Source organism: Bacillus sp. PK5-006 (assembly GCF_054161415.1).
In genome coordinates this window covers 57,672-115,342 of sequence record NZ_CP096414.1, presented here as the reverse complement: position 1 = coordinate 115,342, position 57,671 = coordinate 57,672, and the positions used below count along the sequence as shown (strand labels likewise).

At 40.4% G+C, this 57,671-nt stretch carries 54 protein-coding genes, 4 tRNA genes, 1 pseudogene, 1 riboswitch and 1 other annotated feature (2 of these 61 cut by a window edge); of the genes and pseudogenes, 15 read left to right on the top strand and 44 right to left on the bottom strand.

Annotated elements, in window-relative coordinates; all coding sequences use genetic code 11:
• Both M1D84_RS00560 and M1D84_RS00555 read left to right on the top strand, forming a co-directional pair.
• Positions 1 to 2,128: the 3' portion of an FtsX-like permease family protein gene (locus M1D84_RS00560; RefSeq protein ID WP_458106372.1), read on the top strand. It extends 200 nt beyond the left edge of the window; the window shows 2,128 of its 2,328 coding nt (coding positions 201–2,328); its start codon lies off the left edge, out of view; it ends in the stop codon at positions 2,126 to 2,128.
• A gap of 13 nt (positions 2,129 to 2,141) precedes the next feature.
• The gene (locus tag M1D84_RS00555; protein WP_185853979.1) at positions 2,142 to 2,903 is read left to right on the top strand and encodes an ABC transporter ATP-binding protein; all 762 of its coding nucleotides are present in this window, start codon (positions 2,142 to 2,144) and stop codon (positions 2,901 to 2,903) included.
• 32 nt (positions 2,904 to 2,935) lie between these two features.
• On the opposite strand, the gene M1D84_RS00550 is transcribed toward M1D84_RS00555, so the two are convergent.
• On the bottom strand, positions 2,936 to 3,148 hold the full coding sequence (locus M1D84_RS00550; protein ID WP_185853980.1) for a hypothetical protein: 213 nt from the start codon (positions 3,146 to 3,148) through the stop codon (positions 2,936 to 2,938).
• Between the two features lie 411 nt (positions 3,149 to 3,559).
• Here M1D84_RS00550 and M1D84_RS00545 point away from each other — a divergent pair, with 411 nt between their 5' ends.
• Positions 3,560 to 4,738 carry a Rap family tetratricopeptide repeat protein gene (locus tag M1D84_RS00545; RefSeq protein WP_044334860.1) on the top strand — a complete coding sequence of 393 codons (1,179 nt, stop codon included), beginning with the start codon at positions 3,560 to 3,562 and terminating at the stop codon, positions 4,736 to 4,738.
• Positions 4,739 to 4,834: 96 nt separating this feature from the next.
• On the opposite strand, the gene M1D84_RS00540 is transcribed toward M1D84_RS00545, so the two are convergent.
• The 4 genes from M1D84_RS00540 to M1D84_RS00525 form a co-directional block, all read right to left on the bottom strand.
• A complete protein-coding gene (locus tag M1D84_RS00540; RefSeq protein ID WP_185853981.1) occupies positions 4,835 to 5,683 on the bottom strand; it encodes a PRD domain-containing protein in 849 nt (282 codons plus the stop codon).
• A 30-nt stretch (positions 5,684 to 5,713) separates the two neighbouring features.
• Complete coding sequence (locus M1D84_RS00535) at positions 5,714 to 7,180, bottom strand: glycoside hydrolase family 1 protein (protein WP_172881571.1); 1,467 nt, start codon at positions 7,178 to 7,180, stop codon at positions 5,714 to 5,716.
• A 4-nt stretch (positions 7,181 to 7,184) separates the two neighbouring features.
• Complete coding sequence (locus tag M1D84_RS00530) at positions 7,185 to 9,044, bottom strand: beta-glucoside-specific PTS transporter subunit IIABC (protein WP_103131829.1); 1,860 nt, start codon at positions 9,042 to 9,044, stop codon at positions 7,185 to 7,187.
• Between the two features lie 351 nt (positions 9,045 to 9,395).
• Entirely contained in the window at positions 9,396 to 10,289 is an 894-nt protein-coding gene (locus tag M1D84_RS00525; RefSeq protein WP_122632013.1) for a hypothetical protein, read from the bottom strand.
• A 180-nt stretch (positions 10,290 to 10,469) separates the two neighbouring features.
• Between M1D84_RS00525 and M1D84_RS00520 the strand changes: the two genes are divergently transcribed.
• Positions 10,470 to 11,021 (top strand): PadR family transcriptional regulator, encoded by a 552-nt coding sequence (locus M1D84_RS00520; protein ID WP_103131831.1) that lies wholly within the window; start codon positions 10,470 to 10,472, stop codon positions 11,019 to 11,021.
• A 4-nt stretch (positions 11,022 to 11,025) separates the two neighbouring features.
• The gene (locus M1D84_RS00515; protein WP_458106371.1) at positions 11,026 to 11,508 is read left to right on the top strand and encodes a DUF4188 domain-containing protein; all 483 of its coding nucleotides are present in this window, start codon (positions 11,026 to 11,028) and stop codon (positions 11,506 to 11,508) included.
• Positions 11,509 to 11,519: 11 nt separating this feature from the next.
• Here the strand turns inward: M1D84_RS00515 and M1D84_RS00510 are convergent, their stop codons facing one another.
• On the bottom strand, positions 11,520 to 12,143 hold the full coding sequence (locus tag M1D84_RS00510) for an NUDIX hydrolase (RefSeq protein ID WP_185853984.1): 624 nt from the start codon (positions 12,141 to 12,143) through the stop codon (positions 11,520 to 11,522).
• Positions 12,144 to 12,313: 170 nt separating this feature from the next.
• Here M1D84_RS00510 and M1D84_RS00505 point away from each other — a divergent pair, with 170 nt between their 5' ends.
• Positions 12,314 to 12,520, top strand: coding sequence for a helix-turn-helix transcriptional regulator (locus tag M1D84_RS00505; RefSeq protein WP_003215336.1), 207 nt, complete (start codon positions 12,314 to 12,316; stop codon positions 12,518 to 12,520).
• Positions 12,517 to 13,197 (top strand): DUF3169 family protein, encoded by a 681-nt coding sequence (locus M1D84_RS00500; protein ID WP_024423985.1) that lies wholly within the window; start codon positions 12,517 to 12,519, stop codon positions 13,195 to 13,197. The genes M1D84_RS00505 and M1D84_RS00500 overlap by 4 nt, the downstream gene beginning before the upstream one ends.
• 47 nt (positions 13,198 to 13,244) lie before the next feature.
• Here the strand turns inward: M1D84_RS00500 and M1D84_RS00495 are convergent, their stop codons facing one another.
• The gene (locus M1D84_RS00495; RefSeq protein WP_024423986.1) at positions 13,245 to 14,591 is read right to left on the bottom strand and encodes an amino acid permease; all 1,347 of its coding nucleotides are present in this window, start codon (positions 14,589 to 14,591) and stop codon (positions 13,245 to 13,247) included.
• Between the two features lie 164 nt (positions 14,592 to 14,755).
• A riboswitch (glycine riboswitch) is annotated at positions 14,756 to 14,835 on the bottom strand.
• A gap of 264 nt (positions 14,836 to 15,099) precedes the next feature.
• On the opposite strand from M1D84_RS00495, the gene M1D84_RS00490 reads away from it, so the two are divergent.
• From M1D84_RS00490 to M1D84_RS00480, 3 genes are all read left to right on the top strand, one after another.
• Positions 15,100 to 16,119 (top strand): LacI family DNA-binding transcriptional regulator, encoded by a 1,020-nt coding sequence (locus tag M1D84_RS00490; RefSeq protein WP_024423987.1) that lies wholly within the window; start codon positions 15,100 to 15,102, stop codon positions 16,117 to 16,119.
• Positions 16,120 to 16,564: 445 nt separating this feature from the next.
• Entirely contained in the window at positions 16,565 to 17,746 is a 1,182-nt protein-coding gene (locus M1D84_RS00485) for an MFS transporter (protein ID WP_024423989.1), read from the top strand.
• A gap of 18 nt (positions 17,747 to 17,764) precedes the next feature.
• Positions 17,765 to 18,667 (top strand): shikimate dehydrogenase, encoded by a 903-nt coding sequence (locus M1D84_RS00480; protein WP_024423990.1) that lies wholly within the window; start codon positions 17,765 to 17,767, stop codon positions 18,665 to 18,667.
• A 130-nt stretch (positions 18,668 to 18,797) separates the two neighbouring features.
• Here M1D84_RS00480 and M1D84_RS00475 read toward each other — a convergent pair whose 3' ends face one another.
• The 7 genes from M1D84_RS00475 to M1D84_RS00445 form a co-directional block, all read right to left on the bottom strand.
• Positions 18,798 to 19,991 (bottom strand): MFS transporter, encoded by a 1,194-nt coding sequence (locus M1D84_RS00475; protein ID WP_268415661.1) that lies wholly within the window; start codon positions 19,989 to 19,991, stop codon positions 18,798 to 18,800.
• 334 nt (positions 19,992 to 20,325) lie between these two features.
• Entirely contained in the window at positions 20,326 to 20,475 is a 150-nt protein-coding gene (locus M1D84_RS00470; RefSeq protein ID WP_181950632.1) for a hypothetical protein, read from the bottom strand.
• A 217-nt stretch (positions 20,476 to 20,692) separates the two neighbouring features.
• Positions 20,693 to 21,358 carry a hypothetical protein gene (locus M1D84_RS00465; protein ID WP_024423992.1) on the bottom strand — a complete coding sequence of 222 codons (666 nt, stop codon included), beginning with the start codon at positions 21,356 to 21,358 and terminating at the stop codon, positions 20,693 to 20,695.
• 20 nt (positions 21,359 to 21,378) lie between these two features.
• Positions 21,379 to 22,914 carry a T7SS effector LXG polymorphic toxin gene (locus M1D84_RS00460; RefSeq protein WP_244948506.1) on the bottom strand — a complete coding sequence of 512 codons (1,536 nt, stop codon included), beginning with the start codon at positions 22,912 to 22,914 and terminating at the stop codon, positions 21,379 to 21,381.
• Between the two features lie 203 nt (positions 22,915 to 23,117).
• Positions 23,118 to 24,353: a TerD family protein gene (locus M1D84_RS00455; protein WP_332285519.1), complete on the bottom strand. Its 1,236-nt coding sequence runs from the start codon at positions 24,351 to 24,353 to the stop codon at positions 23,118 to 23,120.
• 373 nt (positions 24,354 to 24,726) lie between these two features.
• Positions 24,727 to 26,166, bottom strand: coding sequence for a 6-phospho-beta-glucosidase BglA (gene bglA, locus M1D84_RS00450; RefSeq protein ID WP_133744906.1), 1,440 nt, complete (start codon positions 26,164 to 26,166; stop codon positions 24,727 to 24,729).
• A gap of 9 nt (positions 26,167 to 26,175) precedes the next feature.
• Entirely contained in the window at positions 26,176 to 28,074 is a 1,899-nt protein-coding gene (locus M1D84_RS00445) for a beta-glucoside-specific PTS transporter subunit IIABC (RefSeq protein WP_458106370.1), read from the bottom strand.
• Between the two features lie 155 nt (positions 28,075 to 28,229).
• On the opposite strand from M1D84_RS00445, the gene M1D84_RS00440 reads away from it, so the two are divergent.
• Positions 28,230 to 28,940 (top strand): GntR family transcriptional regulator, encoded by a 711-nt coding sequence (locus M1D84_RS00440; protein WP_025093712.1) that lies wholly within the window; start codon positions 28,230 to 28,232, stop codon positions 28,938 to 28,940.
• A gap of 222 nt (positions 28,941 to 29,162) precedes the next feature.
• On the opposite strand, the gene M1D84_RS00435 is transcribed toward M1D84_RS00440, so the two are convergent.
• Positions 29,163 to 29,471: an Imm64 family immunity protein gene (locus M1D84_RS00435; protein WP_103132549.1), complete on the bottom strand. Its 309-nt coding sequence runs from the start codon at positions 29,469 to 29,471 to the stop codon at positions 29,163 to 29,165.
• Positions 29,472 to 29,749: 278 nt separating this feature from the next.
• On the opposite strand from M1D84_RS00435, the gene M1D84_RS00430 reads away from it, so the two are divergent.
• Entirely contained in the window at positions 29,750 to 30,646 is an 897-nt protein-coding gene (locus tag M1D84_RS00430) for a PhzF family phenazine biosynthesis protein (protein WP_332285523.1), read from the top strand.
• 39 nt (positions 30,647 to 30,685) lie between these two features.
• On the opposite strand, the gene M1D84_RS00425 is transcribed toward M1D84_RS00430, so the two are convergent.
• The 15 genes and pseudogenes from M1D84_RS00425 to M1D84_RS00355 form a co-directional block, all read right to left on the bottom strand.
• Positions 30,686 to 31,606 carry a LysR family transcriptional regulator gene (locus M1D84_RS00425; protein ID WP_332285525.1) on the bottom strand — a complete coding sequence of 307 codons (921 nt, stop codon included), beginning with the start codon at positions 31,604 to 31,606 and terminating at the stop codon, positions 30,686 to 30,688.
• A gap of 137 nt (positions 31,607 to 31,743) precedes the next feature.
• Complete coding sequence (locus tag M1D84_RS00420) at positions 31,744 to 33,084, bottom strand: TcaA 3rd/4th domain-containing protein (protein WP_458106369.1); 1,341 nt, start codon at positions 33,082 to 33,084, stop codon at positions 31,744 to 31,746.
• A gap of 159 nt (positions 33,085 to 33,243) precedes the next feature.
• Positions 33,244 to 33,750 (bottom strand): LURP-one-related/scramblase family protein, encoded by a 507-nt coding sequence (locus tag M1D84_RS00415; protein WP_151863310.1) that lies wholly within the window; start codon positions 33,748 to 33,750, stop codon positions 33,244 to 33,246.
• Positions 33,751 to 33,855: 105 nt separating this feature from the next.
• On the bottom strand, positions 33,856 to 34,197 hold the full coding sequence (locus M1D84_RS00410) for a darcynin family protein (RefSeq protein WP_151863309.1): 342 nt from the start codon (positions 34,195 to 34,197) through the stop codon (positions 33,856 to 33,858).
• A gap of 70 nt (positions 34,198 to 34,267) precedes the next feature.
• Positions 34,268 to 34,858, bottom strand: a complete 591-nt coding sequence (locus M1D84_RS00405) for a Crp/Fnr family transcriptional regulator (protein ID WP_151863308.1) — start codon at positions 34,856 to 34,858, stop codon at positions 34,268 to 34,270.
• A 149-nt stretch (positions 34,859 to 35,007) separates the two neighbouring features.
• Positions 35,008 to 35,856, bottom strand: a complete 849-nt coding sequence (locus M1D84_RS00400) for an MBL fold metallo-hydrolase (protein ID WP_458106368.1) — start codon at positions 35,854 to 35,856, stop codon at positions 35,008 to 35,010.
• A 66-nt stretch (positions 35,857 to 35,922) separates the two neighbouring features.
• Positions 35,923 to 37,089, bottom strand: coding sequence for an MFS transporter (locus tag M1D84_RS00395; protein WP_234107495.1), 1,167 nt, complete (start codon positions 37,087 to 37,089; stop codon positions 35,923 to 35,925).
• Positions 37,090 to 37,226: 137 nt separating this feature from the next.
• Positions 37,227 to 37,529, bottom strand: a complete 303-nt coding sequence (locus M1D84_RS00390; protein ID WP_039182804.1) for an ArsR/SmtB family transcription factor — start codon at positions 37,527 to 37,529, stop codon at positions 37,227 to 37,229.
• Positions 37,530 to 38,430: 901 nt separating this feature from the next.
• Positions 38,431 to 39,579, bottom strand: coding sequence for an HNH endonuclease signature motif containing protein (locus M1D84_RS00385; protein ID WP_458106499.1), 1,149 nt, complete (start codon positions 39,577 to 39,579; stop codon positions 38,431 to 38,433).
• Positions 39,580 to 39,752: 173 nt separating this feature from the next.
• Complete coding sequence (gene rlmH / locus M1D84_RS00380; protein WP_025093694.1) at positions 39,753 to 40,232, bottom strand: 23S rRNA (pseudouridine(1915)-N(3))-methyltransferase RlmH; 480 nt, start codon at positions 40,230 to 40,232, stop codon at positions 39,753 to 39,755.
• An 80-nt stretch (positions 40,233 to 40,312) separates the two neighbouring features.
• Positions 40,313 to 40,483: a CxxH/CxxC protein gene (locus M1D84_RS00375; RefSeq protein ID WP_198457326.1), complete on the bottom strand. Its 171-nt coding sequence runs from the start codon at positions 40,481 to 40,483 to the stop codon at positions 40,313 to 40,315.
• Positions 40,484 to 40,641: 158 nt separating this feature from the next.
• A complete protein-coding gene (locus M1D84_RS00370) occupies positions 40,642 to 41,472 on the bottom strand; it encodes an energy-coupling factor transporter transmembrane component T family protein (protein ID WP_458106365.1) in 831 nt (276 codons plus the stop codon).
• Positions 41,463 to 43,179, bottom strand: a pseudogene (locus M1D84_RS00365) (DUF3744 domain-containing protein). The gene M1D84_RS00370 and the pseudogene M1D84_RS00365 overlap by 10 nt, the downstream one beginning before the upstream one ends.
• A 19-nt stretch (positions 43,180 to 43,198) precedes the next feature.
• Positions 43,199 to 43,756: an ECF-type riboflavin transporter substrate-binding protein gene (locus tag M1D84_RS00360; protein ID WP_024424020.1), complete on the bottom strand. Its 558-nt coding sequence runs from the start codon at positions 43,754 to 43,756 to the stop codon at positions 43,199 to 43,201.
• Positions 43,757 to 43,770: 14 nt separating this feature from the next.
• On the bottom strand, positions 43,771 to 44,631 hold the full coding sequence (locus M1D84_RS00355) for an SAM hydrolase/SAM-dependent halogenase family protein (protein WP_024427616.1): 861 nt from the start codon (positions 44,629 to 44,631) through the stop codon (positions 43,771 to 43,773).
• A gap of 111 nt (positions 44,632 to 44,742) precedes the next feature.
• Positions 44,743 to 45,013: a binding site (T-box leader), on the bottom strand.
• A gap of 192 nt (positions 45,014 to 45,205) precedes the next feature.
• Between M1D84_RS00355 and M1D84_RS00350 the strand changes: the two genes are divergently transcribed.
• Positions 45,206 to 45,895, top strand: a complete 690-nt coding sequence (locus M1D84_RS00350) for an ABC transporter permease subunit (protein WP_151040680.1) — start codon at positions 45,206 to 45,208, stop codon at positions 45,893 to 45,895.
• A complete protein-coding gene (locus M1D84_RS00345; RefSeq protein ID WP_024427618.1) occupies positions 45,896 to 46,777 on the top strand; it encodes an ABC transporter ATP-binding protein in 882 nt (293 codons plus the stop codon).
• A 39-nt stretch (positions 46,778 to 46,816) separates the two neighbouring features.
• Here the strand turns inward: M1D84_RS00345 and M1D84_RS00340 are convergent, their stop codons facing one another.
• From M1D84_RS00340 to M1D84_RS00290, 11 genes are all read right to left on the bottom strand, one after another.
• Complete coding sequence (locus tag M1D84_RS00340; protein ID WP_024424024.1) at positions 46,817 to 47,281, bottom strand: GNAT family N-acetyltransferase; 465 nt, start codon at positions 47,279 to 47,281, stop codon at positions 46,817 to 46,819.
• A gap of 68 nt (positions 47,282 to 47,349) precedes the next feature.
• Complete coding sequence (locus tag M1D84_RS00335) at positions 47,350 to 48,540, bottom strand: S1C family serine protease (RefSeq protein WP_440179611.1); 1,191 nt, start codon at positions 48,538 to 48,540, stop codon at positions 47,350 to 47,352.
• 78 nt (positions 48,541 to 48,618) lie between these two features.
• On the bottom strand, positions 48,619 to 49,413 hold the full coding sequence (locus M1D84_RS00330) for an MBL fold metallo-hydrolase (protein ID WP_024424026.1): 795 nt from the start codon (positions 49,411 to 49,413) through the stop codon (positions 48,619 to 48,621).
• 6 nt (positions 49,414 to 49,419) lie between these two features.
• Positions 49,420 to 50,283 (bottom strand): two-component system regulatory protein YycI, encoded by an 864-nt coding sequence (locus tag M1D84_RS00325; RefSeq protein ID WP_151040676.1) that lies wholly within the window; start codon positions 50,281 to 50,283, stop codon positions 49,420 to 49,422.
• Complete coding sequence (yycH, locus tag M1D84_RS00320; protein ID WP_024424028.1) at positions 50,270 to 51,649, bottom strand: two-component system activity regulator YycH; 1,380 nt, start codon at positions 51,647 to 51,649, stop codon at positions 50,270 to 50,272. Before yycH ends, M1D84_RS00325 begins: the two co-directional genes overlap by 14 nt.
• A complete protein-coding gene (gene walK, locus M1D84_RS00315; RefSeq protein WP_024424029.1) occupies positions 51,639 to 53,477 on the bottom strand; it encodes a cell wall metabolism sensor histidine kinase WalK in 1,839 nt (612 codons plus the stop codon). The genes yycH and walK overlap by 11 nt, the downstream gene beginning before the upstream one ends.
• A gap of 7 nt (positions 53,478 to 53,484) precedes the next feature.
• Complete coding sequence (gene yycF, locus M1D84_RS00310) at positions 53,485 to 54,192, bottom strand: response regulator YycF (protein ID WP_024424030.1); 708 nt, start codon at positions 54,190 to 54,192, stop codon at positions 53,485 to 53,487.
• 347 nt (positions 54,193 to 54,539) lie between these two features.
• Positions 54,540 to 54,612, bottom strand: a tRNA-Phe gene (locus tag M1D84_RS00305).
• A 27-nt stretch (positions 54,613 to 54,639) separates the two neighbouring features.
• Positions 54,640 to 54,716, bottom strand: a tRNA-Asp gene (locus tag M1D84_RS00300).
• Between the two features lie 82 nt (positions 54,717 to 54,798).
• A tRNA-Glu gene (locus M1D84_RS00295) sits at positions 54,799 to 54,870 on the bottom strand.
• Positions 54,871 to 54,876: 6 nt separating this feature from the next.
• A tRNA-Lys gene (locus M1D84_RS00290) sits at positions 54,877 to 54,952 on the bottom strand.
• A gap of 343 nt (positions 54,953 to 55,295) precedes the next feature.
• On the opposite strand from M1D84_RS00290, the gene M1D84_RS00285 reads away from it, so the two are divergent.
• Positions 55,296 to 55,820 carry a peroxiredoxin family protein gene (locus M1D84_RS00285; RefSeq protein WP_149126095.1) on the top strand — a complete coding sequence of 175 codons (525 nt, stop codon included), beginning with the start codon at positions 55,296 to 55,298 and terminating at the stop codon, positions 55,818 to 55,820.
• A 29-nt stretch (positions 55,821 to 55,849) separates the two neighbouring features.
• On the opposite strand, the gene M1D84_RS00280 is transcribed toward M1D84_RS00285, so the two are convergent.
• From M1D84_RS00280 to M1D84_RS00270, 3 genes are all read right to left on the bottom strand, one after another.
• Positions 55,850 to 56,059, bottom strand: a complete 210-nt coding sequence (locus tag M1D84_RS00280) for a hypothetical protein (RefSeq protein WP_149126094.1) — start codon at positions 56,057 to 56,059, stop codon at positions 55,850 to 55,852.
• Positions 56,049 to 57,206: a DUF418 domain-containing protein gene (locus M1D84_RS00275; protein ID WP_149126093.1), complete on the bottom strand. Its 1,158-nt coding sequence runs from the start codon at positions 57,204 to 57,206 to the stop codon at positions 56,049 to 56,051. The genes M1D84_RS00280 and M1D84_RS00275 overlap by 11 nt, the downstream gene beginning before the upstream one ends.
• Before the next feature lie 137 nt (positions 57,207 to 57,343).
• Positions 57,344 to 57,671: the end of an adenylosuccinate synthase gene (locus M1D84_RS00270; protein ID WP_024424032.1), read on the bottom strand. Its footprint extends 962 nt past the window's final position; 328 of the gene's 1,290 nt are visible here — the last part of the coding sequence; its start codon lies beyond the right edge, outside the window — the gene reads right to left on this strand; it ends in the stop codon at positions 57,344 to 57,346.

The window sequence follows — 57,671 nt, the reverse complement described above, 5'->3', positions numbered from 1 at the left end:
AAAAGACATTGAAGCATTTTCAAACAAGCAATCCATAGTAAAAGCCCATCAAATCGTCCCAATGATACCAATTGAACATGCAAACATCAGGTTCGGACATGAGCCTGCCAAAGCAGGTGTGATGGATCATTTATTTGTGAAGCAAAATCGCAACTTTGATTTTCTTCTAAATGAACAAAACGAAAAGCTCACTGTCAATAAAGGTGAAGTGGCTGTCCCAATTTATTTTCAACAAAAGTATCAGCTCAATATAGGTGAAACATTACTGATTGAGAAAGGAGCTAATCAATTCCCCTTTCGCATCAAAGCGTTCTTGCGAGATGCACAAATGAACCCCAGTCTTGTCAGTTCAAAAAGATTTCTTCTTCATAACGAGGATTGGGATGCAATAAATCAAGTGTTTCATCACAAAGAGTACTTAATCGAATTTTTACTACATGATGCCGCTCAGACAGATACCTTTCAAGCAATCTATCAATCATCACAACTGCCACAACAAGGTCCATCTGTCACACTACCTTTACTGCGTATGCTGAATGCATTGACAGATGGAATGGTCATTGCCATTCTCCTGCTTGTTTGCCTGCTGCTCATCAGTATAGCCCTTCTCTCACTCCATCTTGCTATGACGGCTTCAATAGAAGAGGATGAACGTGAAATTGGCATACTGAAGGTGCTTGGGATCCCTTTAACAAGAATCAAGCAATTATACGTTGGTAAGTATGCCGCGCTTGCTTGTGCAGGGTGTATAGCGGGATATGTGTTAACGCTTATATTTGGTGATATGTTTACAACCAATATTCACCGTTACATGGGGAATCAGCCTTCTTTTGCTCATTGGTTAATCCCGCTTTTTGTTTCTATTGCCACGGCAATAATCGTCATCTCTTGCAGCTATGCTGTCCTAAGAAAGTTTGGTCAAATATCAGCTGCTCAAGCACTTCAAGGCGTTATTAATTCACCGAATCATAAGAAAAAAATACCTATGCACCTCAAGAAAAGCAGGTTCATACCAATCAATATTTGGCTGGGTTTAAAAGATCTGATATCAAGAAAGAAGTTGTACACAACGATTTCTTGTATTATTGCACTCTGTACATTTTTAATGCTCATGCCTATTCAGCTATGGCATACCTTACAATCACCGGATTTCATCACATACCTTGGCTCTGGTAAAAGTGACCTTCGAATGGATATACGCCAAGGAAATCATCTAGCGAAAAATACAAACGAACTAGAATCAATGATTCGTCAAGATCAGAGCATACAAACAGCAGCCATCTATAAAACTACTTCTCTTCAGGTGAAATCAAAGGAGAACACATTAGAAACGCTCTACTTAGAAACAGGTGAGCTCTCAGCATTTCCTCTCACCTATTTAAAAGGGCGGCAGCCTTTAAAGAATGAAGAAATTGCCTTATCCGTATTAAATGCAGATTCACTTCAGAAAAAGATAGGAGAAAGAATCACACTCGTGAATAATGGGCATGAAATCCAAAGAACGGTAACAGGTATTTATCAGGACGTAACCAATGGGGGCAAAACAGCAAAAGCAATATCACAGCCATTTCCTCAAACAGCTCTTTGGCAAACCATTCAAATCCAACTAAAGCCAGGAGTAAATATTGCAGAGAAAAAGACAATATTTGAAAAAAAGGTATCTCCTGCAAAAGTGACAGATATGAAAGAATACGTTCATCAAACGATCGGCAGCACAGCAGCTATTGTAAAAGTCATTGCATTTTTTGCTGCATTAGCTGCCTTTGGAACCGCCAGCTTAATGCTATTCATGTTTCTGCACATGTTAAAGGCGAAAGATTCGAGCCGAAATCACATGTTAAGAACAATTGGTTTTTCTATAACAGATATAACATCACAATATATATCGAGTTTTATCGTTGTTCTGTGTTTTGGCGCCTTTATTGGAACAATCGCGGTGAGTACCATTGGTCCTGCTTTGATGAGTATAGGTGGAGCAACATTAGGGGCGTCGAGCCTCCAGTGGCTGTCACCGCAATGGGTGTCAGTTGTGTACCCCGTTACACTAGTTATTGTCAATTTAGCTTTGACCACCTGGTTATTGAAGACGTTTTTTTCCAGTCCAACGACAAGGCAAACACTTTTATAAGGAGATGTTTCACATGGAACACTTGATTGAAACGCAGCGATTGTCTTTGCATATCAATTCATTAAAAGGACAAAAACAAACCATTCTTAAGGATATTCATTTATCGATAAAGCGTGGGGAATTCGTGACCATTATGGGACCTTCTGGATGTGGGAAAACATCCTTACTTTATCAGCTTAGCGGCATAGAAAAAGCTTCAACAGGAGAGATCAAATATAAAGGCCGATCACTATCAGAAATGACAGACAAACAGTTAAGTGCTCTGCGCTTAACAGAGATGGGGTTTGTCTTTCAGCACAGTCATTTATTAAAAAATCTTAATCTATTTGACAACATCATTACTGCAGCTTATTTAGCAAAGAAAAAGCCAAGACAAGAATTGAATGAACGAGCTCAATATTTAATGGAAAAACTTGATATTGATCATTTGGCAAATAGATATTTGACAGAAGTATCGGGAGGACAGCTTCAAAGAACCGCTATCTGCCGAGCGCTCATGAATGAACCAGACATACTTTTTGCTGATGAACCAACAGGGGCTCTTAATTCCAGTACAACGAAGGAAGTGATGAATATATTTTCAAGAGTACACGCTGAAGGAGCAACACTGCTGCTTGTCACACATGACCCTAAGGTGGCTCTTCGTTCTGAAAAAATCATGTTTATGAATGACGGAGAAATTGCAGACAGTTTACAATTAGGTAGATATGACCTTTCAACTGCCGAGAAACGAGAAATGAGATTAAATCAATGGCTGCAAGATTTAGGTTTTTAATTTGAGTAAAAACAGGCAGGAAACTGCCTGTTCTACTTTTTCTGGCACTCAAACGAGTAATCCATAGACAAACTATTTGTTTCTAAAATGATTTTGCCGCCAGCTTGTTGACAAGATTCTGTCAGCAGCTCAATTTCTTTGCTATAAAAGTATCTCTTTGACATATAAACAGTCACTAAAACAAGGAACAGAGTCGCGATAATGACTGTGATTTGTCTATTTAAACTTTGAAATCTTTTTTTCATTTCAACATCCTTTCTAAAAGGTCGGAGTTTGTGTTTAATACTTACTTTTGTCGTCATCTACCAGTTTCTTATCTCATGATCTAGCAACATCATACATGATTTTCTTTCCTAGATCGACCTTCCATTTTTCCTCTGAAATAGTTAAAACTGCTTTATTCCAAATATACGAGTGATATTTTCGTTCATTATCATAAAATCCATTGTATATATCCCTTTTTTAGATTTCCAAAAAGAGATTTTATTCATTTGTGCTAACAAGCAATCACCCTTACAATATCGTACATCACATGACCTTAGGTCCTTTTTATTACCTCTTGTCAATCACTTCGCAGAAACGATTATATTTTACCAAAAATTGTGATATCGTTTTTTATGAAACAGGTGAAAGGATCTTAAAGAGGTGAAATTTCCATGGCTATCATTTCTGCTGAACAGGTGGGGAATCGTTTAAATGATTGGAGAATTGCAATTCGCAAGCATGATGTACACAGTGCAAAAGCAATGTATACAGAATTAAAAGAATTACTTCAAAAAATGGAAGAAAATCAGGAAGTTTTGACCTATTACTCATTGCTAGAAGGCAAGTATAAGCTCATGTTATATGAACGGAGAGGTACAAAACTGAAGGAACAGCCAGAGCCAGATTGCCCCTCTAAAACAAACGACTTAATTGAATACTACTTTTACCTATACAAAGCCCTTTACGCTTCATATAAAAGAGACTATGCATCAGCCATTGGACTGTTTAAAATTGCCGAGAAAAAACTACAACACATTCCTGATGAAATAGAAGTAGCAGAATTTCATACGAAAATCGCTAACTTATATATGCTGCTTCGTCAAAGCCTGATTTCTCTACACTATATTCAGAATGCTATTGATATTTTCAAAAGTCATGAAGGATATGAGAGAAGACTAGCTGCAGCCTTTGTCATCGCCGCTGCTAATTATATGGACATTGGTGACTTTATAAGAGCAGAAGACTACTACAAAAAAGCATTACACATCGCAGACAGTCTCAACGATCATTTTCTAACATCACAGCTTTATCATAATATCAGCATTTTGTACGCCGAAGCTGGCGAATCCAAAAAATGTATTGATGCCCTAGAAAAGGCTCTTAGTGATGAAGACTACCTCTCTTCGTGTTACTTTCATCACTCCATGTACATGTTAATGAAAGAGCTGCTTTCTATCGATGAAAGGACACAAGCTCTCTATTACTTCGAATTGGTGAACCAAAAACATGAATCAGAGAAATGCCCCATCTATACAGCAAAAATGAATTTGCTTTACCATCTATACTTCACTGAAGATATGGCTCAAAAAGCTCAAGCCTGTTTCGATGAAATCAGCATTCTTAAAAAATTAAAAGATGCTGAAGGAGTCTGTGAATTAAGTGCATTAGCTGCAAAACACTTTGAAGAGCTGGGAGCAATTCATCAAGCCTATCTCTTTTTAAAGGAAGCTGATCGCATGAAACATCCTATTATTGACTGGGGGAATTCTAATGAAAAAAATGAGTTTATTGATCATCACTTTGACCATCGTTGTTTTAGGACAAACAGGGGCTTTCAATCCATTAAATGATGGCAATCCTGGTACAACAGAACGCCCTATCGGAACTTAATATAACATTGGTCATACAAAGAACCACTCGCCTCATCAAGGCAAGTGGTTCCACATTTATTTTAGTTGCTGATAAGAAATGAGGCGGTGTATATGTACCGCAAGATAAGTCAGCTCATCATTAGGAATGATGATACTATGCACCTGTTTAATATAGTCTTTGATCTTAAAAGCAACATCCATCGCTTGAGGATATAAATGTGCAATTTGTTCAAATAACTCATTTTCTTGATCTGATAATAATTTATCAGCATAAAATCTTTCTACAAAGAATTTCACATGTGTAATGAACCGACTGTAATGAATATTCTCTTGATCCATTTCCATATTCAACGTATAGCGCACAAGATTGACAATACTTCCGATCATCTTGGCGTATTTCATACCATCTTTCGACTCGGACTCTTCACCTAATGCATTAATTAAGTGAAAGGCGATATTGGCAGCTTCTTCTTTTGGTAATTGTATGCCCAATGTGTCATTGACTAACTCAAGTGCGTAATTTCCTACTTCAAATTCTTCTGTATAGTAATTTTTGATTTCCCAATACACGCGATTCGTAATATTAATATTCTTTTTATGACGTTCCACTGCAAAATTCAAATGATCCATTAAGGTAAAATAAACACCTGAATTTAAATTTGAGTTTAAACGTTTTTCTGCATATTTGACGATGTGCTGAGTTAAATCGATAAATTCCTGCGGCATTGAATCTAACAGTTGAAGAAATTCTTTTGCTCTCATGTTATCGACTGACATAAAGACTTGGTCCGCTTTTTTCTCTTCTATCATTTGACCTGGTTTCTGTCCATAGCCAATTCCTCGGCCGAACAAAACCATCTCCTGTTGGTTCTGATCTTCAGCCAGGACCACACTCGAGTTTAAAACTTTTTTGATTTTAAACATCGTCATCACCTGTTTTCATGATTGTGGTGTTCAATCAAGCGATTCTCCATTCGTCTCAATGACTTTTTGGTACCAATAAAATGAGTCTTTTCGAGATCGTTTTAATGTCCCGTTCCCGTCATCATCTTGATCTACGTGAATGAAGCCATAACGTTTTGACATTTGTGATGTACCTGCACTAATAATATCAATCGAGCCCCAGCTCGTATATCCAAAGAGATCGACGCCTTCTTCAATGGCTTCTCTCATTTGACGGAAATGTTCCTTAAAATAGTTAATACGATAGTCGTCATGAATTGAGCCATCACTTTCAACTACATCCTTTGCACCCATGCCGTTCTCGACAATGATAAGAGGTTTTTGATAGCGATCATACAATTCGATCAAAGAAATTTTCAGACCAACCGGATCAATTTGCCAGCCCCAGTCAGTTGAAGGAAGATAAGGGTTTTTGACTCCACGAATGGTATTTCCTTCTGTCTCTTCTAATCCTTCTTGGGCTGATTCCGTTAAAGACATATAGTAGCTGAATGAGATAAAATCTACTGTGTTTTCCTTTAAAATGTTAAGATCATCTGCTTCCATTTGAATATGAATATCTTTTCTCTCAAGCATGCGCTTGATCAGCGGTGGATACTCGCCAAATACCTGAACATCTGCATAGAAATAGTTTTCTAAGTTTTGTTTCAAAGCTTGTTCCACATCATTCGGGTGGCACGTATGCGGATACGTTGTCAATTTTGTCAGCATACATCCTACCTGGCTGCCTGGGATGATACGATGGCAATCTGCTGTTACAAGAGCAGATGCGACAAATTGATGATGAAGTGCTTGGTACACCGTCTCTTCTACTTTTCCTTCTGGGCAGCGATCAGGAATAATTCCCGCTGTAATGAAAGAGTGGCGGTGAATACTATCAATTTCATTAAAAGTGAGCCAATATTTCACATCATCTTTATAACGTTCGAAACAAACATTGGCGAACTTCACAAAGAGGTCGATTACTTTTCTTTCAACCCAGCCATTATATTTCACACTAAGGGCTAAAGGCATTTCATAATGAGAGAGTGTCACGATCGGTTCTATGTTGTGTTTTTTCATTTCTGCAAATACACGATCATAAAATTGCAGCCCTTTTTCATTCGGTTCCGCTTCTTCTCCAGTAGGGAAGATACGACTCCATGCAATAGAAATGCGAAGTGTTTGAAATCCCATTTCAGCAAAGAGAGCCAAATCCTCTTTATAGTGATGATAGAAATCAACACCTCTGCGCTTTGGGTATTTTTTATCGTCTGGATCTTTCATCGCACGATCTATATTTTCAGTGGTAACAGCAAGATGACCTTCATAATCTTCTACACTCAAGTTGGAACGGTACATTGCAATATCTGCAACAGACGGTCCCTTTCCATCTATATTCCAGGCGCCTTCTGCCTGGTTAGCAGCAATGGCACCGCCCCATAAAAATCCTTTTGGAAAACCTTTGATTTTTTTCATATGATTAGCCTCCTAATTGTGTAACAACCATCAATGTATCTTGACGATTGACCTCTTGTAATGGCTGTACCTTAATATCATATTGATCTGTATTTGTGACTACAGCAAGAGTTACTGGATCATACCCTGCTTCCATGATTTTTTCTAGGTCAAATTCAATCAATAAATCACCCGCTTGAACACGATCTCCAGCCTGCACCTTTGGATGGAAATACTGTCCTTCCAACTGAACGGTGTCAATGCCGATGTGGAATAATACTTCAACTCCATGGTCCGTCTTCATACCAAGTGCATGGTTTGTTTCGAACAGTAAGGTTACCTCTCCATCTACTGGTGCATAAAGTGCTCCCTTTGAAGGTACAATGGCAATTCCTTCTCCCATGACCTTTGAAGAGAAAATATCATCTTTCACTTCAGATAGAGAGATCATTTGACCAATCACAGGGCTTTTGAATGTTTCTCCTGCTCCAATTTTTTCAGCAAACCCAGCTTGGTCCTTTGTCTTTTCTTCTACAGTTCGATCTTTACCTAATACAAAAGCAGCGATAAAGGCGACAATAAACGAAATGACCGCTCCAATGATAGCAAACATCAAATTTCGCGGGAGCTCATCTGATATAAACATCGACATGCTTGCTAACCCAGGGCCAACAAGCACAAAGGCTTGTATACCAACTAAACCAATGAAAATCCCGCCAACAAACGAACCCATCATAACACTTCCAAGGACTCGCTTATTTTGCAGTGTCACACCATACAGCGCCGGCTCTGTGATGCCAAAAAAGGCTGATATTCCTGCCGAAATGGCTGTTGATCTGAGTACCTTGTCTTTTGTTCGAAGTGCCACAGCAAAACACGCTCCACTTTCCGCGATATTATGCGCAAGTGATGCCGGTAAATAAAGTGCTTCTTTCCCAAGGGTTCCCATCGTTGTGACTGCATAAGGGACCATTGCTTTGTGCATGCCTGAAGCAACCATGAATGGGAGGACCGCTGCTAAAATTGCGACAGCTACCCAGCCTACCGTATTAAACATCGCAAGAATAATAGATGAAAAGCCTTGCCCCGCTGTAAAACCAATCGGTCCTAACAGAAGTAGCGTAACTGGTACAGTAATGACCAATGACATCATCGGAACGAAGAAAATCCGAATTGGTTTTGGTGAAAACCGTGTAAAGAATTTTTCCATTTTCGCGTAAAGCAATACAGAAAGGATTGCCGGAAACACTTGATATGCATAAGCTATATTTTTTACATCGAATGAAAGTAATTGCGCACCTTCTGTAAGCATCGCCGTCATGTTCGGCAGAAGGAGCGCACCGACTGCTGATAGAGCGACCAGTGGATTTACTTTTAGTTTATTCGCCGTCGTTACAGCAACTAGTAAAGGCAGAAAGTAAAGTGGTGCATCACCTACCATGTTCAGTATTTGATAGGTTTGTCCCTTTGCATCCATCCAGCCTAATAAAGAGAAAAGGAGAAGAAATGATTTTAAAATTCCTCCGCCTGCGATAGCTGGTACAAGCGGTTGGAAGACACCGACAATGAAATCTAACAGAACTGTGCCTGCTTTTCTTTTTTCTTTTGGCTGGTTGGATGGCACGTCTTGGCTTGATGAGGTGCTGCCTATTAAACTAGTTACCTTTTGATACACTTCAATGACATCATTCCCAATGACTACTTGGCATTGTCCTGACATTCTGACAGCTATAACACCTGGTGTTTTTTCTAGTGCTGGTACATCTGCTTTTTTCTGATCGATTAGTGTGAAGCGAAGCCTTGTTGAACAGTGTTCAAGGTGCGCAATGTTTTCTTTGCCGCCTACATGCTGTAAAACGTCTTTGGCAACTTGTGTGTAATTCATTTTTTCTTCTCCCCCTTTTCTCATACACGAGACCTATATTTTGGCAACAAAAAAAGGATCTAAAACGACAAATAAAAGAAATTCATCGTTTTTAGATCCTGCCTGCATGACCAGTCACATGTCTAATTTATTCATATTGGATTTGTTTTTAGTATATATTGATTATATGAAAGCGTCAACATTTATTTTTCTAAAAATTATTAAGGTCTTTATACCCAAATTACTCTTCTTTCATTGTTGAAGTAACCTTCCTGTTTTTTTATACAATAAATATCCTTTTATCACTCACCAAAAACTACTTCCATCTAAAAACCAGATAAGTTTAAAATGACTTATCTGGTTTATCATCATCTATTTTTTCTTTTCTTCAGCCTGCTTTTTGAATGCTTCCGTTTGTTCTTGATATTCCTCTTTCGTGACAGCTTTAAATTCTATTGTACCGCCTGCCATTTTAAAAGGAAATTTAATTGATGTTGCATCTCGATCAGTTTCCCCTAAAATAAACCCCTTTTCAATTGCAGGATAAGTACTCAAATCAAACATTATCCCATCTGAAACACCACCGGCTGTATGTTTCGTTTCTTTATATGGTTCACCACCATCTCCTGGGACCGTTCTCATCAAAAAAGAACCTGCCCATTCAGACTGCATATACATCCGTTTTACTTTTAGAAATAGCTGGTATGAACCATCCTCCGCTGTATACAGATAACCATAAGCGCCTGTTACTTTCTTAATAAAGTTTCTTACATAATCATGGAATCTATTCTCAGAGTCCTCCATCAATTCATCATATCGGTCATGAATGTCCTTTTGAACAGCACGTAGTTTTGTTTGATCAACTGCTTTATAGGTGATGCTTTGCTTTTCACCTTGTTTTTTCACAGAAAGATCTTTTTCATCAAGGTGAACTTTATATGTGATCGTCTCTTTCTCTTGCTTCACTTGAAATTCGTAACCGTTTTCAACAGTTTTACCAGTTAATTTATATTTGTTGATAAATAGGTTAGGATCAAAATGTCTTTTTGGGTTTTCCTCCAAAATGGTTTCATTCAGATAACCAGTGACTTTCCCTTTTCTCTCTGTTAACTTGAACCAGTTCACTTGATCCTTTGTCTTATATACAAAGGCGTAATAGTTGTTCAATACACTATTTTTTGCATTTGCTTGGTATGCTATCCAGCTGACAGCAACGATGACTAGTACCGCTAAAATTGCTACGATCCAGATTTTTGATCTATTCATACATACCTCCTCTGATCATTGATCTGACGGATTTTTATTTTTTCTATCAATATATTGTGATGCATCTCCTAGCGATCTCTTCACCTCCTTCATTGGATTTTTTCTAAAACCTCTTGTATCACCAATGGATATCGCATATTATATATCTAAATGATATATCTTTTAGATAGGTGTGCTGATATGAAAAAATACAATGATACGACGTATGCGATTTTAGGTATTTTAACGACTGATTGTAAGTCAGGGTACGAAGTGAAGCAATTAATTGATAAAAGCCTGCATCATTTTTGGAAAATCAGTTATGGACAAATTTATCCAGCTTTAAAGTTAATAGTCGAGGAAGGCCTTGCGGAAGTTTCACCTGCTGCTACTTCTGGCCGCTCAGACAAGCGGGAATATCATTTGACTGAAAAAGGACTGAATACGTTAAGAGAGTGGCTGGCGCAGCCGCTCGATCAATTACCAACAGAGCGTAATGAGGTGTTATTAAAGTTATTCTTCGGTCAATATCTTTCGTTTGAGAAAAAATTGGTGCTTTTACAGGATTATGAGCGGCAGCTCCGTATTCGTTATGAAACTTATGTGTCAATTGAACAAAACATTCAAGAGCTTTATCCAGATGAAGCGGATGCGAAGTATTGGCTGTTTACTTTAGATTATGGGAAAAGAGTGGCTCAAGCAGGAATTGATTGGTGCGTGGATACATTCCATTCGATGAAGAAGGAAGGGTAAATGAATGAAAAAAGACATACGTGCTGGCAGATTTACAACGGACAATTCTGATTCGATTGTTGTGTTCATTATCGGAATGAGAATCAACAAACGCTGGGCCATTCATCAATGGCTGCCCGTGTTCATGGCAATGCCTGGCATGATCAAGGAACTGTATACCCATCAAGAAGAGCTTGGGTTTCTTGGAACAGAGAATTACTTCGGATTACGCACGACAGCGATGATTCAATATTGGAAGTCAATCGATGACCTCCTTGCCTATGCCAAGATGGAGAAGCATTTGGCTGCTTGGAAAGAATTTAACCAAAGAGCACGAAATAATGACGCGGTCGGAATTTATCATGAAACGTACCAAATACAAGCCGGGTCGTATGAATCCATCTACGTGAACATGCCTTCCTACGGACTGGGCCAAGCGAAATCCCCTATTTCAATAAGTAAAGGACAACAAACAGCGAAGGAACGTCTGAATACAACAAATTCCTAGAGAGCGATTCTCTAGGAATTTCTTTTTGCAACGGTCACAAAATGCTTTAATATGCGGGCTGTTAATCCCCATATGGTGTAGTTTTCGTAATCATAAAACCATTCCTCAATCGAACGGCTTCCCCAGCTGTATTTTTCACCATTCATGATTTTTTCATAAGGGAAGTCCTCGCCTGGTGTTGGCTGAACGGATACATGATGTAAGTATGGCTCATATTGGCTGAGCCATGATAGAGGCACGGTAAAAGTCTCCTCTACTTCTTCTTGATTAAAGGAGTGTTTCACTTTTTGCTTATCAATGATACCAACATATGGGTATACCACGAAGGATGGAGAAGCGATATAAGGACTAAGCTGTCCAAGGATCTCGACCGATTCTGGCGGAATGCCAAGCTCTTCATGTGTTTCTCGCAGTGCAGCTTCCTGTGCAGTTTCGCTGCCGTCAAGCTTGCCCCCAGGAAAGCTAATATCCCCCGGCTGTTTTCTCATGGTGAGCGATCGTACCTCAAATAATATATGCCATTCTCCATTTACTTGCACCAAAGGGATAAGGACTGCTGCTTTGAACGCTGTCTCTTCTCCAATGAACAACGGCTGTGATTGATGTAAGTCATTTTTTAATTGATCAATGAACACGGACATCACCTGTTTTCTGTTTCTCTTTCCTTTAGCGTATCATGGTTCTCCTTTTGAATAAAGATGATCCTTCTGACAATTATTTTTATCATTTTGACAACTTTACTTGTCAAAATGAATATAATGCTTTACAATCAAGGAAAGATTTCAAGCAAAATTGAGGTGACAGAATGAAAAATCGGTTAAAAGAGCTTCGTGCGCGTGATGGTTTAAACCAAACTGAGCTGGCAAAGCGTGCAAAGGTCTCTCGTCAGACCATCAGCTTAATGGAACGAGATGAGTTAATGCCGTCTCTCTTGCTCGCGGTTAAGCTTTCACGAATTTTTCAGGAACCCATTGAACGTATTTTTCTATTCGAGGAGGATGAACTCTCATGAAAACTGTATACAAAATGCTCTTAGGTGCTCTCCTTGGCTTTCTCGGCGCTTACTGTCTGCTGGCAGCTGAATTTGAGATGACACTTCTTGATGTTGCATTTGAAGCGACTCTTGTCATCAGTGGATTGACGATTTTATTGATTATTTATTGTTTTTCAGGGATTTCACGTATGAAAAAAAGGGTATCTCTTTCGGTTTCTGGAGATGAGGAGGATGAACTGGAAGCAAAACAATATCGGACCTTTACTGATTTGACTTTAGCCAATACTGTAAGTACCATTTTTTCCATTGTTGCCATCGGTATCGCGATCGTCACCGAGCAGCCACTCTGGCTGATTCTCGTCAATGCTGCTTTATTTATCGTCACCGTTATCAGTTCATATATATCGATATCTGTTCTAAAGCTTGTCTACCCTAATCGGAACCTGCCAAGTCTATCTGACAAAGACTACAGTAAAAAGCTGCTCGCCATTTCGGACGAAGGCGAAAAGCATGTGATGCTTGGCGGACTGTTTCATACGTATCAAATGATGAATATCCTATTGACCAGCGCCATGTTTATTTTGATTGTGTATTCCCTTGGAGCCAATCACTCTCAGCTGTTCTCAATCATGGTCATTGGGGTTGTTTTGATCATTTTGAATGCAAATTATGTGCTAAAGATTAGAAATCGTTAAATGAACAAAAGCACAGCCTCATGCAAAGGCTGTGCTTTTTCCGTTCATTATGACGCGCAACGTTTCTTTCGTGCATAGATCAATAGTAAGAAACAAAACCAGACCGGCGTTAATAAGAGCGCGGGGCGTGTTGCATCTGCAAACAGCATGATCACTAGAATCGCAGCGAAGAGAACCAAAACACATATATTCACAAAAGGGGTGAACGGTGCTTTAAAGGTAGATGCTGCATGCAGTTCAGGCTTTGTTTTTTTATATTTCAAATGACAAATTAAAATAATACTCCATACCCAAATGAAACAAATGGCACTGATCGTTGTCACAATACCAAAGGCTTGTTCGGGAATCAGCTTGCTTAAAAGAGCTCCAACCGATACCACAATCGTCGAAACAAACAGGGCATTACTTGGGACAGCATTCTTGTTCAAACGTCCAAAGGAAGCTGGCCCCTGCTTTTGATGACTGAGATTATACAGAATGCGGCTCGTCGAGAACATGCCGCTATTACAAGCTGATGCCGCAGATGTCAGGACGACAAAGTTGATGAGCCCTGCTGCTACTGGTATCCCAATGAGTCCAAAGGTTTTCACAAAAGGACTTTCTGATGCACTGAGCTCAGTCCATGGGTTGATACATAATAAAACAAAGATCGCACCCACATAGAAAAATAGGATTCTTAATGGAATCTTATTAATCGCAGAAGGGATGTTTTTTTGCGGATTGGCTGTTTCTGCTGCGGACACACCGACCAGTTCAACTCCCACATACGCAAAAATCACCATCTGGAATGACAATAAGAAACCTGTGACACCATTCGGGAATAACCCGCCATGAGACCATAAATTCGTTACTGTCACCGGTCCAGCATCTGTTTGAAAACCAATGATTAAAAGAACCATTCCAACCCCGATCAATAATAGAATCGTAATTACTTTAATGAGTGCAAACCAAAATTCCATTTCTCCGAAAAGCTTTACCGTTAACAAATTCAACCCTAGTAAAATCAACAAACAAATGATGGCAGGAATCCACTGCGGGATGTCAAACCAATACTGTACGTACACCCCGACCGCAATGACATCCGCCATCGCTGTCATAATCCAGCAAAACCAATACGTCCACCCTGTTACAAAGGATGCCCACGGGCCGAGATAGTCCTCCGCAATATCGGTTAATGACTGATAGCCCGCCTTCGATAAAAGCAATTCTCCGAGTGCCCTCATGACAAAAAAGATAGCCATCCCGACAATTAAATAAGCAAAAATGATTGAAGGACCTGCCAATTGAATAGCTTTTCCAGATCCTAAAAACAACCCTGTTCCAATGGTTCCGCCAATGGCAATCAATTGCACATGACGGTTTGATAAATCTCGTTTTAATTCTTGTTGTGCCAATGCTAACACCCTCCTACGACACGATCTTATACTGAAATAATGAACCCTTTAAAAAAGTCCATAAAAAAAGAGATTGGATGCGCTCCAATCTCACGGTCATAAAAGAATAGCAAAATAGAGAAAAGTCATACACGGCATCATCCATGCACCACAAATACAATATTTCGTACTCTTCTGTCCTTTTGCCTGAGATTGTGAACCCTTCGGCGCCGCACACACATGCGGTCTCTCCAGAAGCTGCTCCTGCTATAGTGTGACCCACAGCATTCATAGCCTTCGTTATTTAATTAAAATGTTGCTATTTCTGAATAATTTCATATTTTACGCCTCATTCAGAAAGCTGTCAATGGTAATCTTTTATGATTTACGGCGGTACGCATATGTCTTCACTTCATCAATCCCCCCTGATTCATGTATAATAAATCAAAAGATGTTCGGCTCGTTTGATGGAGAAATTCCTCTTGATCATGAACAAAGTTAAGCAATCCATGGAAGTTGGTGAAGATAAATGAAAAAAATGAACAAACAGCGTGTTACATTACAGGAAGTCGCCAAGCATGCCGGTGTCTCGACTTCAACGGCATCACTCGTTGTTCGAAATAATCCTAGAATCTCTGAAGCCACTCGAAACAAAGTACTGCAATCCATGGAGGACTTAGGATACGTATACGACCGCGTTGCTGCTAACATGCGGTCAAAAAGCTCAAATATCGTTGGTGTGATTGTGACGGATATTTCTAACACCTTTATTTCGGAGTTTTTAATTGGCGTACAGACCACACTTGAATCACTGGGCTATACTGTTTTACTTGGTACAACCTTTGACAGTGTTGATAAACAGGAGCGGCTCATTTCCACTATGGTAGAGCATCGTGTAGGCGGGATTATTTTAAACCCAGCTTCGAAAAGTTCTGCTCGAACGGTCAAACAATTAAATCAAATTCGCACCCCAAAAGTACTGGCAAATCGTGAATTATCAGACGTGCAATGTGATTATGTCGGTGTTGATTATGAACAAGGTACTTGGATGGCAGTTCATCATCTTCTTCAAAAGGGACATCGCCGAATCGCTTTTTTAGGCGGCATTAAGACCTCTTCGACTTGGATTGAGCGGATGAAAGGTTTCAAAAGAGCTCATGACGAAGAAAATGTGACGATTGATGAATCGCTTATTATTGATATAGTACCTACTCGCGAAGGCGGGAAAGAAGCACTCGCCCAAGTGATGGATCAGCCTGAGCCCCCTACTGCTATTTTTTGTTTCAGTGACTTAGTCGCATTTGGGGTCATTCAAGCACTGTCAGCACGGGGCATTCAGCCTGGTGAAGATATCGATGTCGTTGGATTCGATAATGTTCCTGAAGCGGAAATGTACCATCCGCCGCTCACCACTGTTTCCTCCTTCCCCCGATCCATCGGGGTAAAAGCAGCGAACCTTTTATATCATAAAATGAACGAACAGGATGAAGAGCTGCAGCGATTGATTTTAAAGCCCCAACTTCATATTAGAGAAACCTCTCCATCATGATGAAAAAGAGAATTGTGTGCAGCAATTCTCTTTTTTTATTGATCAAGTCAACTATTTCTTTGTTTCATTTTTCTTTTTTTAAATCACAAAGTCATAAACTTGACACATTTAAAATGCAGGAGTATATTTATCTCGTTGCTTCTTTTAGTATATCGTTATACCTATTTCGTCATATTATTATTTCTATCAAAAAACAGTTAAAAGTGATTTTTTATGATTCTGATCAAATCATGAAGTTTCACTTCCTAACCAAGGCTGTTATTATTTTTTGCATTTTAGTAGAACGATATACTTGATTGAAGAACAGATGAATATTCATTATTTTTTCATCAATCACATAAGGGGTGTTGTGATGGGCTTCATATTATTCATTTTGAAGGAAACAATAACAAAGGGTATACAAAGAATTTGACCTTAAAGGGGTTTCAAATATAGGAGTGGGAACATGAAAAATCCTTATATAAAATCGTCACTTGGCATGTATTTAAATTACTTCATGCTTGGCATGATCAACATTATTGTAGCTTCCAACATGGACAGCTTATCTGAACGCTACCATGTAGATATTCCGAAAATCAGCTTGCTTGTATCTGCGATCGGAATTGGTAAACTCATTGCGCTCTTTTTCTCAGGCCGGTTAGCCGACAGCTGGGGACGTAAGCCTGTCATTATTACAGGAAATTTTCTTTACTTATTATTCTTAATCGGTATTCCAACGACCACAAGTTATACACTGGCATTTATCTTTGCGATTTCAGCAGGTATTGCCAACTCACTGCTTGATTCAGGAACCTATCCTGCTTTGTCAGAGTCATTTCCTAAAAAAGCAAGTTCGGCTTCTGTTTTAGTAAAAGCATCTGTATCCATTGGGGCGACTGTTCTTCCATTTATCTTGGCATTCCTAGTGGCACATGACATCTTCTGGGGCTGGGCGTTCTTTGGACTAGGGCTTCTTTATTTACTCGTAGGGATTTACTTAATCTTTATGCCATTCCCGAACCATAAGCAAGTTTCTTCACAAGACGCTCTTCCCGTACAGGATCAGCTGAAGAAAGAACCAAAAATGCTTGGCGAAGGCTTAGCTGTTGTACTGATGGGATTCACATCGACTGCATTGTTTGTCGTATGGCAGACATGGCTTCCGCAGCTGGGGTTGAAATTAATCGGACTTGGCACAGAACAAGCCACACAGCTTCTTTCTTATTTTAGTATTGGTGCACTGGTATCTGTTCTATTGCTTTCGATCGTCTTAGATAAATTCATTTCACCGATTATGGTGGCGATCATTTATCCAATTGGGGCGTTCCTTGCAATGCTTTCACTTTTCCAAATCGAAACGTACAGCATTGTCATTGTCAGCACCTTCTTCTTAGGACTATTTACAGCGGGAATCTTCCAGCTGGCGATGAGTATTATGATGAAATTGTTCCCGACAAACAAAGCAACAGCTTCATCCTACGTCAACATTGCGGCAAGCTCAGCGTTTATTCTCGTGCCGCTCATTACAAGTGGATTGGTCAGCTCGTACGATATTAAAATGACGTTATTTTTCGATATGATCATTGCGGTTATTAGCGTATTACTAGCGGTCTTTGTTCTTGGACGCATGAAAAAATTATTTAGATAATTAAAGGAGATGTCAATCATGACAAACATACATGAACGAAATATTGATGGAAAAACAAAATTAGTCGGCCTTCTTGCTACACCAATCGGACACAGCCTTTCACCACGTATGCATAACCTTGGCTATACACTAACAGGTATCAACTATGCTTACCTCGCATTTGAAGTAGGGAATGATGAACTAGAAGCAGCCGTAAACGGTATGAAAGCAATGGGTGCAGCTGGATTTAACGTCTCTATGCCGAACAAAATGAAAGTACTAGATTACTTAGACGAACTAGATGATTCTGCAAGATATACACGTGCAAGTAACACTGTAGTAAACAAAGATGGTAAGCTCATCGGCTACAACACAGATGGTCTTGGATATGTGAGAAACTTAATTGAACATGGCGTTGAATTAGCCGGCAAAAAAGTCACACTTGTTGGCTCTGGCGGCGCTGCGACTCCGATTGCGATTCAGCTTGCACAGTCAGGCATCCGTGAAATTAGCATTTTTGCTCGTAATGATCAATACTTTGTTCAAGCAGAAGAAAATGTAAATTACATCAATAACGAAATGAAATCTTTCGGTGTCAAAGCAAACATTTTCCCACTTGAAGACAAAGACGCATTCCGCCGTGAAGTAGCAGAAAGTGCGATCCTGGCAAACGGGACAAGCCTTGGCATGAAACCACTAGATCAGCTCAGCATTATCGATGATACACTTGATGTACTTCGTGAAGATTTGATCGTGACAGATGTTGTGTACAACCCGCAAAAAACAAAGCTTCTTGCACAAGCACAGGAAGCTGGCGCCAAAACCATTAACGGTCTTGGAATGATGCTGTGGCAAGGTGCACTTGCTTACAAACTCTTTACTGGTGAAGATATGCCAGTTGATCAAGTAAAACAAATTCTTTTTGAAAATGACCGTTTCTAAAATAAAAAAGACAAAGGGCTAAAATGATGATCATTTTAGCCCTTTGTTTTCTTTTCAGCGAAGTCTAGCAGCCCTGAATGCGAGGATTTGCCTACACGCTGAGACGACTTCCTGCGGAGGTCGTCTTTTTTTAATCATGTGCCATGACTTGGCGGTATCGATACAGGATATACAGTGCGCCGATAATGGCCGCAACAGCCACCACTGCATCGAAAATAAAGATTTGTAAAATGGACGCGTGACTCTGAATTAAACCTGTTACGACCGGGATGACGATAGCCGACACGCCGCCCGCTGTAGAGATAATCCCAGTCATCGTCCCTTTGTTTTTCCAGAAGAATTCAGCCATCACAGTTAACGTCAGCTGAAAAACTCCTGCCGTTGAAAATCCCAATACAAAAGCATTGACGGTTCCTATAACTGGTGATTTCACGACCAAGAGCACACAAATGGAAACAAGTGTAATGATTGGATAGATCAGCAGTACATTGACCGGCCGGACAAAACGGCGCAGCAGAAACGCGAGCATCACGACAGACAGCAGCCCGCCCATGCTATAGTAACTGAGCAGTTTCACAGCACTGCCCGATGTCATCCCCAAGATGGCCTCACCGTACGTAGGAAGCCAAATTTGCGGCAGCGCATACAGTCCATTTGACGTAAAGCTGATCACAATGAGCGCGATCCCTTCTCTCCAAAATGTAGGCTCTGTCGAGAAGCGCGGAAGTCCGTCATGCTCCGTTACCTGGACTTGCTCCACCTTGCGATGATTCGGAAATGGCAAGGTCCACAGCATCAAGACATTCACAAGATAGATCAGAGCAGGAACAAAAAATGCCATTCCATAAAACAAATCATGCTCTGCTAAAAAGAAAATCGCCAGTGGCAAAATAGTTGCCCCAATGGAGATAAAGGCCTTCACCATCACATTCGCAGATCCCGAGTTTTGCGGAAAAGCCTCCATTAACGCAGGATACGTTCCTGCATCCATTGCCGAATTCGCGACCCCTGCCAAAATCGCAAACGCAAACGCGATTTGATAATTCGGAGACAATGGGATTCCGATGAGGAACACCGCCATCAGCACACCAGAAACCAGAATGACCGGCTTACGCCCAAAACGATCTGACAGTACGCCTGATAAACCATACGTGAGCACCCTGCCAATGCCAAGCGCCGAAATCATATAACTAATTCCCGCACTATTGGTATCTAATTGTTTGATTAAAAATGGCATATTTGAAGCCAAAATAATATTGACCATACCCAATAAAAAATAATTAATATACAGACTAGAAGCCGTTCTCACATACGGATTCCTCATCCTGACACACCCCTCAACACCATCGCAATGAAGTGACAAATAATGGTTACGCTTACAAGATCTCATATGTGAGGAAGAACAGCTTTGCAGCCTTCACGTTCATACATCTCATCATGTCATGCAGCTCACAGCTTACAGCCCTTCATGTATCAAGCATTTCTTCAATTTTTCACTGCTCTTATTTTATACGAATGCGAAAGGTAAAGATAGTGAATTGCTTAAATTTGAAGGGAATTCATTGATCAAGCGTATGACACCATCGATAGAAAAAAGGAGTGGTTCATTCCACTCCTTAAATGATGTCTCAATTCTGTTCATCGCAGCCCTCAAATACTTAGCTCATAAAAATAATCCGTTCTCTCGATGGATAATCCAAAACGGACATATTCTGCCAAAAATAAAATTCATTCACATTCACTTCAAGTGCTTCAAATTCATGCTCTCGATAGTGTTCTCCATGTATTTGGATTTTATGTTCTCTCAATTGAAGGAAAGCAAACACCTTCTGACAAACACTACTCAGCGATTTTATAAAATCCATATACCACTATTCGAATTCTATAGAAATTAAACAACCAGTCCCCCGAAAGAGTTTCGACAACTGGCTGTTTCATACGGTGTTTTGATCCCAGTCTCTCAAAAATGGGGGATCAGTCCCGATGTGGGGATTGTTTAAAATATTACGGATCATTTTGAAGATACTATGAATGGCTTTGTATTCGCTCCCGTATTTTCTGGGTATGATCTTGATTTAAAATCATTGCCAATTCGGCCTCATTTAGAACAGATCCCCATCTAAAGATAATTTCACTATTCAAACCATACTTCAAAAAAAGCGCTTGATAATCTATTTCATGACTATTCTTATCCAATCCTGAGTAAAACAAATCTTTTATAGATTCTTCTGAGAGCATAGAATCCCTTCTACTGGCAATCATGAAACTAGATTGATACTGATCCATTATTCGCAATGCTTTATCTAAATCATGTTGAGGAACCTTGGCCATACTGACATAAAACTGTTTTTCATGTTCATCTAAAAGTAATTCTGGCCCCTTTTCAAAACCTGAAGTATTTATGTCTGAATCAATAGATTTCCATACTTTTCGGAATCCCTCTATTCGCGAATGCACATCACTTACTTTCTTACTCAGAAAGATATAAAAATGGTAATTAGTCAATTGATCGCTAAAAATTTCGATTAGTTCATTTTGACAATAACTTTGAAAAGTCTTGATCCCATCATCATCTAAAAAGTAATATCCATTAATACTATATACACTTAACTGTTTAAGTTCATTTATTTTTTGATCTAACCACTTATAGTAGTTTGTCACTTCTTGTTCGAATTCAAGTTCTATTTTCATTTATAATCCTCCAATGATAACTATTTTTCATAGTCATAGTGGTTTCCATAAATATCATTAAAATGAGCATCTCTATTCTGACTTAAGTCGTCTGGATAATAATGACCTCCTGCATGATCTCTAACCACTTTATCACCTTTAAAGAAATAATCCTTACCAGGGATAGGGTTACCTCTTTTGTCCACTGCTGGTCTAACTTCTATGGGTTGTTCACTTACTGGTATACCACTTGCCCTTTTAGATTCTCGATAAGCCCCTCTTCTTTTGGCTCCTTCAGGTGAAAAATTAAGAGGACGCTGCCCATTTTCAGCTTTCACATATCTTTGATAATTTTCTTTTTTAGTTATTATTTCTTTTGGTTTATGTTTAATTTGAAGTTGTTTTAAACTCTTACTTCCAAACGGCAAAAGCATTCCAAGCGCCGCATTCATACTCGCTTCCTGCTGTTCTTTCGAGATCTTGTTTCCAAACATGTCTCGGCCTGTGATCGCTTCGCTGAAGCCGTTGGTGGCGGTGAGGCCATATAAGCCTTTTTGAGATGTTTTTAAGGCGTCAAAAGACTTTTGTGATATCTTGTAAATGTCGACTGCCCTAACTGCTGCTGATGTGGCTTGGGTCGTTTTATAGACGGCCTTTCCGCCTTTGAAAATGCGTCCTGCCCAACCCACGATAGGGATGTAGCCTGCTGCTGCCATGCCTCCTGCCGCGACTCGCTGGCCTGCGGTGAGTTCCTCCCCTGTGATTGGATCGACGCCTGTTGCGGCACGTTTTGCATCGTTCACACCTGTTAGTTCATTGACAATATTTCCGCCATAATCTAGGGCTTTTTCATACCAAGGGCGGTTGGCGAGGGCTTCTTGTTCCTTTGCGATCTTGCGGGCTTCTTCTTGTTCTTTTTTGATTTTCAGATATTCAGCAGTTTGCTTCTCAATATCGCTCTTTGCCTTGTAGATTTCGCTATTTTGATACGCTTTCTTGTCAAAATTCATAGGCGAAATCGCTTTTCCGTCATTTGTCGCATTCATCATTTCAGCGTACAATGCCATTGTAGCTTGCTGCTCTGTCTCTGACAAAGCATATTCATCTGTTAAATTTTGATCAAGTTCTCTTAGTTCTTTGACCGTCTTTTTTCGTTCATCTTCCGCATCTTCTATTTTTTCATCAAAGGTTTGGCTATCAAATACCTCTAGGGAAATGAGGTCATCAATGTCTTGAAAAATCGTTTTGAGTGCCTTTTTTTGATCCTTTACAATGCTTTTGGCGTTTTTGATGCCCATATGTACTGCGTTGTCTAAAAAGTGTTCTTCTATAAAGGTATCGCCACCAAAACTCGTATCATCCAGTGTCCCAGAAACACCTTCATGAAAGGCTTTTTGCTTATCGATTAAGCTGATAAACATGTCTACATTTCCGGCGAGCTCTTTATAAAAGCTTTTAATGTTATCGGCTCCTTTCCCAGTGAAATCATCACCGAGGTTGGCCACACCTTGTAATGCCTTTTTTAAATCTACCATTTGTTCGCGGAGTTCCTGATAGTGTTTTGCCCTTGTGTCCATGGCACTGGTTAGTGCTTTTGCATCAAGTATCTTGCCCAGAAGAAGTCACTCCCTCCATTATTGATCATAAAGTCTATTTTACCGTGACCATTAAAACGGAAAAATAGGCTAAATGACATAAAAAATGGAATAGACTCTCTATTCAACGATCAAATAAAATAAGCTAGACAATGCACTTTGTTTTGTCCAGCCATACATTCATTTTATTTATAATCATTGATCGGTCCTTTATCCATCAAAACATCAATTTCATTAGATGACTTCATTTTTAATTTAGGTCTGCGCTCGGAATTTGGTTTGCTGTAAAGCTCTAGCGGACGTATGATCACACCATCATTTGTATTTTGAAGCATACCCGGCACACAAGAATAAATCCGATCATTATCATTCGCATGTTTGGCATGAATTGTCACAGACGTTCCTTGGTGATTATCGATACTCATAGATACCCTATATCTATAAAAGGAACCTGTTCCATTTGATTGAGCAGAATAAACAACCGGAACGATAGCAAGGATATCGTCATTTAACCGTAATTTAATGACTTCTGTTTTCATCGATTCACGGTCTCTACCGACATCTCCCATATGCTCTACAGCACCGTTTCCGTAACTTTTAAGAGCAGGAACACCTTTTGCGCCAAACATGGCCACATCTATTTGTTTTCCTGACTTCGTATAGACCAATGCATAAATATCATAATCGGTTCCAGACTCCCAGGATACTGTAGCTGTTATCTCAGGCGTTTTTTCAATGATGATCGGTTTATGACCTTTGTCTAGACTAATTTTACCTTGAACTTTCTCTAAGCTGATAGGTGCAGCCACTTTCTCTTTAGCGGCTGTCTTTATTGGAGCAGGCTCATCAATTTGTTTTTCAGAAGCCATTTGAGGAGGCGAAGAAACATCTTGTTCATCAGGTTCAACCTCCACCCCATAAAGCTTGCATAGCCCTTCCAATCCAGAATTGAAGCCACGCCAGATGGATCGTGCTTTCGTTTCACTATTTCTGATATATAGCTCTACTACGACAATCCCTTTTTCATTTGTAAAGTTTACTGGTGTTAGGTATAGCACCTCATCACCTGTTCGAATTTCTGCTTGCAGATTCTTCACTTGAGAAAAGCCAATTCCTTGATCCTCTGTTAGTGTAATCGCCACCTTTGTGATTCCTGCAGGCACTTTGCTCATATCAAAATTCAATTGATGCCTTTTCAACTGACCTGATATCTCTGCTGGTAAAAGTGTCGCGACACCCGTGGCACTCTCCGGCTGATTGTAAAAAATAATGCCATTATCTCCTTGAACTAGATCTGAATCTGTTAAGAGAAACGCTGTTAAAGAAATATCAATTGCATATGATACTTCATAACTGATGGATACTTGTCCCTTTGGAGAGTTTAGTACGGTATTGGCACCCATTTGCAGAGTTTGATTCATTTCAACACTCCTATTCTTCATCTACCATTTATCGCTTTTATAGATCAATTATACCAAATTATATAATAGAACCTATGAATATCTTTATCTCATTTCAATCTCTGCAATGATATGAGACAATGCCAATTAAAAACAAACTACTCTCGAAAGGAGAATTATTATGTATAAAAAAATCATTCCTGCTGTTATGGTGATATTCGGCTTTTGGATTCTTCTTCAAATATCCTTGAACATTAAGATATTCCACAATCCAATGAACTATTTTGTCGCTATTACTCTCTTTTTTCTTTGTATTCAGGCATTAATAAAACTTAAACAATGAAAAACCCGAACAAGCATATACCACGCTCGTCCGGGCTTCTATTTTCCTTTATTACACTTCTTCACCATTCGTTGCGATGACGTTTTGATACCAAGTAAACGAATCTTTTTTAAGGCGCTTCATTGAGCCGTTTCCTTCGTTGTCGCGGTCAACGTAGATCATGCCGTAGCGTTTTTTCATTTCGCCTGTTGTGAATGACACGATATCAATGATACCCCAAGGTGTGTAGCCAATAAGGTCGACACCGTCGTATTCAATTGCTTTTTTTAGTGCTTCGATATGAGAAGCGAGATATTGAATTCTTTCTGGATCGTGAATAGAACCGTCTTCTTCCACTTGATCTATTGCACCAAATCCATTCTCTACGATGAATAACGGGATTTGATAGCGATCGTAAAAACGATTCAATGTATATCTTAAGCCTGTCGGGTCAATGGACCAGCCCCAGTCACTTGATTTGATATAAGGGTTATCTACACCATGCGGCAGGGCTCCGTTGACAATGTCTCCGTTGTGATCAGACACCGTATCACTTTTAACCGTTGTCGACATGTAGTAGCTAAAGCCTAGATAATCCACTTTCCCTTTTCTTAAGCTTTCTTCATCGCCTTTTTCAAATGGAATGTGATAGCCTTCGCGTTCGAATTCTTTTAATGCATAGCTCGGATAGTAGCCGCGCACCTGTACATCTGGGAAGAAATAGCGCTGTCTCATATATTCCTCTGCGAGCATGACATCCTCTGGATTTGAGGAATACGGATAGATTGGCACGTGAGAAACCATCGCTCCAATTTGGAAAGCAGGATTGATCTCTTTTCCTTTGGCTACTGCCCATGCACTTGCAAGTAATTCATGGTGTCCTGCTTGATACATGACTTCTTTGGCATTTTCGCCTTCTTTGACTGATACCCCTGAATTTGTCCAAAGGAATAGTGGGTTGTTGACATCCATTTTGTTATTGATTTCATTAAATGTCATCCAGTATGTGACCTTGTCTTTGTATCGATTGAAACACACTTCTGCGAATTTCGCGAAATACTCAGCGACTTTTCGGCTGCGGAACCCGCCGTACTCTCTTGCTAAATGGAGCGGCATCTCAAAGTGAGACAGCGTAATCACAGGCTCGATGCCATGCTTGAGCAGTTCATCAAAAACATCATCATAGAACTGTAAACCTGCTTCATTCGGTTCCGCTTCATCTCCCTTAGGGAAAATCCGGCTCCAGCCGATCGATGTACGTAAGCATTTCAAACCCATTTCGGCAAACATCGCGATATCTTCCTTATAACGATGGTAGAAATCGATCGCTTCATGGTTCGGATAAAATTTATCTTCTTCTATCGTCTCAGTTATTTGTCTCGGTACTCCGTGAGCACCTGCTGTCATCACATCTACAACACTTGGGCCTTTTCCTGCTTCATTCCATCCACCTTCAAATTGATGTGCAGCTAATGCTCCGCCCCATAGAAAATCTTTTGGTAATGTCATTATTCATTCCTCCTATTTCACAATTGTGATCATGACGTCTGTTGGCTGACATGTCGATTGTTCTTCTACAATCACATCTTCATACGCTTGTGTATTGGTGATGATGACGGGTGTGATTGTTTTTAATCCCTTGCTTTCAATGGCTTCTTGATCAAATGTCATTAACAAGTCACCCTTCTTCACCTTGCTGCCTTCTTTGATATGAAGAGTAAATGCTGAGCCATCTAGGGAAACCGTATCAATTCCTACATGAACTAGTAACTCCACTCCGAATTCTGAACGCAGTCCAATTGCATGCTTTGTTGGCGCAAGCATGACGACACTGCCGTCAAACGGTGCATACAGTTTTTTGTCTGTCGGTTCAATCGCAAACCCTTTACCCATCGCCCCCGAGCTAAATACGGCATCAGGCACTTCAGATAACGGGATCACTTTCCCTGCAAGCGGTGCAGGGATTGTTTCTTCATTATTCATCGAAGCATTCATTTTTTCTCCAACTTGATCTTTATCAGACGTTGCACCGGCTGTCTGTTCCACTGTATCTTCCCCATAACCAAACATTTGAATGAGCACAACTGGTAAGATCAGCGCAATTGCGACACCAATCAATATGCCGATGATCGATGTTGGATAATCTGAACTAATTCCGTTTACAATCGTCAGTGGACCAGGCAACCCCGCATACGCAAAGTAATAAGGCGTAAAGAAGCTGGCAGCAATGGCCCCGATCGCTCCAGATATACATCCGAAAATAAATGGTTTCTTGAAACGCAAGGTGACCCCATAAATCGCAGGCTCAGTAATTCCAAAGAGACCAGTGATTCCCGCTGAAACCCCGACTTTTCGTGTTTCGCGGTTTCTTGCTTTTAAAATAACCCCCAACACTGCGCCGACCTGAGCGATAACAGCGATGGTTTGATATGCCTGGAAGGAGTCACGTCCATATTGTTCAAAGTTGGCGAGCACCATTGGCGTGATGCCCCAGTGAACACCGAAAATGACAAGCACTTGCCAGAAACCTCCGATAATGGCACCTGCTAAAGCTGGGACATGTTCTGCTAAGAAATTGTATCCGTTTGCAATCCCATTTGCACCGGCTGTCGAAAGTGGACCAATTAATAGAATGGTTAACGGAACCATGACGACCATACAAATAAATGGGACAAATAACGGTTTGACCACCTCGTGAATACGTTTGTTTAAAAATCTCTCTACATATGAAAGGATCCATACCAAGAATAGCGGCGGCAAAACAGATGACGTATAAACCGTTTCAGATAACGCTATGCCTAAAAAAGTAACGCCTTCCCCTGATGCCACGCGTCCAGCAATCTCCGTCCAGGCTGGACTGACAAGCGCTGCTGTACACGCTACTGCGATATACATATTCGTTTTAAAATGCTTGGCAGCTGTGATGGCAATAAAGATAGGCAAGAACGTAAACGGCGCCCAGGAAATAAAGCTAAAGACTTCATACGTTCCGGTTTTCGAGAAGCTTGGAAATAATAAATTAATGAGGATAAGTGCACCTTGTAAAATACCTGCTGCTGCCAAAATATACACAAATGGCGCAAACACAGCAGACATGGTCGCGATGACACGATTCAGCACCGTTCCCTTGTTTTCATTTACCTGATCATCATCAGACGGCTGCAGCCGAACAAGGCTGGCAAAATGCTCATATACCTCACCAACATGCTGACCGATGACGACCTGAAATTGACCGCCGTTTTCCACCACGGTAATGACGCCAGGCATTGTATTAACTGCTTCCTTTGCCTTTGGATTCGAACGTTTCAGAACCAAACGCAGCCGCGTGGCGCATCTTGCGGCACTCACCACATTTTCTTCTCCGCCAACTGCCTCTAAGATGTCTTCTGCAAGCTTTTGATAATCCCTCACTTTTGACATATAAACCCCCCCTTTATCACTGTTAGTATATGTATATTATAATTATACCGGTACAATTTATCAATACATATATAATTTCAAATAGCATATCAAAGGAAATTTGGTATGTGCTATAATACAAAGACAATAAATCGTGAAAACAAAGAGGAATAGCCATGTTAAAGTATCAACAAATTGCGAGCGATATTGAAAAATATATTGTCACCCATGAGATGCAGCAAGGGGATAAGCTCCCTGTACTCGAAACACTCATGAGCCAATTTGCTGTGAGCAAAAGTACCATTATCAAATCGTTAGAATTACTCGAAAAAAAAGGAATTATCTATCAAGTGAGGGGCAGCGGCATCTTTGTTCGAAGACACCGGCGCAAGGGCTACATCAGCCTTTTATCCAACCAAGGGTTTAAAAAAGATTTAGAGGAATTTCAACTGACATCAGAGGTTTTAATGCTAGACACCATCAAGCCGTCCGAAGAAGCTGCACTTAATTTGAACATTGAACAAGAAGAGGATGTTTTTTATCTAAAACGAATTCGTTACATCAATGGACAAACCTTATGTTTAGAAGAATCCTATTACCGAAAAACGATCATTCCTTATCTCAACACAGAAATTGCTGCCGACTCTGTTTTTAAATTCGTCAGTGAAGGGCTTGGACTCAAAGTCGGCTTCTCTGATATGTACTTACAAGTAGGCAAACTAAACGAAACCGAAGCAAAGCACCTCGGCCTCAAACAAGACGATCCCGCCCTCCGCGTCGAGACGGTCTTTCATCTCACAAACGGCCAGCCCTTCGACTTCTCGAAAATCACCTATAACTACATGCAATCCCAATTTTTTATTCAAGCGAATAATTATTATGGGTGATGGATGGAAAAAGCCTTCTGAGAGTATCAGGAGGCTTTTTTTTACTATTATCTTTCAATCTTCAAACATTCCCTCCTTCTTTCTTGAGAAGAAAGGCCATCAATCGCCACATCACCATAATAAATGTCTATGTGATCTCCTTTACCAATTAGAGCAACTGGAAAAGCATGCTGTTCTAGCAGGCACTTTTCAAACTCATTTGGAGGAATCTCGACTTCAATTTCATGTAATGAACGCATATTCAAACGTAAACGTATGAGAAAGATCTACAAGACAGTGTATGATCTCTTGTTGAAGATGAATAACATCATGAGAAACAACCTCTGTCCAATTTAAACTGAGAACGAACCCTACATAACCTGCTTCTTTTTGTATGTTAATGGTCATATCATTTAGCTTCGACCCCGACAATTCAAATTCTATATAATAACCTGAAAAGTCATTTTCTTTGATAATGTTCTCTTTAACACTGTGCTCAATCCATGTTTCACCGTCAGGGTCCTGACTAAATTTTACTTTCGTGATAGACATGTCTTTTTGAGCTAGATAATCAATCAGTTGGCGAAAAGTATTTGGTATATGAATGGCCTCGTAAAAAACGAGTCCGATATTGATGTATCCACCCAGAGCTATGTCGCATCCCTCACTTCATTTTTTCTTTCATTATACTTTATTCAAACTATTATTCTGCGAAAACTCCCTCTCTTACATGAACACTTCCGATTTAAACTATCAAAAAGATTCATTTTACGAATGCATCAAACAAACTTATGATTAACGTAACAAGAGTGTATAGGAGGGTTCGTCAGATGAGAGACATTAGAGTGTATCATGTCGATGCGTTTACAACTGAGAAATTTGGAGGAAATGCCGCTGGGGTGGTGTTGGATGGTGAATTTTTAACAGAAGATGACATGCAGAGCATCGCCCAGGAGTTGAATTTGCCGGAATCCGTCTTCTTGCTGCCTGCCCATGATCAGGAAGCCGATTATCGCGTCAAATACTTCACCCCGACGGAGGAGGTCAATTTCTGTGGGCATGCGACTGTTGGATTGACTTGGCTTCTGGCGACGGAGCTAGAACTGGCTAAAGAGAGATCAGGGGTTGTGTTAGAAACAAAGATCGGCAATGTGCCTGTTGTATGGAATGAAGAAAACGGCAAGGTCGTTGATGTGGAAATGACGCAGGTGACACCGAAGACGCGGGATTTTGTCATCGATTTAGAAGAGCTTAGTGACATGCTTGGTGTGAGCAGTGACCGCATTGATTCCTCCTATCCTATCAAATTAGCAAACACCGGTAACTGGCATCTTCTTGTTCCGATGAAGGACCAACAGGACATTGATCAAGCGGCACCGAACTTAGCGGCTTTAGCTAAAATGAATAAAGAGCATAGCATCTCGACAACCCATCTTTATACGTTTCACCCCTCAAAAGAATGCGATCTTTATACGAGGGATTTTGCACCTGGGATTGGTATACCCGAAGATCCTGTGACAGGGGCAGCAAACGGAGCATTGGCTGGATATCTTTATTTGGAGGGTATCATTTCTCAGCAAGAAATCACTCACCTGAACATTGCCCAAGGGGATGCCATCGGCAGACCTGGCTTGCTTCGTATCACAGTCATTCCAAATGAATCAGAGCCAGTGATCAAAGTGGCAGGCGCAGCTGTCATCACGATCCGCGGCGTGTTGACTTTATAAAACATCAGCTTGAATGGGGACTTCCTGTTCAAGCTGATTCTATTTAAAATGATTTTTGACCGTTTCGATCCACCTCTTGGCCGATGGGGAAGCTGTTTTGAATGATTTGAGCGCCAGGTTGACCTCACGAAAGACGCTCGTCTCCAGTGGAATGACTTTCGTATGAGGTATGTGCAGCGGCAACACTAATTTGGGAATGATCGTGACCCCAAGCCCTTCTTGCACCATAGAAATGAGCGTATTGTTGTCTTCAATTTCAAACAGTACATGAGGCTTCACGCCGCCTCTTTCTTTTAACAGCTTCTTAACAAGTATGTCACAGCCCGCTTTCGGCATGATAAAGGCTTCATCATGTAACGAGTCCACTCCAATCACTTTCTTCGTATGAAAGCGATGATTCTCTTGTATGAGCGCCACCAACTCATCCTGAAAAAGTGGAATGGTCTCGAATTCCCTCGATGACTGCGTTAAAAAACCAACATCAACCGTACCTGAAGCGATCCATTCCTCAATCTCCTCATAACCGCCTTCATATAACTCCAGCTTGATATGCGGATAGCTTTGCGTAAAAAGATGAATAAGGCGTGGAAGGACATTTGAAGAAAAACTGGGGAATGTCCCAATCTTGATACTCCCCACTTCCATCCCTTGAATTAGCGCCGCCTCCTGCTCAAGCAATGCCGCATGATGCATGATTTGCCGGATATGCGGCATCACCCGCTCACCTGCGTCCGTTAACGAAAGCCCGTTTCGATTCCGCCGGAGCAGTACAATCCCTAATTCCGACTCAAGCTTCGCAATATTATGACTCACCCCAGACTGCGTCAGCCCAAGCTTCTCCCCGGCTTTTGTAAAACTGCCGCATTCGACGACTGTTAGAAATACTTTGTATTGGAATGTGATCAGTGTGCTCACCTCGTTGTTTTTATTTCGTCTATAGATTTCATTTTTAGTTTCCATTAGTATTTGTAAGAATTGTGATTTGTTCTAAATAGAACTGAAGAAGAGTGCTTTGAAGCACTCTTCCTCAGTTAGATAATCACAGAATGACTCTCTTTAAGTATCATAATTATTTTATGATTTTTTCCTGGATCAAACTAAAAACTTGTTTTTTCTACTTCTGAGCTAGTCATATATTCATCATCAGCTGAATAATCATCTTCAACACTGCTAATTAACCAGGTCTTTTTATCTTCAATATATTTCAAGGTAAGTTCAACTTCTGAAAATCTTTCTTCGCTTTCACTGTCAACATATTCAAACACTTCTCTTTCTTTAACATGAAACTCCACTGGAATATGTAGCAAATGTGAACCGCCACTTCCTAATTCATAGGTTGCCTTAGAAAAATCAATTCTAGTTCCTAGTGCCTTTCCTTCATAATAATTATTTGAATCATAATCAGCAATCACTTCTATATAATCTTTTTTAAGATTATCAGACACATTTTTTAACTTATTTGCGTCCTTTGAATTTTTAGCTTCAACCCTCTGTTTTGCAAAATCATTTATTACTTGTTTAATATTTTCTTTAAATGTTTTATCAATAATTGGATTAGGTGTTAAATCATACTGATTCGTTGATCCACCAAAAGAAGATGAGTCAGTATCTTCCTCAACTTTTATTTCGTATTCTTTACTCTTGCCCACTCCCCAAGGAAATTCAGCTTTACCTTGAAGGGTTATCCCATCTTTTACAGGACCAAACGTAGTACCTTCTTCTATTTTCTCTCCAGTTCCTTTTCCATTTACCACTATTTCAGTATTAGGCATTGATGATGAAACATCTACATTATCGCCTGAAAAATTAAGACTCACTGTTTTTTCAAAAGAATCAGCATCAAAAAGTGTGATTTCCTCCTCATCATTTACTGTTGTATAGTTAAACTTCTTTTTTCCTTTTACTTTATACACCCCTGGTCCATAATAGCCCAGAAGTTTAGAATGATTGTTTTCTAAATTGATTTTCTCACCATTAAAAGAGAGCTCTGCCCCTTTCATGGCTTCTATTTCTACCTTATAAGCTCTTGCCTTAAGTGTATATTTCTCGCGCCCAAATAGACCTTTCTCTTTTTCTATAAAAAATGGACCCATAGACAAAAAAGCTTTTCCAAATAGACTCTCAGTAAATGTACCATCCTTACCGTCTGAATTATAATACTTTGCTTGATACTCTAATAACTCTACTTGATTTTCAAATTCTTTATTTTCATTTTTTAGATAGTTAATAATGCTTTCGGCATCCTTCTTGTCCCATGACATCTCCTCTTTTTGAAGCTTTACTAATTTAACTAAGCCATTTGCATCTCCATTTTCCACTTTTTCCTTAAATTCTTTCGCCAAATCTGCTGGGTTTGTTGAACGTCCAGCCACCAAAAAGATAATAATAAGTAAAAGAACTGCACTACTACCGATAATGAATAACGTCTTTTTCTTCATTCTTCAAACTCCTTAATCAATTTATTTGATTATTATAACATTAAAGTTAAATAATAGAGCATAACCTAAAAAATTCATAATTTATGAATAATAAGATTCAATAAAATAAAAAACCTCGAAGAACTTTAAGCTCTTCGAGGCTTTATTGATATTCTCTTACTAATTCGTCGTCGCCGACGACGAAGACCTAGACGCTGCTTCATCAGCTTTCACACAATCAATCGCAACAACGAGCGCAATCATCACAGGCTCCATTTCTTCTTTCAAAATATCAACCTTATAGCTGTCACCCCAAGTAAACCATTCCTTCTTCACCTGACCAATCACTTCGCCGTTCTGGAGCACCAGGAAATTCATATCCCACCAGTTACCTTGCACTTCGATCCCAGCAGCATCAATTGAATATTTTGCTTTAAAGAACGTAAACTCTTTTTTAATCGTCAATACCTCTTGACCACCAACTTCTACTAAAAACTTCGGTAAAAAGGTAAACATTTTCTTCGTAATCACAGCGATTTCATCTCGTTCTGTATTCAAAATGGTAAACGTCTTCGGCATCTTCATAAAGCTGCCTTCGACCACATATACATCGTTCTCCTGTTGATCCTTTACCGTAAACCTGCCGCTCAGGCTAAATACTTTCTGCTTCATGTAAAGCTGTTTCATATATACCTCCGATTCAGTTCAAAAATTTATCCGTTCTAACATTACCTCTGATTATACCAAAAAAAAGAATGTACAAAAAACCACCTGATAGCAGGTGGTTTTCTATTACTGATTCATTTTCAGAGATTCCTTTTCATATGTTTGAAAAGCATTTTCCATTCCCATGATGACCTCTTTAATTTTGACATAACCACTTGTGTAAGGAATAGAATCTCTAATCTCTTCCCACATAAAATGATAGAATTTCAGGTCATCCGTTTCACACATCACAAAATCTGTGTAATCCTTACCCGGAAGAGCTTCAGCATCAAAAAAGCGCACCTTCACATGTTCCTCATATTTCTGCATCAACTCTTGCAGCGAAGCCGCATGGGTTCTTCGCTCCTCTCGTGGTAAAGCAAGCCAAGATGGATAGAACTCTAATAAAACAACCATCATATATTTCATCATCATACCCCCGATTCTTCTATGATGTGATGATTGTACGTCAGATCTAGGGAGTATGCATTAACATAGGTTAATGTTCAGCTGTATGGAGCAGCCTGCTCAGCGAAACCGGAGAAATGCCAATATATGAGGCAATATGATATTGAGCGATACGTTGATGTAACCCAGGATATTTCAATAAAAACGCCTGATATCGCTCAATTGCGGGCAAATATAGCAGTTCCCTCTCACGCTCTTCCTTTCTCGTATACAGCCTTTCTACACTAACCCGAACAAAGCGCTCCCACATATGACTTCTATCCATCAACATTTGAAGCAGATCATACGGAATTTCAATCACGATCGAATCCTCCATCGCTTCAATCGAATAAGGAGAAGGCTGCCCGTTGATCATACTTGCATAAGAAGTAGCAAAATCATCTTCCAACGTAAAAGCCACATTGTACTCCCTTCCATCCGGTAACAAATAGAACAGACGGAAGAGCCCCGTTATGCAAAAATAAGCATGCTTCACCGGATCGCCAGCTTTGATCATACATGTACCTGCTTTTAATTGTTTAATCGTTGTTCCTTCTTTGAAGGCTTGCCAATGATTTTGTTCGATTGGATACTTGGATATTTTGGTTTTGAAAGTGTCGTAAGGGTCAGTTATTTTGTCCATCTGTTTTTTACCTCCTAATAAGGAAAACTCAAGCCTACTTGGGGATTGTTTTTATGATCAATGCCAAAAATAAGTCTGTCACAATACGTGATGCAAAAAAAGTCTCGTTTGAGGGAAATTACTCAAATGAGACTTTTTTTAGTGTTTATTTAATACCCATTTACAAAGTAAGCAATGGTTTCTAATTCATCTTCTTTCAGTTCTCTGTTCACGTAATGTTGATATTCTTTCGTGATTTTCTGCTTATCTCCACCACATTGATCAGTGAATTTCGCTATCATCCGAAGTTTGTCTGTTTCCTGACGAAACTCCTTTTTTGTCCACGGTCTTTGGTGTGAAGGAATATACGTATCGGCATCAAAAGCTTCTAACTCATCTAAAAGACGCAATATTTCTTTCACCGTATAATGAATTTTTTCGGCATACATTTTCGGATAAATACAATCACCAAGAAACAGGATTTTTTCTTCTTTCACATACACGATCACGGAATCTGCCGCATGATCGCCTCCAACATGCTGCACGACACAAGTAGCCCCGCCAAGATCAATTTCCACCCGACGGTCAAACGTCACATCCGGTAAAACCACCTGAATATCTCGATGATTCTTATATTCTTCTTTTATCGCCTTCGCGCAAAACTCAATCTCCGTTCCTTCCCTCACCCGCTCATCGATTGCCTCATCAGACCACGAAAACGGAACAAGCTTCTCCATTTCCTTTCTGGTCTTTGCAGAAGCAATCGAAACCGAATCAGACAGCGCTGACAGACCAAAAATATGATCCCAATGCCAATGCGTGAGGACAACGAGATCGGGCTTGGCGTTCTCGTGTTTTAAGGTTTCTTTGATAAAGTATTTGGCATGATCTTCTGAGTTACCGGCATCGATCATTAATGTTTTGTTATTGCCTACGACCATGCCTAGGATGGGGCGGTCGGTGAGTGCTACTGGTGTGATGTACCAAAAACTCTGACCTATTTTTTTAATTGAGTGCAAAGGTGCTTCCTACTTTCTGTCATTATTTTTTAAATTGAATCACGTTTTTTCCCATCGTTCTACTGTTTAAGTATATCGAATTTCATTACTCGAAGTAGCACGCGAAGCCAATATTGTGACAATGATCGCGATTGCAACGCCTAAAGCACCTGCCCAAGTAACAGAAGATAGAGAAACCCTCTCTACAAAGATACCTCCAATAGCTGCACCTGCAGCCATCGCCAATTGCATCATTGACTGATTGAGACCTAATAGTATACCTGATGACTCTGGCTCCATTGTAGCTAAGTGATATTGTTGAGTCGGGCCAGAAGACCATGCAGCAAATGACCATAATATTAAAATGAGCAATACTCCAACATAAGAATGCGTAACTAGTGAGAGCAATATGAGCATGATGACATGTAATGTCATTCCACTAATCAGAGTAAAATTCACACCCCATCGATCGGTACTAAATCCACCAAACTTTGACCCAACTAGACTAGCAATACCGAATACGAGGAGAACTACACTCAGCAATTTGCTGCTTACACCTGATATATTTAAAAGGTAAGGGGATAGGTAGGTATAGGCAATTGAATAACCACCAAGCCAGAAAAAGGTGATGGCTAATCCCAACACTACTTTTGGTTTTTTAAAAAGAGCGAGTTGTTGAATTAAAGGTACAGGTTTATCCCCTTGGATTTTTGGAATCGTAAGAGAAATGATCACCATGGCTAATAATCCGAGTAAGGCTATTCCTCCAAATACAGCCTTCCAACCAAAGAAATCACTAGTCATTCTGCCAAGTGGGACTCCAATGATCAATGATGCTGTAAAGCCCATTACTACTGTAGCAATAGCGGTACCTTGCTTACCTTTTGGTGCAATTTTTTCAGCAATTGTTAATGCAGTAACTACGACCATCCCCGCTCCAAGAGCCATAATAATTCTTGACACAATAAATAATTGATACCCAGGGAGGACGAATGCAAGAATATTACCTAGAATAAAAACGCTAAGTGAAAATAACATTAACTTGCGTTTATTCATTCCCGATGTTAAAGCCATTAATACTGGGGTGAAGATGGCATACACAAGAGAAAAAATCGTAATTAACTGGCCGGCTGCAGCTATCGTAATCCCTAATGATTCAGAAATATTATCCAAAATACCAGAGATGATATACTCTGATGTACCAACTAAAAAACTGACAATAGCTAAAATGTAAATCTTTACAGTGTTTGACAATGTAGATCACTCCTTATATATAACGAATTCACATATCTAGAATTGTTAATATGTATGGACAAAAAAACATATTACGATAAGTCGATTTGTATTTAATAAATGAAACTGAATTCTGATGTATGAATTCAGTTCATTTATTAAATATTTTTTTCTAGAATCTCAGCAATTTGTTTTATGGCATTTTCATCTCTTTTATAATACGTGTATTTACCTATACGCTCTGTCGTAATTAATCCAGCTCGTAGTAAAATTGAAAGATATTGAGATGCTGTTGATTGCGTCATTTTCAATTTATCTGTTATTTGACTAACACATACCCCTGTAGTATTCATATCAATCCCTTCATGGGGTGTAAAATGACGATCAGGTTCCTTTAACCATTGTAAAATTTGCAGTCTTGATTCATTGGATAAGGCTTTGAAAACTTCTATTGGCTCCATACAAACCATTATATCGATAAATAACGATATGTCAACACGTGTTGTTTGAGAGCCCTTACAACTTTCTGTTTTCATTCCTGGTACGGTTCACCGTGATGCCTTTAAATGAGGTTATTAAAAAAACCTTGGTGGAGTCCAACCTCTACCAAGGTTCTTAAAATATTATTTTATGTTGGAAACTCTCTAGAACTACATTTAAATTAGAAATTGCCCATCACCTTCACAAAAACTAATGATTTCCTTCGGTACAGGTCAAAATTATAATACTTCTGGTTTTGGATAAGACCTTTTCCTCAAATAATCTTTGAGTGCGTTCATACTTTTTTCTTGAATTATATAAAGTTGTGGTTGAACTCTTTTATGACTCAAAAGCAGTTCTTTCTGGCAATACCCCTTCCTCTCTGATTAGACACACTCCTAACCTTTGAGCAGCTCTATCAAAATAAAGTTTTGAAGGAATATTCTCATTGGGTATAGCTTCTATTTCTGAAACTTTTCTCGTCAATCAATTTATTAAATTCAATTTCCCCCATACTATTTTCATGCAATCTTCTAAAAGTGAATTTACTTGTGAAATATTATCATTTTTTTAAATATAAGAATTTGTTATTTCAGTCTTAAGTAATTGGAGGTTAATCTAATCATAAAACCTGACTCTTCTTCCTCATGTTCACTTAGTACAGTTAAATCAAAGGAGAGTTCATATGAGTGATCAAAAAAAGTGACTATCTTATCCAAATCAATTAAAAGTTGATTAGAAAAATCTTTGTAAACTAGCAATAAATCTATATCATTAGGGGATCTATTCTCATTGAGAATTGACCCAAATAAATATACACTATTAAATAACTCAAACAATTCTATATGCTGTAGGATTTTCTGAATGACAAAATCTTTTGTGTTAAATGCCATTAATGTATTTATAAAATTTATCCATTGTTAGTAACGTTACTTTCATTTCTTTTGCTAGCTCGTATGCTTCCCCTGAAATACAACACTCACCATTCCAATTATGTAAGTTTAAAACCACACATTTTTCCTCTGGACATAGTTGTTGTAATTTAACTTTACTTAAGCAATACTCATAAATAAAAACTATCTTTACACCATTTACTGTAATTTCTTTTAGATTGTCTATCTCTAAAAAATCAAAATTTAAACCTCTTGATTTTATAACTTTTAGAGCATAATTTAGACTTTCAAATCGAACATTAACTTTCCTAAAACATTTGCTATCATAGTATATTTGCCTTAACCTTGGAGTATCATTTAGATAAATTTTTTCAGAACTACTGTCTTTTTTAACCTGTATATATGGATTATCAATGCCTAAAACAATAGATTCAAATTCCCCCTTATTCAGCAATACTGCTATTAAACTCTCAATAGACTCTACAGATGGTATAAAGTCTTTCTGTAAAGGTTTTATTCCAAACAAAGAATTAATCTCAGCTGGAAATAATACATGTCTTATTTTTTCTTTACTTATTCGAGTAGCTTCAAATTCATCAATATGAAGCATAAATTTTTGTACTATTGCTAAGTTTGAGTAGCTTTCCTGAGAATGCTTTTGAATCAACTTAGTATTGTGTTTTAAAATTTTTCTTAGTATTCTATTATTTGATAAAATCTCACCTTCAAAAATGTCCCACAATCCCCTTTGGTCCTCTGAATAATAGTTTTCAAAGATTGCTTGATTATGTAGTAATAATGGAACTACTTCACTTTTTAAATCCTCAAAAGTATCATACTCTTTACTAAAGAAACGCTCGAACTCAGCCTTGCGTATTTTTTTCCATTTTTCAACATCATCTACACTGAATGCATTGTTTTTATCAAAGTTTGTATGACAATTTGGGCATAAAATAATTAAATTTTCATACGAGTTGTCTTTAGTATCACAATACGGAATTATATGAGCCTTTTCCATTATGTCGCCACTATCTTTAAATAATTCTACTTTACATTCTGGATTCATACATCTCCCCATAGATTCAGCATATATCCTTCTTTCAACCTGAGTACTTATCTTTCTGCTCACCTCGTTCATCTCCTTTAAAACCATCACTTTAGTCTCTCTTACTTACTTTGACTGTATTAAAGATTCACATTACTCTAACTAAGAGTTCTATACTTAATAATCTCTTTAAGCTTTAAAATATTAGCTAATATATTTTAGGATTCACATATTTACTATTATTAACACCTGCAATAAAACCCCATTCACTTATGATAAGGCTCCCCCCGCACAATCCGAAACGCCCGATAAATCTGCTCCACCAACACCAGCCTCATCAACTGATGCGGAAACGTCATTTTCGAAAACGACAGTTTCTCATTCGCACGCTGCATGACAGCATCGCTTAGTCCAAGGGATCCGCCTATGACAAAACATACTTTGCTTTTTCCGTATGTTGCCAGCTTATCTATTGTATCGGCTAATTCTTCGGAAGTTTTCATTTTTCCTTCGATGGCGAGGGCGATGACGTGGGCGTCTGGGTTGATTTTGCTTAGGATGCGTTCGCCTTCTTTGTCTTTGATGATTTTCATGTCTTGATCGCTGAGATTCTCGGGTGCTTTTTCGTCCGCGAGCTCAATGATCTCGATTTTTGCGTAAGCCTGTAATCGTTTTGTATATTCGGCTATGCCTTGCTTTAAATATTTCTCTTTTAATTTTCCTACTGTGATAATTGATATATTCACAGGTCATCCCCACCTTAAGAACAAGTTATTCATATAAGTTATCAACAATTGTGGATAAAATTTGTGTATTTTGTGTCCGATCATTCGTTCCCCACTATATATATTGCAGGTTCATCGCACAATTCACAGGTTGTGGATAAACTGTGTGTATGTTCGATTTTTCTGAATTCCGGCGGCGTTTCGTGATCATCTATGTACATGTCTAATACGGTTTCTATGTGTTCTGCACACGCATAATATGTTTTGTTCATAAGTTTCTGATTCCTCCAATAGGTTCTCTGTTTATTCACAAGTGTTTCGCTCATTGTCCAATATAACCGATTTATTCACATGTTAATAGTCTTTTACCATTTCTCACACCTTTTATCCACAAACTAAAAAAAGCCTCCACTTCTGTGAAGGCTTCCTTCTATAGAAACGGATTATAAAATCTCGTTCCTCTAACAAATGTAATCACTAGCGACACGATCAGCACCACACCAACAAACAATAACGCCGCATAATCTGCTTTTTGAAAGTCTTTTGCTGTAAACCATGTTCGCTTTTTATGCTTTCCAAACCCTCGCAGCTCCATCGCATTGCTGATCGTTTCAATCCGCTCTAGGCTGGAGAAAATCAGCGGCATCACAATCGACAGCGCATTTTTGATTCGTTTTCCCAGCTTTTCATTCTTCGATAAATCAATGCCTCTTGCTTGCTGAGAAATCGCGATCGTGCGAAAATCCCGCTGAATATCTGGAATATAACGAAGAGCAATCGCTACAGCATACGAAATCCGATAGCTGACCCCAATTCGGCTGAGAGATGAGGCGAATTCACTTGGATTTGTTGTCACAATAAATAAAAGCGCTGCTGGCATCACGGTCACGTATTTCAGCGTAATGTTCAATTGATAGAAAAGCTGTTCAAGTGTGACGTTGTACCAGCCTGCAATATGAAACAGCTCGTGCTTTGCTCCGTAGATAGAGACACCTTGCTGGGGTGCAAAGATGTAAATGGCGATGTTGTTGATGACAAGAAAAATCGCAAGGACAATCACCACGAAGGAAATATCACGAAATCGTACGTTCGATAGCTGAAAGAACACGATACTGGCGGCTAACATAAAGACTAAAACGCCTGTATCATACGTGAGCATCGCTGCGGATGACCAGAGGATAAAGCAAATGAGTTTGGTTGCACCTGTCAGCCGGTGAATCGGCGACGGGCGATCGATATAGGACAGCATGTCTACAGCCATGTCATTCGTTCCTTTCTGTCAACCTCAATGAAGCGATCCACGAGTTCATTTGGATTCGGCCAATCTGCTTTCAGCGCCAATTCATACAGCGACGTTTCCTTTAAGCTCGCTTTTTGGACAAGCAGCTGATCTGTCAGCACTTTGGCTGGTGTATCATCTGCGATTTTTTCTCCATCGGAAATAACAATGGTTCTTGTTGTGTATTCGAGCATCAAGTGCATATCATGGGTGATCATGAAAATCGTGACACCCTGCTGATTTAATTGCTCTAAAAACGTCATCATCTCTGTGTAATGTTTAAAGTCCTGTCCTGCGGTTGGTTCGTCTAGGATGAGGATTTCTGGCTCTAAAACAAGAATAGACGCGATGGTGACGCGTTTTTTCTGTCCAAAGCTGAGGGCTGAGACCGGCCAGTTCCGAAATGGATACAGTCCGCACACTTTCAAGACCCGCTCCACCCGTTCCTTGATCTCGTCTTCCTTTACGCCTCTTAAAACGAGACCAAGTGCGACTTCATCAAAGATCATTTGTTTTGAAATCATTTGATTTGGGTTTTGCATGACGACGCCGATTCGTTCAGAGCGCTGTTTGATCGTATCTCCTGTGATGTCATCACCATTTAAAAGAATTGACCCTTTTGTTGGCTTTTCAAATGCACAGAGCACCTTGGACAATGTTGTCTTGCCTGCGCCATTGGCTCCTGCGATGCTAATTATTTCTCCTTTTTTGACAGTAAAAGAGATATTGCTCAACGTATTTGGTCTTGTTGGATAGTCAAAGCTCAGCTCGCGCACTTCTAGTAAATCCTGTGCTGCAATCTGCTCTACTGACGGCTCAGACGCTTCCATCCACTGCTCGATTTTCATTTTTTCCTCATCATTTAAGGTAAGATGATGTAAATTCGCAATTTGATCTCCTGCTTCAATCGGAATGCCTGCATATTTCATAGTTTTTACATATAAAGGCTCACGTAAATAAGCCGCTTCTAATACATTTGAGGCGAGCAATTCATCTGGGGTCATATCCGCTGCAATTTTTCCTTCATTGACAACGATGATACGGTCCACATGACGGAAGAGGACGTCCTCTAATCGGTGCTCAACCATCACGATGGTTTTTTTTCGTTTGTTTTTGCAGCCGGTCAATAAGGTCGATTACTTCTTTGCCTGTTGCGGGGTCAAGGCTTGCAAGTGGTTCATCAAACAGCAAAATGTCGACATCGTTGACAAGTACACCCGCAATGGCGACACGTTGTTTTTGCCCGCCTGACAGCTCATGCACGGACGATGCCAGCTTGCCGTCTACCTCTGTTAATCTAGCTGCTTCCTCGACACGTGTTTTCATTTCTTCTCGTGTGACTTGATCATTTTCAAGCGTGAACGCGATATCTTCTCCAACGGTCAGCCCGATGAATTGTCCATCGGGGTCCTGAAGCACCGTTCCGACAAGCTGTGAGAGGGAGAAAATGTTCTCTTTCTCTGCATTTTTCCCGCTGATGTGAAGACTTCCTTCCATAGAACCTTTATAAGACGCAGGAACTAGCCCATTGATACAATGGGCTAGTGTGCTTTTTCCCGATCCAGACGGGCCTGCGATGAGAACTTTTTCTCCTTCATAGATGGTCAGGTTGATATCCTTTAATGTTGGTTCTGCCTGACTGCGATACTTGAATCCGAAATGTTCGAATTGAATCATCGGTTTCTTCATTTATGTGTTCCACCTTGCTTCATGATGTTTCTTTCGATAGGCTGCCGCTTTTGCTTCTCGTTTTTGCATAGGCTGCAATGATGATGGTTCCTAGTACACCAACTGTGATGATGTTTGAAATTCCTGCCACAATGCCTTGAACAAACACTTTGTTCGCAGGTTCTGCATAGATCACAATGTCAAGAACAGGAGCAATGATAAACCAGCCTAATGCCTGTGCACCTGCTTGTACGGCGTTAAAGAGCGTGATTTTCTTCCAGCCGAAGTCTCCCTCTTCTACTTTTAAACGGTTAGAAATAAAGCCGATCAATAAACCAACCACACCCGATACAATAATCCAGCTCCACCAAGGGCCAAATGTGGTCGCATCTTTAATGAGATGGCCAATAAAACCAATCAGTGCACCTGCAACAGGACCAAATAGCACGGCCATTAATGCAAGGAATGCGTATGAGGTTTCAATTTGCGTATTCGGAATTCCAGTTGGAATAGAGACGAATCGTCCTAGAATCACAAAGACGGCTGCGCCAATTCCAATGGCAACGACAGTTTTCGTTGAAAGTTGTTTTCCTGCCATGATGTATCCTCCTCTTATTCGTATATAATGCGCGGAGCTTTGCGAATCGAAAGGCGCCAGCCTGTGCCTGTACCGATGTTATAAGCCTTTGCAAATGACCCTTGATTGATCGCCACGCCTAAATGGTCGAGTGAATTGACATATACGAGTGGTTCGCCTACCTTTAAGTCGGCAAAAGATCGTCCATAGGTCATGATATTTTTATACACATTTTTCGGCCCGTTGGCAATGGTAACTTCTATTGCATCCCCATAATTAATTGAAAGCTGTTCAAATAGCGTGTGATGAATGTTTGTCCATAGGTTTCCGAATCTCACATCTAAAATATCAATCGTCCCTGTGATCACATCTTCTTCCGCATAAGCCTGTACGACTGGAAGATGGATAATATCATCAATATTCGCCTTTGGCCCAACCTCTTCAAAAGAAATCACACCTGATGCAATTCTCGCCCCTGTATAAGCGTAAATATCTCTCCCATGGAATGTATGTGATTTTCCCGACTTTGGCAGCCGGTTAATGGTTTCATCTAAATAACGGGCTTCCACAATGCCAATATCCTGGGCAACGTGCGTGAGTGTCCCGTTGTCTGGAGTAATGATATAGTGTGAGCTTGTCGTTTTGACGACAAGACTTTTTCTCTCTGATCCAACGCCCGGGTCAACGACGGAAACGAATACCGTCTCTTCCGGCCAGTATGTGACGGTTTGAAGCAGGCGATAAGATGCCTCCCAAATGTCATACTGCGGAATATTGTGTGTTAAATCAAAAATGCGGATGCTGCTGCTGACCGTATTTGCCACTCCGTACATTGCACTGACAGCTCCATCATCAATGCCGAAATCTGATTGTAAAACCAATGCATGTTCACTCATGTCAATCTCCCTTTCATTTGAAAAAATGGATGTGGTGTTTCACGTGGAACATTTGAACAATTGTATGAAAAAAAGTGGACAATAAAAAATACCCCATCCTTATCTTTGAATCATAAGGACGAGGTATTTGTCTCGTGGTACCACCTTTATTTACTGTTTGCTCGCGCTAAACAGCCTCTACAAGTACAAAGCTCCAATCTGGCTCATATACTGTGGTTTTGATAACGAGTACCAACTCTCGTCGTCACCTACTAATATCATAGATATGTTCAGCACGAGGCTCAGAGACCATTTTTCGAATCATTATTTTTGCTTCTTTTCAGCTGCCGAAGCTCTCTGTGGAAAAATTGATGATTGTACTTTCTCTCGTCATTGCCTGTATAACTATCTTGAATTAAAGCTATCATACATGATGTTTTTTGATAAATCAAGATATTTTTCTGAACATTTTTAAAAATGAGTCAACTGGTGCTGGAAGAGTCTTCTTTTTATGAAATTTAAACAAATGTTAAAGAGCGAGATATGGTGTCTTTCTTTTCTAGGGGTATAATAAAGGTGAAGGGAGGTACAGCGTGTGTGGACCATCTGTATGAATGAGTTTAAGCAGCTCTTCAAAAGCACAAAATCTATTTTAACAATTGTTATTATTTTCATTTTATCTACTTTTGTTTCAAGTCTTCCGTTTATCGCTGCTAATCAGGAAAAATGGGAACTGGCAAAGGATCCTTATTCTATTGGGAATGAACTGGTGATGTCTTTATTTGGTTTCTTCCTTATTTTTTTGTTGTCTCATGATATTTTAAGCCGCGAAATTCATTTGAAAACCATTCGTTTTCTCGTCAGTAAAACAACCCGTTTGAACATTATCATCGGGAAATATCTAGGACTGATGCTGTTTTGGCTTAGCTGTATTATGACGACATATGTGCTGAATATGGTGATTTCACACCGTTTTCTGTTCTCAGATGCCTTAAAAATCTTAACCTTTATCAGTGTCGGTATCTCATGTGCTTTATTTTTGTCCATGCTCTTTCCAACACCGCAGAAATCAATGTTTGTCGGTATGTTATTTTCCTTTCTTTTCCCAATCGTCAGTATGATTTCTGTTCTTTCTTCAGAACGAATGATTCATTGGTTCCAATATATGACGCCTTATTATTATGCGCGCTGGAGTGAACCGCTGACCTACGTCCTAATGAACACGGCATTGACCGTTATCTTACTCATTGGAACTGCACTGCTGTTTCAAAGGAGGGATGTGTAGATGCTTCATACAAAAGGGCTCACAAAAAAATATCGTACAAAAGTCGCAATAGATCATATTAATCTTGATGTCAATCAGGGCGATATCTTCGGCCTCATTGGACCAAAGGGATCTGGTAAGACGACGTTTTTCAATATCATTACCGGGATCTCCCGCCCTACCTCTGGTACGTTTACAGTGATGAATATGCCTTCGCTAAAAAAAGTGAGACAGCATATCGGTGTTCTGCCAGAATATACGGATTTATATGAAGGTCTTACGGCTCTTGAGCATATTGCCTATTTATCAAAAATCACCGGAACACGCCAGAGAACGAGTGATTATGAAGAACTGCTCGAATTTGTCGGTTTACATCATGATCATCAGGAGAAGGTCGGTGCCTTCACACCTGGTATGAAGAAACGGCTCGGAATGGCGCAGGCCATCGCCCATCAGCCGGAATTTATTTTACTTGACGAACCTTTTGCCGATATTGATGCAGATTCGATCTTGCACATTCAGCGGGTCATTGAAACATTAAAGGATGAAGGGAAAACCGTCTTTTTAACAGCTGACCGCCCAAGGTTCACCAATAGTATTTGTACCAAAACGGCATTCATTTCTGAAGGAAAATTAGTGTCCCCACATACTCATCCTCAAGAAAAAACCATCACATCCTCAAACATACGTGCAACCTTCAAGCATGCATGGATTGATGATGAGGTGAAACCTGTTCTAACGCAGTACCTACAAACTGTCGGAACAGATCTTGTGATCAGTGATGACGAGACCTCATTGTTAATTCGTTCAGAAGCTCAAGTTCCAGCGATCATTCGCGCTTTCGTGAAGTGTAAAGTCGATTTATACAGAGTCACGGCTCAGGATGCCATGATGTCCTCATAAAAAAGTACCGTACGCTTTCTGCACGGTACTTCTTCTTTTTTATAAAGGTTTACTCATATAAATACCGGTTTCTGCAAATCCCGTTTTCTCGTACAGCGAACGGGCGATTTGATTGTGAGCAAAGACATGGAGCGAGAGTTTTTGCACACCTAATGACTTTGCCTGCTCCTCTAATGCAGCAATGGCCTGCTTTGCAAAACCTTTTCCTCGATAAGCTTCAAACAAAATAAAGTTATAAATAAATCCTTCATGCTGCGGGTGATTCGGGTCATAACAAAGCCAAACCCAGCCAATCGCTTCATCTCCGTTTAAGAAATTCCACAGCTCATGATGCTCTGTCTGAAGTCCTTCTGGAAGCAGCCTGTCAAATTGTTCTTCTGCGTTCGCAAGTGATTCGTCCTTCTTCCATGTTCCTGCGAGTACCTTTTCTTCCGCATACCGCTGAATGGCTTTCTCCATCAATACATCGTAATCAGTTTGTGACATCCGTTGTAGTGTAATCAATCGTACCGCCCCCTCTCCATTATCATATGATGAGCATGCAAAAAAAACCAGTCCCTTACTGGAACTGGTTAGCCGCCATATCGGTCGGTTTGAGAAAGTTTGATCTCTGCTGATTTTTTCTTCCCGCTTCGGTAAAATTGCACCTTTACCTTGTCGCCGACCTTCCTTTGATATAAGTACTTACGAAGATCCACGATATTCTGTACACTCTTGCCATCAAAGGAGGTCACGACATCCAGCTCTTTTAGGCCCGCTTTTCCTGCTGGAGATAACGGCTCAACACTCATGACAACGACCCCGGATGTAACCTTAGATGGCAGTTTCAACGTTTCCTGCCAGTGGTAGCTCGCAATATCCGATAATGATTTCATGCCGACGCCAAGATACGGACGCTTTACCTCTCCGTAGCGCTCTAAATCCTCTATGACAGGGATGACCAGATTCGCTGGAATAGACAGCCCGATTCCTTCTACCTCTGATTCAGCAATCTTCATTGAATTGATGCCGATCACCTTTCCGTCCATATTGATCAAAGCACCACCGCTGTTTCCAGGATTGATGGCAGCGTCTGTTTGCAGTACTTCTGCATTCCAATCCGTCTGTCCGTCTCCATTTGAGTCAACAGGGATTGCTCGCTCCGTACCCGAAATGACCCCTTGTGTGACAGAGCCTGCGAATTCAAGCCCTAATGGATTTCCAATGGCAATGACTGGCTCACCCGGCTTCACATGATCTGAGTTACCGAAGGCTGCCGTTTTCTTGATTTTATCACTTTTGACAGTGAGAACTGCTAAATCCATAAGCTGATCGCTGCCGACAAGATTGGCACCAATTCTTGTCCCGTCATGGAGGCTCACTTCAAGCTGGTTGGCGCCTTTGATGACATGATGGTTTGTGACAATATAAAACGTGTCACCCTTTTTTTTATAGATCACACCTGACCCGCTGCCTGCTTCTCCGCCTTCCTCCCAAAAGCTCGACTTTTGGATATTAATGACGCCGACCACCGTATCTGACATATTAGACACCACTTTCGTGACAGCATCATTGACGTTTACATTCACCGTCTTTAAAGGACCCTGTGATGCTTGCCCATCACCGTTCTGCTGCCATCCAAAGGGACTGCCGCTCTGTCCAGATACATAGGGGAAAAAGAATCCCATTAAAAAAGCTCCTACCAATACACCGATCAAACCAGAAAGAAAATATCCTTTTCTGCTTCGTCTCGGCTTCCACTCTACATCGCGATAATCCACTATGTTTCCTTCCTTTCAGTGAATAGATGATGTATATAGTGTTGGTAAGAAGCTCTTATCTTAATCATACGATTATAAAAATCATACGGCGCAAAGCGGGGTTGCTTTTTTCGGGTCCGTATCAAATAAATCAAAGCCGTCCCCCACAACAAAGCCCTTCATTTCAAGCGTCTGCTGGACCGCCATACGGGCTAAATCCTTCATGTTGTTGTCTTGACTCAAGTGAGCCAAATAAATGCGTGAGGTGGCATCTCCAATGACATCTGTCATCGCAAGAGCAGCATCTTCATTTGATACATGTCCGACATCGCTCAGAATTCTGCGCTTAATGCTCCATGGGTATCGGCCCATTTGCAGCATCCCGACATCATGATTGCTCTCAAACACAAACGTATTGGCTGACTTAATAATGCCTTTCATGCGGTCACTCACATAGCCTGTATCCGTCATGAGGGCAAGTTTGCGCCCTCCATAATGGAACACGTAAAACATAGGCTCTGCCGCATCGTGTGAGACACCAAATGATTCGACATCAAGGCCGCCAAAGGATTGAACGGTCTCCATATCAAAATGGAATTTCTGCTCTGTATCAATTTTTCCGATATGAGATTCCATCGCCTTCCATGTTTTCGCATTTGCATAGACAGGAAGCTTGTACTTTCTTGCCATGACACCAAGCCCTTTAATATGATCGGAGTGCTCGTGTGTTACAAAAATGCCGTCCAAGTCTTCAGGCTTGCGGTCGATTTGGCCAAGCAGCTCGACCATCTGTTTGCCGCTTAAACCAGCATCCACCAAAAAGGCATGCTCGTCTGTTTCTAAATAAAAAGCGTTCCCCGTACTTCCGCTCGCTAGTACACTGAACTGCAAGCTCATGTTCTCTCACTCCATTGAAGATTTGTCATCTTTCTCTATATGATCAAGTGTTGAGCCATCGATGGCATTGATCAAATATTCTTCCTCTGTCTTTTTCTTTGAACCTGCTGATACGCCTTCAAGCTCCACCCGCCATACAGGAACCATGACTTGCGTGCTTGCCCCTGGGTATTGCGTATAGTAGCCAAGCTCTACCTTTTTCACGGTCGTGTTTTGACTCAGCATATTTTGAGTATATAAGTCCTTCACTGTTTCAAGTGCTGGGACAAGGGTTTCTTTTCTCACTTCATTAATCGATGTCACCATCGATTGCTGATATGAGACGACTTCGTTTTGATCGTTGAGATTTAAGGTAATTTGCCCGATGGTTTCGGTGTCATCAAGGCCTTCTTGGAAGATGTATTTCCCTTTATACGTTTGGAAAAAGACGATTTTCCCTGTCTCCTCATCTATATTCCACAGCTTATAATTCTTCCCATCCAGCAAACGCTGGTTCACAAGGTTCGTCGCCGCTGTTTTCATATCCTTTTTCGGCAAGGCAACTGGCTTGTTGAAGGTCATTTCAAGCAGCGTGACAGGATCATCTTTTTCTGTTTTCGGGAATGTGCTTTTCGCCTTTTGATCAGCTAATCCGTCGACATCCTTTTTCGTATATTGCTTCTTTTCAGCTGTAATGCGGTATCCAATCTTCGCTTCATCTGATAGATTGCCATATTTGATCCCGTCTGCCTTCATTTCTTCCAGCGTATCCGTTTTTTCGATAATCGCAAAATGATCGGTTGACCGTTTTTCAAAGTATTGAAAACCTAGAAAGATATCGAGAACGAGAAAGGCTAGGATAAAGATCGTTTTGGTCTTATTCCACTCCATGATTCTCGCTCCCCTCTGTCAAAAGATCATTCGATAGAATCACGGTTTTGCCGTTATACTTCATACACCATACAGGCTCCAGCCAGACAAACATCGCTTGATCTTGATCTGATGGAGTTGAAGCAGCTTGATATGCAGGGAAAATCTGTTCAATTTTCTCCAGATCATCATATTTCGTCTGCTTGATGATCAAGTCCTTCAGCTCTGTCCCGTTCATCAGCTTGACCTGTTCACTTTGACTCGCTTTATTGCCAAGAATATAGTTTGGACGCTTGTAATTCAAAATGTCATCATTTGCCCATTGGACTTCAAGGGAGGTCATCCCAAATGGATGCTTTGTACTGTTCACAATCGGCAGACCGTCCATAAACATATTAAAGGACAGCTGCTGGTTGCTGTTGATACCAAAATATTGATAGTCATCAGTAAAGCTTCCCGTATCATTGAAATATTTCACGCTTCGCTTAATCAAATCCCCCGTTTGGAAAACAGTGCTGGAATTGATATTGCGGTGCTGATATTGAATGCGGTGGTCTTTTTGATTAGCTTCAAGGCGGCTTGTGCCATCTGTGTATACCGTCCGGTTTAAATTAGATTCCTCACCGACAAGGCTCGGGTCCGTAAACAAAGCGTCTTTGAACTTGTTTGTCTTAATCGTTTCGATAAAGAACATCTTCGCTTCAAGCTGCTTTTGCTTTCTCGGAAGAAGGAAATCTCGTTTAGAATTCGTCGAGAATGTATAAAGATCATAGCGCGGCATCTCGTTTTGAGCGGCTGCGATACTGTTCATTAGATTACGGTAATTGGCGGACTCAATTGTCAGCTCAAGCACCGTCTCCTTGCTGTATGAGACCAAATACACTTTTTTATTCGCCTTATCCTGCTGGGCGAACGGCACGATCATCCGATCAAACGAGTTGTATTCAATGGACTTGTTCGGCCATTTAAAGAGCGCTTGGAAAATATCAATCGGAATCGGATCATTGAACACAAGATCCAATGTCTTCCCTTGTCCTTCGCGTCCATAGAAGAAATTCTTAAATTTCTGCTCGGAATATTGATCTGACACATCATTAATCTCTTTGACATCCCAAAGGCTCACATCATTCCAAAAGTTTTGAAAGAGTTCCTTTTGATCCACTTTAAAATGCTCTCCATTTGAATGAATGAACATCTCGCGCGGCTTCACGACATCAATGAGACTTCTAGGCTCGTCGCTTGAAATCTTCTTCGTTTCCACGACCTTTGTGCCGGTATCTGCCTGATCCTGCATGACGGGCTGGAACATCCAGATATTCCACGTAAATACAAGACTGATCGCAATTAGGATTGTCAATATTATGGTTTTAAAGGTCTCACGCTTCATCCCAATCATCCTCTTGTTCTTCATTGTACGGAAGGGTAAAGGTCACCGTTGTCCCTTTTCCTTCAATGCTGTCAGCCCAAATATCTCCGCCATGAGCTTGAACCATTTCTTTTGCAATCGCAAGACCGAGGCCGGTTCCGCCAAGCTTTCTTGTTCTTGCTTTATCTACCCGATAAAAACGTTCAAAGATTTTATCCATATCCTTCTTCGGAATACCGATTCCTTCATCTTTCACGCTGAATAACACAAGGCCTTTCTCTTCATCCAGATCAACGGTAAACGTGATGTGTCCACCCTCTGGTGAGTATTTCATGGCATTGGAAATGATATTATCGAGCACCTGTGTAATTTTATCTTGGTCGATTTCTACATATACTTCACGCTGCGGCAGGTTGCGGATAAAATCGACATGCTGCTCCTTCGTCATTTCAAAACGATCAATGACGAGCGAGATAAACCTGATAAAGTTCGTCCACTCACGGTTGAATTGATAATCCTTGCTGTCGAACTTAGACAGCTGCAGCAGGTCATTGACAAGCCGGATCATGCGCTCCGTTTCATTTTGCGTGACACTGAGGAATCTTGGCGCTAGCTCTTTATCACCAATCGCACCTTCAGCCAGTGCCTCAAGATAGCTTCGCATCGTCGTCAGCGGTGTGCGCAGCTCATGCGATACGTTCGCTACGAATTCACGGCGTTCAGCATCAATTTTCTCCTGCTCTGTGACGTCATAAATGACCGCAATTAAGCCATCAATTTTCCCATGCTCTTTCTGAATGACGGAGAAATTAACACGCAATACAGACAGCTGGTCTTCGCGCTCAATTTCTATCAGCATGGAATCTTGATTTTCGACTAAATCTTCAAATGTATGAGTTTCTTCTAAGCCAAGCAAAGACGTGATCGGCATCTCTAAAGCTGTTTCACGTGAAACATTTAACAGCTCTAATGCGGGGCTGTTTAATAGAATAATCGCACCGTTTTGGTTCGTTGCGATGACACCGTCCGTCATATAGGCAATGACAGAAGAAAGCTTTTTCCGCTCCCCCTCCGTCATCAGCTGAGCTTCCTCCAGCTCTCTCGTCAGATGGTTAAAGGTTGTCGCAAGCTGGCCAATCTCGTCATGTCCATACTTCCGGACCTTTCTGGAGAAGTTCCCTTTGGCAAGCTCGATCGCCTGCTTTCTCATATCTGAAATAGGATGAGTGATCGTTCTAAAGATGAAGATACCAAGTAGAGCAGTCGTCCCAAGTGCAATCAGTGTCCCAGTCGCTAAAATGGTGTTAATGGTTCGCATTTGGTTAAACACACTTTCCATTGAAGACACAACATAAATCACACCAACGGTCTCTTGGTTCTCATTTTTTACGGCTGTCGCAGAAATACGGACCCTTTTATTTGACTCAGGGTCATAGAATTTTTTCTCATAGTCTTTGCCAACTGCGAAAATACGGCTAATGATTTGATCAGTAATTTTCTTACCGGCAATCTCTTGACTGCCGTTATTTACAGAGGCAATGACCTCTCTGCTTTCGTCAATATAGCTGACTTCAGAGATTTCATTAGACTCATCCTTGTTGTTAAAATCGTTTAATATCTTTTGAGCATCCTCTTTTAATTCTGCCTTGCTCTTCGATGAATCTTGTTCTAGGTAATACGATAACGAGTAGATTCGCTGATTCAAGGAATTATCATATGAATTAATTAAGGACTGCTCTAGCTGCTTCACAAAGTACACGCCAATGATCTGCATGGCAACGATGATCAGCAGCACGTAAATCAAGGTCAATTTAAAGTGAATCGAGCGAAAAAAACCTACTTTACTCATAAGAATCTTAGTCCTGTTCTGGGTTTCTTAAATAGTAGCCGACGCCTCGTCTTGTCACGATCCAGCTCGGGTGACTAGGGTTGTCTTCAATCTTCTCACGAAGACGGCGGACTGTAACGTCTACTGTACGGACATCTCCGAAGTAATCGTAGCCCCATACCGTTTGCAGCAAGTGCTCACGTGTCATGACTTGTCCGATATGTTTCGCTAAGTAATGAAGCAGTTCGAACTCACGGTGCGTTAATTCTATCGTTTCCTCGCGCTTAGACACCACATACGCATCTGGATAAATAACAAGTGATCCAACCTCAATATCATTTGATTCAGATTCTTCCTCCGTCTGCGGAGCAGCGGTTTGTCTTCTCAAATTCGCTTTCACACGGGCAAGCAGCTCACGTGTGCTGAAAGGCTTCGTCACATAATCATCTGCGCCAAGCTCAAGGCCGATGACTTTATCAATTTCAGAGTCTTTTGCTGTCAGCATGATAATCGGCATGTCATATTTCTTTCTCACTTCACGGCATACTTCAACACCATCTTTATTCGGCAGCATAATGTCGAGCAGAATAATGTCCGGCTTGATTTCTTCTACCATTTCAAGGGCTTCGTTTCCATCATATGCACAATGAACCTCATAGCCCTCTTTCCTTAAATTAAATTCCAATATATCAGCAATCGGTTTTTCATCATCTACGACAAGAATCTTTTTTTCCATTGTGATTTCCTCCTGCATTTTTAGCATCTATGTCATTCCATTTTGCATGTATCATTACGCCTTTTCCGTTTATGAAAAAAAGGCTCACTGTCTATTATAACGTTTTACGTGGCAAAGATAAAAATAATAACGGCTTTCTTTTCTAGTAAACGTTGGATAGGAAGGCGCCGCCCGAAAAAATTGATGACTTTTTCCTTTTTTATTGAAACTTTTCCAATCACCAGCCGTCTATATAGATGTAACGTCTTCTTCTTATGGAGCCGGGCCCTACCTAGGTCCGGCTTCTCCCTTTTTATGCCTTCTTTTCATAATAAAAACGCACCTGCGATTGCAGATGCGTTTGGAAGTGGCTCGGGACGGAATCGAACCGCCGACACACGGATTTTCAGTCCGTTGCTCTACCAACTGAGCTACCGAGCCATCATCAAAAAGATGAATATGTATAAATGGCGGTCCGGACGGGACTCGAACCCGCGACCTCCTGCGTGACAGGCAGGCATTCTAACCAACTGAACTACCGGACCTCAGTAACTTGCCCGAAAAAGCAATCGTGGTGCTCCTTCAAGCAAGTGAGGAAAAAATTAGCTTAACGCTAAAGTAAATCAATGACCCGTACGGGATTCGAACCCGTGTTACCGCCGTGAAAGGGCGGTGTCTTAACCGCTTGACCAACGGGCCAATACATGGTGAGCCATGAAGGACTCGAACCTTCGACCCTCTGATTAAAAGTCAGATGCTCTACCAACTGAGCTAATGGCTCTCGGTTTGTGAAAAGTGAATCTGAAGAAGCTGTATTGCGCCAAACCAATCGCTTTAAAAAAGCTGGAACATCGCATCCTAACAAGTTTCAGAGACCTTTGCAACAACGAGATTTATAATATCATAGAGTAATTACATATGGCAATACGTTTTTCGACATTTTTTTAAAAAAAGTGTCGGATTTAAATATCTCCTATCAAAGCCCCCGCTTCTGCAACCGCCTTCATTAGATACGCCTTTTCGGGTGACCTCTGCCTACTCAAACACATAGGTACGTTTCAGGCCGCTCAAAAATGGCTATACATGAAATAAGTGACATTGTCATTGAAAAAGGAGGAAGCAGTATGAGTTCATTCAAATTAGGAGATAAAATGCCCAACTTTTCACTTCCAACAATACAGGGCGATCACATTGATTTCGACAAACATTTAGAGGAGCATCAAAGCTGGCACCTGATCGTTTTCTTTAGAGGATCTTGGTGTCCGGTATGTGTAGAAGAGTTAAAAGAACTCGAACAGCAGCAATCATATTTTCAGGACAAGGATATTCACTTGATGGCGATTTCCACGGATAACCCTGATGACTTGAAGGCATTTGCGGATAAAGAGGAACTATCCTTCCCGATCATGTATGACCATGACCTCACGTCATTAAAAGCATATGAAGTCCACTATCACGGAGAAGATGCCCCATATGAAGATCACGGGGTGCACGGTGAACCCGCCTATTTCTTATTAAATGAAAAAGGTCAAGTGCTCTATCAGCAAAGACAAACAAGTCCGTTTGGCAGACCGCACGCCAACGAACTACGCAAAATCATCCAGTACATCCGTAAAAATTTAAAAGGCCAATATAAAAGCCTGAAGTAAGGAAAAAGCCCTCATGATGAGGGCTTTTTTTATGAACGCTTTTTGTTAAATAGCCAGTCAGCGGAGAAAAAAACAAGGAGTCCCGCCATGAGAATGACAAAGGTGACGGGTGGTTTATTCCCCTGGAAATACATGTACAGCGCATGCCCTCCTAATGCGAGAAGATAAAAGACAAATGCTGTTACAGCTGCTTTATGTGTATTCGCTTGTTCTCTTTTCGTCATTTTTTTAAAAAACATTGTGTCTATCCCCTTTATGCTGCTTTTTTATCGTCACCCGACGAAGTGCCCGTGAACGGATATATTCCATTGGTCCAATTCTCCAAATCTTTAGACAAACTGCTGAAATCGCGATTTGCAGAAGTGAAATCAACAGCCATGCCAATACAATAAGAGGCGCATTGATTTGACCGCTAAGACCCAATCCCCAGCTATAAAAAAGAATGGAGCAGATAATATTTTGCAGGATGTAGCAGCTAAGCGCCATTTTCCCTACATATTCAAACCAAGTCCACATGAACCATGACTCCGTGCGTGCGAGGAGCTTCGCAATGACAGCTATATAGAAAATAGAGAGGAATGGTGAAAAGGCGTAGCGCACCACAAATTCCACTAAATCGTTCGGTACGAAAACTAGTGCATTCAGCGGCAGACCAATCCACAGTCCGATTCGGAACAATATTTTCCGGAGAGATTGTCCGCGTTCATTTGCATAAAATACACCAGCTCTCATCATCCGCACACCTAATAAAAACAGAAATGTGTTCATTGGAATAATAAAGACCGCTTCTTCTCGGTACATGAAGAAGTATTGTAACCGTTCTTGAACCTGCGAGATCCATGTCTCTGGCAGCTGCTCTTCCAGCGCTGGTTCACCGCTTTGATCATCGGTCGCTGACTCCATTTCAGAGAGGGAGTACAGCATCAGACATGACATCATGAGCAGATGAATCACACCTGAGAACACCATGCCCTTTTTGATGCGCCTGCTTCCTCCCCGTACAATGTAAGCCACAAGCAGCCCCGTAACGGCATAGCTCATGAGCACATCATATTCCATCACAAGTGTAAAATGAACAAAGCCTTCGATAAATAAAAATAAAAGAATCCATAAATAAGTACCCGGCCAAGGCGTGTCCTTCCTTTTTGCCTGCTGGTATTTCAGCTCCAATCCAACACCAAACATGATCGTGAGCAGCGAGAGCATTTTTCCATAAACGAACATGGAGACAAGACTTTCTAGAAAACTACCATTTTCATATTCATCCGCAATCTGATCTGTCGCAAAGGTATCCCCTGCATACGCAAAAAACCAGACGTTCGTTCCCAAGGTGCCTAGTATGGCAAAACCTCGTAAAATATCTAATAATCGTATTCTTTCTTTCACTAGAACGCTCCTTCCCTCCTATACAGTTATCATATTTTGGTAATGACCGGAAGCCTGCTCTACTGAAATTAAGAAATATTTAAACAAAAAAACACCAGTAAAATGCGAGATTTTACTGGTGCCTCATCAATCTATTCTTATGGACGGTACACGCTGCGGACAACGTTCGTTTGTGAACGATCTGGTCCGACTGAGAAAATGGAAAGTGGAATACCTGTTAATTGTGAAATGCGCTCTAAATAATGGCGGGCATTTGCAGGCAGTTCACTTAAGTTCTTTACGCCTGTAATATCCTCTGTCCATCCTGGCATTTCTTCGTAGACAGGCTCACATTTCGCTAATTCATTTAGGCTTGCTGGGAATTCCTCAGTGATTTCTCCATTCAATTTATAAGCGACACAGATTTTCAATTTTTCAATCCCTGTCAGTACATCAATTGAGTTAAGAGATAAATCTGTAATTCCG

Excerpts from the sequence above, each read along its gene's own strand:
- M1D84_RS00555 (WP_185853979.1), top strand. The coding sequence starts at position 2,142 with ATGGAACACTTGATTGAAACGCAGCGATTGTCTTTGCATATCAATTCA.
- M1D84_RS00550 (WP_185853980.1), bottom strand. The coding sequence starts at position 3,148 with ATGAAAAAAAGATTTCAAAGTTTAAATAGACAAATCACAGTCATTATC.
- M1D84_RS00545 (WP_044334860.1), top strand. The coding sequence starts at position 3,560 with ATGGCTATCATTTCTGCTGAACAGGTGGGGAATCGTTTAAATGATTGG.
- M1D84_RS00540 (WP_185853981.1), bottom strand. The coding sequence starts at position 5,683 with ATGTTTAAAATCAAAAAAGTTTTAAACTCGAGTGTGGTCCTGGCTGAA.
- M1D84_RS00535 (WP_172881571.1), bottom strand. The coding sequence starts at position 7,180 with ATGAAAAAAATCAAAGGTTTTCCAAAAGGATTTTTATGGGGCGGTGCC.
- M1D84_RS00530 (WP_103131829.1), bottom strand. The coding sequence starts at position 9,044 with ATGAATTACACACAAGTTGCCAAAGACGTTTTACAGCATGTAGGCGGC.
- M1D84_RS00525 (WP_122632013.1), bottom strand. The coding sequence starts at position 10,289 with ATGAATAGATCAAAAATCTGGATCGTAGCAATTTTAGCGGTACTAGTC.
- M1D84_RS00520 (WP_103131831.1), top strand. The coding sequence starts at position 10,470 with ATGAAAAAATACAATGATACGACGTATGCGATTTTAGGTATTTTAACG.
- M1D84_RS00515 (WP_458106371.1), top strand. The coding sequence starts at position 11,026 with ATGAAAAAAGACATACGTGCTGGCAGATTTACAACGGACAATTCTGAT.
- M1D84_RS00505 (WP_003215336.1), top strand. The coding sequence starts at position 12,314 with ATGAAAAATCGGTTAAAAGAGCTTCGTGCGCGTGATGGTTTAAACCAA.
- M1D84_RS00500 (WP_024423985.1), top strand. The coding sequence starts at position 12,517 with ATGAAAACTGTATACAAAATGCTCTTAGGTGCTCTCCTTGGCTTTCTC.
- M1D84_RS00490 (WP_024423987.1), top strand. The coding sequence starts at position 15,100 with ATGAAAAAAATGAACAAACAGCGTGTTACATTACAGGAAGTCGCCAAG.
- M1D84_RS00485 (WP_024423989.1), top strand. The coding sequence starts at position 16,565 with ATGAAAAATCCTTATATAAAATCGTCACTTGGCATGTATTTAAATTAC.
- M1D84_RS00480 (WP_024423990.1), top strand. The coding sequence starts at position 17,765 with ATGACAAACATACATGAACGAAATATTGATGGAAAAACAAAATTAGTC.
- M1D84_RS00475 (WP_268415661.1), bottom strand. The coding sequence starts at position 19,991 with ATGAGGAATCCGTATGTGAGAACGGCTTCTAGTCTGTATATTAATTAT.
- M1D84_RS00465 (WP_024423992.1), bottom strand. The coding sequence starts at position 21,358 with ATGAAAATAGAACTTGAATTCGAACAAGAAGTGACAAACTACTATAAG.
- M1D84_RS00460 (WP_244948506.1), bottom strand. The coding sequence starts at position 22,914 with ATGGACACAAGGGCAAAACACTATCAGGAACTCCGCGAACAAATGGTA.
- M1D84_RS00455 (WP_332285519.1), bottom strand. The coding sequence starts at position 24,353 with ATGAATCAAACTCTGCAAATGGGTGCCAATACCGTACTAAACTCTCCA.
- M1D84_RS00445 (WP_458106370.1), bottom strand. The coding sequence starts at position 28,074 with ATGTCAAAAGTGAGGGATTATCAAAAGCTTGCAGAAGACATCTTAGAG.
- M1D84_RS00440 (WP_025093712.1), top strand. The coding sequence starts at position 28,230 with ATGTTAAAGTATCAACAAATTGCGAGCGATATTGAAAAATATATTGTC.
- M1D84_RS00435 (WP_103132549.1), bottom strand. The coding sequence starts at position 29,471 with ATGTCTATCACGAAAGTAAAATTTAGTCAGGACCCTGACGGTGAAACA.
- M1D84_RS00430 (WP_332285523.1), top strand. The coding sequence starts at position 29,750 with ATGAGAGACATTAGAGTGTATCATGTCGATGCGTTTACAACTGAGAAA.
- M1D84_RS00425 (WP_332285525.1), bottom strand. The coding sequence starts at position 31,606 with ATGGAAACTAAAAATGAAATCTATAGACGAAATAAAAACAACGAGGTG.
- M1D84_RS00420 (WP_458106369.1), bottom strand. The coding sequence starts at position 33,084 with ATGAAGAAAAAGACGTTATTCATTATCGGTAGTAGTGCAGTTCTTTTA.
- M1D84_RS00415 (WP_151863310.1), bottom strand. The coding sequence starts at position 33,750 with ATGAAACAGCTTTACATGAAGCAGAAAGTATTTAGCCTGAGCGGCAGG.
- M1D84_RS00410 (WP_151863309.1), bottom strand. The coding sequence starts at position 34,197 with ATGAAATATATGATGGTTGTTTTATTAGAGTTCTATCCATCTTGGCTT.
- M1D84_RS00405 (WP_151863308.1), bottom strand. The coding sequence starts at position 34,858 with ATGGACAAAATAACTGACCCTTACGACACTTTCAAAACCAAAATATCC.
- M1D84_RS00390 (WP_039182804.1), bottom strand. The coding sequence starts at position 37,529 with ATGGAGCCAATAGAAGTTTTCAAAGCCTTATCCAATGAATCAAGACTG.
- M1D84_RS00385 (WP_458106499.1), bottom strand. The coding sequence starts at position 39,579 with ATGAACGAGGTGAGCAGAAAGATAAGTACTCAGGTTGAAAGAAGGATA.
- M1D84_RS00375 (WP_198457326.1), bottom strand. The coding sequence starts at position 40,483 with ATGAACAAAACATATTATGCGTGTGCAGAACACATAGAAACCGTATTA.
- M1D84_RS00370 (WP_458106365.1), bottom strand. The coding sequence starts at position 41,472 with ATGGCTGTAGACATGCTGTCCTATATCGATCGCCCGTCGCCGATTCAC.
- M1D84_RS00360 (WP_024424020.1), bottom strand. The coding sequence starts at position 43,756 with ATGGCAGGAAAACAACTTTCAACGAAAACTGTCGTTGCCATTGGAATT.
- M1D84_RS00355 (WP_024427616.1), bottom strand. The coding sequence starts at position 44,631 with ATGAGTGAACATGCATTGGTTTTACAATCAGATTTCGGCATTGATGAT.
- M1D84_RS00345 (WP_024427618.1), top strand. The coding sequence starts at position 45,896 with ATGCTTCATACAAAAGGGCTCACAAAAAAATATCGTACAAAAGTCGCA.
- M1D84_RS00330 (WP_024424026.1), bottom strand. The coding sequence starts at position 49,413 with ATGAGCTTGCAGTTCAGTGTACTAGCGAGCGGAAGTACGGGGAACGCT.
- M1D84_RS00325 (WP_151040676.1), bottom strand. The coding sequence starts at position 50,283 with ATGGAGTGGAATAAGACCAAAACGATCTTTATCCTAGCCTTTCTCGTT.
- yycH (WP_024424028.1), bottom strand. The coding sequence starts at position 51,649 with ATGAAGCGTGAGACCTTTAAAACCATAATATTGACAATCCTAATTGCG.
- walK (WP_024424029.1), bottom strand. The coding sequence starts at position 53,477 with ATGAGTAAAGTAGGTTTTTTTCGCTCGATTCACTTTAAATTGACCTTG.
- yycF (WP_024424030.1), bottom strand. The coding sequence starts at position 54,192 with ATGGAAAAAAAGATTCTTGTCGTAGATGATGAAAAACCGATTGCTGAT.
- M1D84_RS00285 (WP_149126095.1), top strand. The coding sequence starts at position 55,296 with ATGAGTTCATTCAAATTAGGAGATAAAATGCCCAACTTTTCACTTCCA.
- M1D84_RS00280 (WP_149126094.1), bottom strand. The coding sequence starts at position 56,059 with ATGTTTTTTAAAAAAATGACGAAAAGAGAACAAGCGAATACACATAAA.